This is a genomic window from Carboxylicivirga caseinilyticus (assembly GCF_050589785.1).
GTDB classification, from domain to species: domain Bacteria; phylum Bacteroidota; class Bacteroidia; order Bacteroidales; family Marinilabiliaceae; genus Carboxylicivirga; species Carboxylicivirga caseinilyticus.
In genome coordinates this window covers 1-57671 of sequence record NZ_JBNGOX010000029.1, presented here as the reverse complement: position 1 = coordinate 57671, position 57671 = coordinate 1, and the positions used below count along the sequence as shown (strand labels likewise).

The 57671-nt window shown below is 34.4% G+C and carries 54 protein-coding genes and 1 tRNA gene (1 of these 55 running past the window's edge); 37 read left to right on the top strand and 18 right to left on the bottom strand.

Annotated features, from left to right (window positions below):
- Positions 1–793, top strand: partial view of a glycoside hydrolase family 32 protein gene (locus ACRD62_RS14785; RefSeq protein WP_430820898.1) — the 3' portion only. It extends 305 nt beyond the left edge of the window; the window shows 793 of its 1098 coding nt (coding positions 306–1098); the start codon falls outside the window, past its left edge; it ends in the stop codon at positions 791–793.
- A 1-nt stretch (position 794) separates the two neighbouring features.
- Here ACRD62_RS14785 and ACRD62_RS14780 read toward each other — a convergent pair whose 3' ends face one another.
- The gene (locus ACRD62_RS14780; protein ID WP_430820880.1) at positions 795–1958 is read right to left on the bottom strand and encodes a glycoside hydrolase family 18 protein; all 1164 of its coding nucleotides are present in this window, start codon (positions 1956–1958) and stop codon (positions 795–797) included.
- Positions 1959–2164: 206 nt separating this feature from the next.
- On the opposite strand from ACRD62_RS14780, the gene ACRD62_RS14775 reads away from it, so the two are divergent.
- Positions 2165–3358 carry a retropepsin-like aspartic protease gene (locus ACRD62_RS14775; protein ID WP_430820879.1) on the top strand — a complete coding sequence of 398 codons (1194 nt, stop codon included), beginning with the start codon at positions 2165–2167 and terminating at the stop codon, positions 3356–3358.
- A 51-nt stretch (positions 3359–3409) separates the two neighbouring features.
- Here the strand turns inward: ACRD62_RS14775 and ACRD62_RS14770 are convergent, their stop codons facing one another.
- Positions 3410–5458, bottom strand: coding sequence for a M13 family metallopeptidase (locus ACRD62_RS14770; protein WP_430820878.1), 2049 nt, complete (start codon positions 5456–5458; stop codon positions 3410–3412).
- Between the two features lie 401 nt (positions 5459–5859).
- On the opposite strand from ACRD62_RS14770, the gene ACRD62_RS14765 reads away from it, so the two are divergent.
- Genes ACRD62_RS14765 through ACRD62_RS14755 form a run of 3 tightly spaced genes read left to right on the top strand, consistent with a single transcriptional unit; the run spans position 5860 to position 9770 of the window.
- Complete coding sequence (locus tag ACRD62_RS14765) at positions 5860–7176, top strand: dihydrolipoamide acetyltransferase family protein (RefSeq protein ID WP_430820877.1); 1317 nt, start codon at positions 5860–5862, stop codon at positions 7174–7176.
- 22 nt (positions 7177–7198) lie between these two features.
- Entirely contained in the window at positions 7199–9244 is a 2046-nt protein-coding gene (locus ACRD62_RS14760; protein WP_430820876.1) for an alpha-ketoacid dehydrogenase subunit alpha/beta, read from the top strand.
- 19 nt (positions 9245–9263) lie between these two features.
- A complete protein-coding gene (locus ACRD62_RS14755; RefSeq protein WP_430820875.1) occupies positions 9264–9770 on the top strand; it encodes a flavodoxin in 507 nt (168 codons plus the stop codon).
- A 57-nt stretch (positions 9771–9827) separates the two neighbouring features.
- Here ACRD62_RS14755 and ACRD62_RS14750 read toward each other — a convergent pair whose 3' ends face one another.
- Positions 9828–10385 carry a manganese efflux pump MntP gene (locus ACRD62_RS14750; RefSeq protein ID WP_430820873.1) on the bottom strand — a complete coding sequence of 186 codons (558 nt, stop codon included), beginning with the start codon at positions 10383–10385 and terminating at the stop codon, positions 9828–9830.
- 926 nt (positions 10386–11311) lie between these two features.
- Here ACRD62_RS14750 and ACRD62_RS14745 point away from each other — a divergent pair.
- From ACRD62_RS14745 to ACRD62_RS14735, 3 genes are all read left to right on the top strand, one after another.
- Positions 11312–11758, top strand: coding sequence for a helix-turn-helix domain-containing protein (locus tag ACRD62_RS14745; protein ID WP_430820872.1), 447 nt, complete (start codon positions 11312–11314; stop codon positions 11756–11758).
- A 166-nt stretch (positions 11759–11924) separates the two neighbouring features.
- Complete coding sequence (locus ACRD62_RS14740; RefSeq protein WP_430820871.1) at positions 11925–12695, top strand: dihydroorotate dehydrogenase electron transfer subunit; 771 nt, start codon at positions 11925–11927, stop codon at positions 12693–12695.
- Entirely contained in the window at positions 12689–13600 is a 912-nt protein-coding gene (locus ACRD62_RS14735; protein ID WP_430820870.1) for a dihydroorotate dehydrogenase, read from the top strand. The genes ACRD62_RS14740 and ACRD62_RS14735 overlap by 7 nt, the downstream gene beginning before the upstream one ends.
- Positions 13601–13785: 185 nt before the next feature.
- On the opposite strand, the gene ACRD62_RS14730 is transcribed toward ACRD62_RS14735, so the two are convergent.
- Together ACRD62_RS14730 and ACRD62_RS14725 are read right to left on the bottom strand one after the other, a co-directional pair.
- A tRNA-Lys gene (locus ACRD62_RS14730) sits at positions 13786–13858 on the bottom strand.
- A 100-nt stretch (positions 13859–13958) separates the two neighbouring features.
- Positions 13959–15029, bottom strand: a complete 1071-nt coding sequence (locus ACRD62_RS14725) for a hypothetical protein (protein ID WP_430820869.1) — start codon at positions 15027–15029, stop codon at positions 13959–13961.
- Between the two features lie 287 nt (positions 15030–15316).
- On the opposite strand from ACRD62_RS14725, the gene ACRD62_RS14720 reads away from it, so the two are divergent.
- Positions 15317–15697, top strand: a complete 381-nt coding sequence (locus ACRD62_RS14720; protein ID WP_430820868.1) for a hypothetical protein — start codon at positions 15317–15319, stop codon at positions 15695–15697.
- On the opposite strand, the gene ribH is transcribed toward ACRD62_RS14720, so the two are convergent.
- Both ribH and ACRD62_RS14710 read right to left on the bottom strand, forming a co-directional pair.
- Positions 15683–16177, bottom strand: a complete 495-nt coding sequence (ribH, locus tag ACRD62_RS14715; RefSeq protein WP_430820867.1) for a 6,7-dimethyl-8-ribityllumazine synthase — start codon at positions 16175–16177, stop codon at positions 15683–15685. The two genes, ACRD62_RS14720 and ribH, sit on opposite strands and share 15 nt — an antisense overlap.
- Before the next feature lie 78 nt (positions 16178–16255).
- A complete protein-coding gene (locus ACRD62_RS14710) occupies positions 16256–16939 on the bottom strand; it encodes a tetratricopeptide repeat protein (RefSeq protein ID WP_430820866.1) in 684 nt (227 codons plus the stop codon).
- 167 nt (positions 16940–17106) lie between these two features.
- Here ACRD62_RS14710 and recF point away from each other — a divergent pair, with 167 nt between their 5' ends.
- Positions 17107–18222 (top strand): DNA replication/repair protein RecF, encoded by a 1116-nt coding sequence (gene recF, locus ACRD62_RS14705; protein ID WP_430820865.1) that lies wholly within the window; start codon positions 17107–17109, stop codon positions 18220–18222.
- Positions 18219–18509 carry a DciA family protein gene (locus tag ACRD62_RS14700; protein ID WP_430820864.1) on the top strand — a complete coding sequence of 97 codons (291 nt, stop codon included), beginning with the start codon at positions 18219–18221 and terminating at the stop codon, positions 18507–18509. Before recF ends, ACRD62_RS14700 begins: the two co-directional genes overlap by 4 nt.
- A 49-nt stretch (positions 18510–18558) precedes the next feature.
- Here the strand turns inward: ACRD62_RS14700 and ACRD62_RS14695 are convergent, their stop codons facing one another.
- The 3 genes from ACRD62_RS14695 to ndk all read right to left on the bottom strand — a co-directional run bounded on the left by ACRD62_RS14695 (position 18559) and on the right by ndk (position 21712).
- Positions 18559–18927 carry a response regulator gene (locus tag ACRD62_RS14695; protein WP_430820863.1) on the bottom strand — a complete coding sequence of 123 codons (369 nt, stop codon included), beginning with the start codon at positions 18925–18927 and terminating at the stop codon, positions 18559–18561.
- On the bottom strand, positions 18920–20968 hold the full coding sequence (locus tag ACRD62_RS14690; RefSeq protein ID WP_430820862.1) for a PAS domain S-box protein: 2049 nt from the start codon (positions 20966–20968) through the stop codon (positions 18920–18922). The genes ACRD62_RS14695 and ACRD62_RS14690 overlap by 8 nt, the downstream gene beginning before the upstream one ends.
- Positions 20969–21280: 312 nt before the next feature.
- A complete protein-coding gene (gene ndk / locus ACRD62_RS14685; protein ID WP_430820861.1) occupies positions 21281–21712 on the bottom strand; it encodes a nucleoside-diphosphate kinase in 432 nt (143 codons plus the stop codon).
- A 97-nt stretch (positions 21713–21809) separates the two neighbouring features.
- Between ndk and ACRD62_RS14680 the strand changes: the two genes are divergently transcribed.
- From ACRD62_RS14680 to ACRD62_RS14640, 9 genes are all read left to right on the top strand, one after another.
- The gene (locus tag ACRD62_RS14680; protein ID WP_430820860.1) at positions 21810–22838 is read left to right on the top strand and encodes a DHH family phosphoesterase; all 1029 of its coding nucleotides are present in this window, start codon (positions 21810–21812) and stop codon (positions 22836–22838) included.
- Positions 22828–23370 (top strand): FKBP-type peptidyl-prolyl cis-trans isomerase, encoded by a 543-nt coding sequence (locus ACRD62_RS14675; RefSeq protein ID WP_430820897.1) that lies wholly within the window; start codon positions 22828–22830, stop codon positions 23368–23370. Before ACRD62_RS14680 ends, ACRD62_RS14675 begins: the two co-directional genes overlap by 11 nt.
- Positions 23371–23462: 92 nt before the next feature.
- Positions 23463–24080: a hypothetical protein gene (locus ACRD62_RS14670; RefSeq protein ID WP_430820859.1), complete on the top strand. Its 618-nt coding sequence runs from the start codon at positions 23463–23465 to the stop codon at positions 24078–24080.
- A gap of 119 nt (positions 24081–24199) precedes the next feature.
- The gene (locus ACRD62_RS14665; protein WP_430820858.1) at positions 24200–24871 is read left to right on the top strand and encodes a NigD1/NigD2 family lipoprotein; all 672 of its coding nucleotides are present in this window, start codon (positions 24200–24202) and stop codon (positions 24869–24871) included.
- Between the two features lie 398 nt (positions 24872–25269).
- Positions 25270–26553: an MFS transporter gene (locus tag ACRD62_RS14660; RefSeq protein WP_430820857.1), complete on the top strand. Its 1284-nt coding sequence runs from the start codon at positions 25270–25272 to the stop codon at positions 26551–26553.
- Positions 26554–26586: 33 nt separating this feature from the next.
- Complete coding sequence (locus ACRD62_RS14655; RefSeq protein ID WP_430820856.1) at positions 26587–27561, top strand: ROK family protein; 975 nt, start codon at positions 26587–26589, stop codon at positions 27559–27561.
- A 123-nt stretch (positions 27562–27684) separates the two neighbouring features.
- A complete protein-coding gene (locus ACRD62_RS14650; RefSeq protein ID WP_321410465.1) occupies positions 27685–28251 on the top strand; it encodes a TetR/AcrR family transcriptional regulator in 567 nt (188 codons plus the stop codon).
- A gap of 261 nt (positions 28252–28512) precedes the next feature.
- A complete protein-coding gene (locus ACRD62_RS14645) occupies positions 28513–31764 on the top strand; it encodes a TonB-dependent receptor (protein WP_430820855.1) in 3252 nt (1083 codons plus the stop codon).
- An 18-nt stretch (positions 31765–31782) separates the two neighbouring features.
- Positions 31783–33279, top strand: a complete 1497-nt coding sequence (locus tag ACRD62_RS14640) for a BACON domain-containing protein (RefSeq protein ID WP_430820854.1) — start codon at positions 31783–31785, stop codon at positions 33277–33279.
- 70 nt (positions 33280–33349) lie between these two features.
- On the opposite strand, the gene ACRD62_RS14635 is transcribed toward ACRD62_RS14640, so the two are convergent.
- Positions 33350–35863, bottom strand: a complete 2514-nt coding sequence (locus ACRD62_RS14635; protein WP_430820853.1) for an ATP-dependent Clp protease ATP-binding subunit — start codon at positions 35861–35863, stop codon at positions 33350–33352.
- Between the two features lie 262 nt (positions 35864–36125).
- Here ACRD62_RS14635 and gyrA point away from each other — a divergent pair, with 262 nt between their 5' ends.
- From gyrA to ACRD62_RS14565, 14 genes are all read left to right on the top strand, one after another.
- Positions 36126–38663: a DNA gyrase subunit A gene (gyrA, locus tag ACRD62_RS14630; RefSeq protein ID WP_430820852.1), complete on the top strand. Its 2538-nt coding sequence runs from the start codon at positions 36126–36128 to the stop codon at positions 38661–38663.
- A gap of 50 nt (positions 38664–38713) precedes the next feature.
- Complete coding sequence (locus ACRD62_RS14625) at positions 38714–39868, top strand: tetratricopeptide repeat protein (protein ID WP_430820851.1); 1155 nt, start codon at positions 38714–38716, stop codon at positions 39866–39868.
- Positions 39869–40038: 170 nt separating this feature from the next.
- The gene (locus ACRD62_RS14620) at positions 40039–40617 is read left to right on the top strand and encodes a hypothetical protein (RefSeq protein WP_430820850.1); all 579 of its coding nucleotides are present in this window, start codon (positions 40039–40041) and stop codon (positions 40615–40617) included.
- Positions 40618–40728: 111 nt separating this feature from the next.
- Positions 40729–40938: a hypothetical protein gene (locus ACRD62_RS14615; protein ID WP_430820849.1), complete on the top strand. Its 210-nt coding sequence runs from the start codon at positions 40729–40731 to the stop codon at positions 40936–40938.
- 66 nt (positions 40939–41004) lie between these two features.
- Entirely contained in the window at positions 41005–42138 is a 1134-nt protein-coding gene (locus tag ACRD62_RS14610; protein ID WP_430820848.1) for a rolling circle replication-associated protein, read from the top strand.
- A gap of 2 nt (positions 42139–42140) precedes the next feature.
- The gene (locus ACRD62_RS14605) at positions 42141–42374 is read left to right on the top strand and encodes a hypothetical protein (RefSeq protein ID WP_430820847.1); all 234 of its coding nucleotides are present in this window, start codon (positions 42141–42143) and stop codon (positions 42372–42374) included.
- A gap of 67 nt (positions 42375–42441) precedes the next feature.
- Positions 42442–42645: a hypothetical protein gene (locus tag ACRD62_RS14600; RefSeq protein WP_430820846.1), complete on the top strand. Its 204-nt coding sequence runs from the start codon at positions 42442–42444 to the stop codon at positions 42643–42645.
- A gap of 115 nt (positions 42646–42760) precedes the next feature.
- Positions 42761–43468 carry a hypothetical protein gene (locus ACRD62_RS14595; protein WP_430820845.1) on the top strand — a complete coding sequence of 236 codons (708 nt, stop codon included), beginning with the start codon at positions 42761–42763 and terminating at the stop codon, positions 43466–43468.
- 36 nt (positions 43469–43504) lie between these two features.
- Positions 43505–44110 carry a hypothetical protein gene (locus ACRD62_RS14590; protein ID WP_430820844.1) on the top strand — a complete coding sequence of 202 codons (606 nt, stop codon included), beginning with the start codon at positions 43505–43507 and terminating at the stop codon, positions 44108–44110.
- A 2-nt stretch (positions 44111–44112) separates the two neighbouring features.
- Entirely contained in the window at positions 44113–44535 is a 423-nt protein-coding gene (locus ACRD62_RS14585) for a hypothetical protein (protein ID WP_430820843.1), read from the top strand.
- A gap of 1 nt (position 44536) precedes the next feature.
- Positions 44537–44674: a hypothetical protein gene (locus ACRD62_RS14580; RefSeq protein WP_430820842.1), complete on the top strand. Its 138-nt coding sequence runs from the start codon at positions 44537–44539 to the stop codon at positions 44672–44674.
- A complete protein-coding gene (locus tag ACRD62_RS14575; protein WP_430820841.1) occupies positions 44643–45179 on the top strand; it encodes a hypothetical protein in 537 nt (178 codons plus the stop codon). The genes ACRD62_RS14580 and ACRD62_RS14575 overlap by 32 nt, the downstream gene beginning before the upstream one ends.
- On the top strand, positions 45160–45555 hold the full coding sequence (locus ACRD62_RS14570; protein ID WP_430820840.1) for a hypothetical protein: 396 nt from the start codon (positions 45160–45162) through the stop codon (positions 45553–45555). Before ACRD62_RS14575 ends, ACRD62_RS14570 begins: the two co-directional genes overlap by 20 nt.
- Positions 45556–45770: 215 nt before the next feature.
- The gene (locus ACRD62_RS14565; protein ID WP_430820839.1) at positions 45771–46358 is read left to right on the top strand and encodes a hypothetical protein; all 588 of its coding nucleotides are present in this window, start codon (positions 45771–45773) and stop codon (positions 46356–46358) included.
- Positions 46359–46939: 581 nt separating this feature from the next.
- Here the strand turns inward: ACRD62_RS14565 and ACRD62_RS14560 are convergent.
- The 4 genes from ACRD62_RS14560 to ACRD62_RS14545 form a co-directional block, all read right to left on the bottom strand.
- Positions 46940–48268 (bottom strand): serine hydrolase domain-containing protein, encoded by a 1329-nt coding sequence (locus tag ACRD62_RS14560; RefSeq protein ID WP_430820838.1) that lies wholly within the window; start codon positions 48266–48268, stop codon positions 46940–46942.
- An 84-nt stretch (positions 48269–48352) separates the two neighbouring features.
- Positions 48353–48934, bottom strand: coding sequence for a thioredoxin family protein (locus ACRD62_RS14555; protein WP_430820837.1), 582 nt, complete (start codon positions 48932–48934; stop codon positions 48353–48355).
- Between the two features lie 7 nt (positions 48935–48941).
- Entirely contained in the window at positions 48942–49421 is a 480-nt protein-coding gene (locus ACRD62_RS14550) for a TlpA family protein disulfide reductase (protein ID WP_430820836.1), read from the bottom strand.
- 48 nt (positions 49422–49469) lie between these two features.
- Complete coding sequence (locus tag ACRD62_RS14545) at positions 49470–50642, bottom strand: Lnb N-terminal periplasmic domain-containing protein (protein WP_430820835.1); 1173 nt, start codon at positions 50640–50642, stop codon at positions 49470–49472.
- 130 nt (positions 50643–50772) lie between these two features.
- Here ACRD62_RS14545 and ACRD62_RS14540 point away from each other — a divergent pair, with 130 nt between their 5' ends.
- Positions 50773–51303: a hypothetical protein gene (locus ACRD62_RS14540; protein WP_430820834.1), complete on the top strand. Its 531-nt coding sequence runs from the start codon at positions 50773–50775 to the stop codon at positions 51301–51303.
- A gap of 82 nt (positions 51304–51385) precedes the next feature.
- On the top strand, positions 51386–52219 hold the full coding sequence (locus tag ACRD62_RS14535) for an aminotransferase class IV (protein WP_430820833.1): 834 nt from the start codon (positions 51386–51388) through the stop codon (positions 52217–52219).
- Here ACRD62_RS14535 and pgeF read toward each other — a convergent pair.
- The 3 genes from pgeF to ACRD62_RS14520 all read right to left on the bottom strand — a co-directional run bounded on the left by pgeF (position 52216) and on the right by ACRD62_RS14520 (position 55706).
- On the bottom strand, positions 52216–53010 hold the full coding sequence (pgeF, locus tag ACRD62_RS14530; protein WP_430820832.1) for a peptidoglycan editing factor PgeF: 795 nt from the start codon (positions 53008–53010) through the stop codon (positions 52216–52218). The two genes, ACRD62_RS14535 and pgeF, sit on opposite strands and share 4 nt — an antisense overlap.
- 89 nt (positions 53011–53099) lie before the next feature.
- Positions 53100–54473: an SGNH/GDSL hydrolase family protein gene (locus tag ACRD62_RS14525; RefSeq protein WP_430820831.1), complete on the bottom strand. Its 1374-nt coding sequence runs from the start codon at positions 54471–54473 to the stop codon at positions 53100–53102.
- A gap of 12 nt (positions 54474–54485) precedes the next feature.
- On the bottom strand, positions 54486–55706 hold the full coding sequence (locus ACRD62_RS14520) for an OmpP1/FadL family transporter (RefSeq protein WP_430820830.1): 1221 nt from the start codon (positions 55704–55706) through the stop codon (positions 54486–54488).
- Between the two features lie 238 nt (positions 55707–55944).
- Between ACRD62_RS14520 and ACRD62_RS14515 the strand changes: the two genes are divergently transcribed.
- A complete protein-coding gene (locus tag ACRD62_RS14515; RefSeq protein ID WP_430820829.1) occupies positions 55945–57465 on the top strand; it encodes a DUF4301 family protein in 1521 nt (506 codons plus the stop codon).
- The last annotated feature ends 206 nt before the right edge of the window (positions 57466–57671 follow it).

The window sequence follows — 57671 nt, the reverse complement described above, 5'->3', positions numbered from 1 at the left end:
AAAATACAATGGTAATACAAAGTGGGTGATGATAATCAATCATGGTGATAAAGGGCCAAATGGAGGGTCGTGTACTCGTTATTTTATTGGTGAATTTGATGGAAAAACATTTCAACAAGCACAGGATGCCAGATGGTTGGATTATGGTACTGATTTTTATGCAGGTGTTACATTTTCAAATGTGCCGGATGACAAAAAGTATTTAATCTCATGGATGAGTAATTGGCAATATGCAAACCAAACTCCTACAAAAGTATGGAGAAGTGCTATGACTATTCCTCGCGAATTGGTTTTAGATAAGGATAGTTCAGGCTATTTTATCCGTCAGAATATTACTGAGGGAATGGATGCACTAAAAAGTAATACCATAGTCAAAGAGCAAATAAACTATACCTATCATCTTAGTAATATTGACTTATCACAGGCTTTCATTTCGTTTAGATCAAATGGAGGATTAGACGAGATCAAAATAGGAAACAAATCAGAGTATATATTGATTGAAATTAATGAATGTGAAGTAGTTATTGATAGGCGTCATTCAGGAATGATTGATTTTAGTGATCGATTTGCAGCTAAAGTTCAATCCATGCCAATTTCTGAGGCAATAACTGAATGTAAAATAATACTCGATCGTTCATCCATTGAATTATTGCTGAATGATGGTAAATACTCTATGACCAATATCTTTTTCCCAAAAGAAAAGTATTCAGAACTTAGCATTATTGGTGAAGAAGATAGTAAAATTACCGATTTAAAGATTGATCATATAGCCAGGGTATGGCCAAATCAATAAATTATCTTATCGATTTAACCTCATTATCAATAGCATTTAATAAATCGTTTTGTTGGGTGTCACCATTTAATTGCCAAAACATAATGCCACCTAGCTTAGTATTTAAGGCATATTGAGTTTTTAGAGCTACCGATTCCGGATCATCATAGGTAATAAAAACTGAATCTTGTGAACTGTAAAGAAATGGAGCTTTGGCCGTTTCATCCCAATATCGAACAAAGCCATTTTTGTTAATATAGTTGTCTTTTAATTCATAGTATCTTGCTCCGGGCCAACCACCTTTATTTTGCTGATATAGGCCATTATTATCCGGATCTACGCCTACCCAACCTTTACCATAGAATGCTGCTCCAATAACAATTTTCTCAGGTTTTACACCTTTGTTAATACAATAATTTATAATGAACTGGCATGATCTGGGATGATAACTTGTTTCACTTTCTGTGTATTTGACATATGCAGGCGTATCTATGAAATCATCTTTAGTTACTAGACCTAAGTTGGTATGATGAGAAGTAACTTTTGCATTGCCGCCTGTAAAATCATAGGTCATAATATTCATGTAATCAACGGATGGCATCACTTTATCCAGTTCAACAAAATCATAGTATTTTTCCCAACCGGCAGAAGCAAAAGTTAGTGTATACTTTTTGCCGGTTTGATTCATTGCGGTCCTGAGTTCTTTCATTAAGGCAGTAAAACCTTCTTTATCTTCTGGTTTATGAGGATTTCCTATGCCGGGTAAACCCGGATATTCCCAATCCATATCTAATCCATCCAGCTCATATTCTTGCAGGAATTGTATGCAACTTGAAACAAATATTTGTCTGTTTTCCTCGCTGGTGGCCATTTCGGAAAAACCTCCTGATCCTCCCCAGCCACCGCAAGCCACCATCACTTTCAAGTGAGGATGCTTTTCTTTTTGCTTAACCAGGTTCTTTAGTTGGTTACCTGAATCTGCATCAGAAAATTGCATTTGATTGTCAATGACTTTTGTAAATGAAAAAATGATATGAGTGAGTCGATCCAGAGGAAGTTTGTTCAAATTGGTTTCTTCGGATGAAGGCATATAATAAGCCATTACAGCGAATGATTCTTGATTTTTCTTACAGGATATAATTAATATTAGTAATAAGCTTAATACAGTCAGTTTAATTTTATTCATGATGGTTATGCAATTAGGTTTATCCAAGTTAAAAGATAAGCATTTTTAAAATAATTAGCCTACTATAGTGTTTTGGAAAGAATATTAACCCTTTAATTGTAAATTAGAAGAGGGTTTTAATGATTTTTGACCTTTAATTCAATAGTTTTCGGTTATTTATATCATTTTTATACTCATAACTTTAAGGACGTTCGAATATCTTGACTATGAAACAAATTGTAATTTTAATTCTAATTCAAGTTGTAACTTGCTCATTATCCATAGCTCAGTCAAAATTTACTTTTAACCAAGGACAAATTTCAAAGGAGCAATTTTATCAAATTTTACCAATTGAATACCTACGAAATAAAATTATTATTCAGGCGGACGTAGATGGTATTAAAGGGAGATATATTGTTGATACCGGTGCAATGTGTATTGTTTTTAAGGATAGTACCAAAGAACAAAATCACCAGAATTTGTTAAAAATGCCAATCGTAGATGCCAATGGAATAAGAAATGAAGCCGATGTGATACAAATAAAAGAAATTAGATTGGGAGAATTGGAGTACCACAATATACCAGCATTAAGTATTGAAGCGCACGAGCTTTTTAAGTGTTTTAATGTTAAAGGTTTTATTGGAAGTAATCTTTTAAGATTTGGAGCTTTTAAAATTGATATTCCATCTAAAGAATTGCATATAGCAGATTCATATTCTGATTTTGACCTGAAGAAAAAAGAAGGACAGAAGCTTTGGTTGAATAAAGTTCAAAACTCACCATTTATCAGGATGGAATTTAATGGGGTACAACAGCAAGGTGTGCTGGTTGATACAGGCAGTGATTGTATTTATTCATTCAATAATAAGGTAGTTCAAAGGATGCAAAAGAAAGGATTGTTGAACAAGCCCGCATTTCAATCAAGTGGAACCAATTCTCAGGGAGCCTGGTCAATGGATAGTATGGATATCAAAAGCAATATATGGAGAGTTAATAAATTAAAAGTGGCAGATTCAGAGTTTACAGATTTATTACTTCGGAGTGATGATGCATCTTCAAGAATTGGGATGCAATTACTTGAAAATGGAGTTTTTGTATTGGATTACCCTAAGAAAAGATTCTTTTTTCAGTCTATCGATAAAATAAAATCGGAAGTAAGAGGATTCGGAATTGACTTTATTGCGAAAAATGATTCCATTATTGTAAATGGAATATGGTCAGGTACAAAGGCTGAAAAAGAGGGTGTTCAAATAGGAGACAGGCTGATTGAAATAACTGGTTTTCAATTGCGAGATAGTGACCTTTGTGATAAATTCTTTCTTTTAAAGCAATTGGCATTAGGGAAGGATGAATTGGAATTTGTAATGCGCAGAAAAGATTCGGATGATGAATATTCTGTAACATTACAACGAATTGAATAAAAAAATCCCCCGAATTTCTTCGAGGGATAAAATATTTTCTTCCTGATTGAACTACCAGATAGAGGTTCTGTCTTCTGGTGCAATGTATAGCGGACTTTTTGCATCCAGACCAAAAGCATCATACCATTCCTGAATATTTGGAAGAGGACCGTTAACTCGATTCGTTCCCAACGAATGAACATCTACTTTGGTTAATCGTGCAATTTCCTCATCTCTGATGTTTTGAGCCCAAACCCTAGAGTATGCCAAATAAAAACGTTGTTTATCAGTAAATCCATCAATCTTATCATTGTTTTCCTTACCATTTAATGAATTAAGGTAAGCCTGATATGAAATTAATAAACCACCTAAGTCGGCAATGTTTTCTCCTAATGATAACTCTCCGTTTGCAAATACTCCCGGTAATACCTCAAAACTATTGAATTGATCAACCAGTACTTTTGTGCGGGCATTGAATTTCTCAGCATCCTCAGCAGTCCACCATTCTTCCATATTACCATCTTTGGCAAAGAAACGTCCCTGATCGTCAAATCCGTGAGTCATTTCATGTCCAATAACTACCCCAATCGCCCCATAGTTAACTGCATCATCTCCATCAAGATAGAAGAATGGAGGTTGTAAAATGGCAGCAGGAAATACAATCTCATTTGCTAAAGGATTGTAATAAGCATTAACCGTTTGAGGAGTCATAAACCATTCTTCTTTATCAACCGGTTTGCCAATTTTAGCCATATCATACTCTAATTCAAAACGATTACTGGCAAGTATATTTTCGATGTAAGATGATTTAACTACTTTCAAATCAGAATAATCGCGCCATTTATTTGGATATCCTATTTTAACACGGATGGCGTCTAATTTTTCATGTGCTGCTTTCTTGGTTTCTTCACTCATCCATTCCAGTTGATCAATTCTTTGACCGAAAGCAATACGAAGATTTTCAACTAATTTATCCATTCGTTGCTTGGCAGCTGGTGGAAAATATTCAGCCACGAATAACTGACCAACAGCTTCGCCAAGTGCTCCATTGGTATTATTCACTACTTTTTTCCAACGAAGTTCCTGTTCTTTTTTGCCAGACATTGCTTTGCCATAAAAAGCGAAATGAGCATTTACAAAATCCTCGCTTAGGTAATCTGCTGTATTTCGAAGAATAACAGCTGTTAAAAATGCTTTCCAGGTGGTAAGTGTTTCTTTTTTGTATAATTTACCCACTTCTTTCAAAAATTCAGGCTGACTCATGTTTATTTCAGCAGGTACTTCATATCCCATCCCTTTAATAAAAGTTGCAAACGGGAATGGTTTCATCGTTTCTTCCACACCAGCAATATCAACTTTATTATAGGTTTTATGTGGATCACGGTTCTCTAATCTTGAATTAGACGCCTTTGCCAATTGCATCTCAAGTTCGAAAACGGTTTTTGCCAATTCAGAAGCATTGTTCTCATCGTTTCCAACCAAAGTAAACAATGAAGTTAAATAGGCATTGTAGGCTTCACGCAATTTCTTAGCATCTTCAGTATCTTCAAGATAATAATCACGATCAGGCATGCCTAATCCTCCTTGATAAATACCGGCAATTGTCATTTCACTATTCTTTTGATCCGGTGTTGAGGAATAGTGAAACAATGGATTTATTCCTTGTTGTTGCAAAAAGCTGATAACAGTTACCAGATCGGCTTGCTTTTCAATGCTGTTTACTTTTGACAGAAGAGGTTGAATCGGCTCAAAACCAGCCTTGTTGATTGCTTCCAGATCCATTCCTGAAGCATAGAAATCTCCAATTTTCTGACTAACTGATCCTTCCTCAGCTATTTCAGACGCAGCGTTTTCTATTATTAATTTTACTTTCTCTTTATTGTCTTCTGCCAATAAATCAAAACTACCGAATCTACTTTTATCATCAGGAAGCGGATGCTGTTTGCGCCATCCACCATTAACGTATTCAAAAAAATTTGTACCAGGATCAATTGTCAGGTCCATATCGTTTGCAGAAAAAACAGGTTTGACTGCATTGTTTTGTTCTTTACTTCCACTTGCACAAGAACTTGCGCCAATGGTTACTGTCAGCAAAGAACCCCAAAAAAGTGATGAGTTCATTCCAGGTTTATTATTACAGCAATGCTGCATGGTTTAAAAATTAAGTGTTTCTTTTTCTGTGCCCCCAAAGAGCGGCTCAAAATAAGTGATTTTCAAATTATCAACCAAAACATTTGAACTATCGAGTTAATTGTCAGTTTATAAATTAATCATGTAGTGGTAGAATAAAGGTCAGTTTATATGATTTCGACAATATTAATTGTCATGATTTTAATTTATAATTTGATTTTCAATGTTCTTCTGAATTTTAATTTATGATTATAATCTTATTTAGAACCTTTATAAACTTTGATTGTTAAAATTGGCGAGAGCGGGCGTTAGAGTCTTATTTAGATTTGGTTTAAATAAACTCGAAGATTATATTTGCGCCGTTTTAATTTAGACTATATAAACGTAATAATATGTCAACATTTGAAATTCTGATGCCTAAAATGGGCGAAAGTGTTGAAGAGGCAACCATCACTAAATGGTTTGTTTCGGAAGGTGATACCGTTCAGGAAGATGATGTCCTGTTGGAAATAGCAACTGATAAGGTGGATTCGGAAATTCCTTCTCCGGTGGCAGGAACCATAAAATCAATCATGTATAAGGTTGATGATGTTGTACCTGTAGGAGAGCCAGTGGCAGTGATATTATTGGAAGGTGCTGAAGATACAGATACCCCATCTGCTGAGACTGGTAAAAAGGAAGAAAGTGCACCAGTTGAATCATCTACTCAGGAATCACCTCAGAACACTGTTTCTTCAGATATAAATAAATCATCAGATCGATTCTATTCACCATTGGTAAGAAGTATGGCAAGTGCTGAAGGAATTGGTTTGGATGAATTGGAAAAAATAACCGGTACAGGCAAGGATGGACGTGTCACAAAAAGTGATATGACTGATTATATTGCCAATAGAGGCAAATCTGCTCCAACTGCTCAACCTGAATCAGCAAAACCTGCAGCCGCACCAAGTGCACCGGCAGCACCGAAAGAGCAACCTAAAGTACATGTTTCTGTTTCTGCCAATGATGAAATTGTTGAGATGGATCGTATGCGCAAGTTGATTGCAGAACATATGGTTATGTCTAAACAGGTTTCTCCACACGTAACAAGCGTTGTTGAAGCAGATGTTACCAATGTAGTCCTTTGGCGAAACAAGGTAAAAGATCAATTCCAGAAAAAATATGGAGAGAAGATAACTTTTATGCCAATTTTTACGGAGGCTGTTGCCAAAGCTTTGCGCGATTTTCCTGGTGTTAATGCTTCGGTTGATGGTGATAAAATCATCATGCGTAAGAATGTAAACATTGGTATGGCAGTTGCTCTTCCATCGGGTAATTTAATTGTACCGGTAATCAAACAAGCGGATCAGAAAAATCTGGTTGGTTTAACAGGAGATATCAATAGATTGGCAGGATTGGCTCGTGATAATAAGTTGTCTCCTGACGATATTCAGGGAGGCACATTTACAATTACCAACTTCGGATCGTTTAAAAACATTATTGGAACACCAATTATTAATCAACCTCAGGTAGCTATACTGGCTATTGGTGCAATCGAAAAGAAACCGGCTGTTATTGAAACTCCAACCGGAGATGTGATTGGTATTCGACATAAAATGTTCTTATCATTATCATACGATCATAGAATAGTTGACGGTATGTTAGGAGGTAATTTCCTACGTCGAATTGCCGATTACATTGAGGCTTTTGATATTAATTCCGAAATTTAATCATTGATATAAAGTGTTTAAAATGAGTGATATTCCAAAAATACATTCTATAAAAAAGACGGATAAGGATACTTTGTTGAAGTGGTATCGCCTTTTGTTTTTAGGGCGTACCCTTGACGAAAAAGCACCGAATTATCTGAAACAGGCAATTGGATGGTCATACCATGCTCCCGCAGCTGGTCATGATGGTATTCAATTGGCTATAGGACAGGTTTTTGATCGTAGTAAAGATCATTTATTTCCTTATTACCGTGATTTAGTTACCAACGTATCTGCCGGATTAACTGCAGAGGAAATTATTTATAATGGTATTTCAAAGGATGCAGATGTAGCTGGTGGTGGACGTCATATGTCGAACCACTTTGCCAAACCGGAATGGAACATTCATAATGTTTCGTCTTGTACAGGAAACCATACATTGCATGCGGTTGGTGTTGCGCGTGCAATCAAAACCTACGACAGTAAAGGTGTGGCAATCAGTTCTCAGGGTGAATCATCGGTTTCGGAAGGCTATGTTTACGAAGCCATCAATGGTGCATCAAAAGAGCAATTACCTGTAATATTTGTTTTTCAGGATAACGGCTACGGTATTTCAGTTCCTAAAAAAGATCAGACAGCAAACCGAAAGGTGGCTCATAACTTTGAGGGATTTAAGCATCTGCGCATTATGTATTGTAATGGTAAAGATGTTTTTGATTCAATGAATACCATGTTGGAAGCCAGTAAGTGGGCTGAAGAAAACCAAAAGCCTGTGATTGTGCATGCAAACTGTGTACGTATTCATTCGCATAGTAATTCCGATCGTCATGAGTTATATCGTGATGATAACGAATTAGGTTATGTAAAAGAATACGATCCACTTGCTAAATATAAACGTTTACTGATTCGTTATAACAGAGCTACCGAAGAAGAACTATCTGCAATCGAAGCAGAGGTGGCAGATGAAGTAAAAGTTGCTCATCGTAAGGGAATGGCTGCACCACATCCAACACCTGAGTCAGCAATGGATTATGTTATTCCTGAGCCTTATGTTTCAACTAAATATCCTGATGGAACCCATAATCATGAGGGAGAATCATTGAAACTGATTCAGGGATTAAATGAAACATTAAAGGCCGAGTTCAGAAATAACCCGGATACATATCTATGGGGACAGGATATCGCTAATAAAGATAAAGGCGGAATTTTTAATGTTTCTAAAGGAATGCAGCAGGAGTTTGGCAAGAAACGTGTGTTTAATGCACCTATTGCTGAAGACTTTATTATGGGAACTGCCAACGGAATGGTTCGTTTTAACAAGAACATAAGAGTTGTTGTGGAAGGTGCTGAGTTTGCCGATTATTTTTGGCCAGCTATGGAGCAGTTTGTTGAGACAACCCATGAATACTGGAGAACCAAAGGTCAGTTTTCACCAAATATTACAGTTCGATTGGCATCCGGAGGTTATATCGGTGGTGGTTTATATCACTCTCAGAATATCGAAGCAGCCTTAACAACTTTTCCTGGTGTACGTGTGGTTTATCCATCTTTTGCTGATGATGCAGCCGGATTATTACGAACAAGTATGCGATCAGAAGGAATGACAGTATTTATGGAGCCAAAGGCGTTATACAATGCACCAAAGGCTGCAACACCAATTCCTGAAGACTTTGAAGTACCTTTTGGTAAAGCCCGGATTCGAAGAGAAGGTTCCGACCTGAGTATCTTTACTTATGGTAATACAACCCATATGTGTTTAGAAGCTGCTGAAAAACTTGAAAAAGAAGGTTTTGGTAACGTTGAAGTAGTGGATTTGAGGTCATTACTTCCGTTAGATAATGAAACAATTCTGGCATCAGTTAAGAAAACTTCACGTGCTTTAGTAGTTCATGAGGATAAAGTATTTGCCGGTTTTGGTGGAGAGGTAGCTTCATTGATTAACTCAGAAGGATTTGAGTATTTGGATGCTCCGGTTCGACGTGTTGGTTCAACTTTTACACCTGTTGGATTTAATCGTACGCTTGAAGCAGCTATTCTGCCAAATACAGATAAGATTTTTGAAGCAGCAAAAGATCTGTTGTCATACTAAAACCTAATCGACTAATATTATGAAAGATACTGGAATATTTTATAGCTTTCGCTCGGTAAAAACTGGACAGCAAGTAAAGAAAATTCTCAAGTTGTTAGGTTCTGATAATGTAACAGCAGTTGATATTGATGTGGCGACTGGAGAGGATTTTATGAAGTTCACTAACTATGTGTTGGCTGTACCTACTTGGTTTGATGGAGAATTGCCAACTTATTGGGATGAGTTTTTACCATCTATTGAGGATGAAAGTCTTAAAGGTAAAAACTTTGCCATTTTTGGTGGAGGAGATCAGAAAGGTTATCCTGAAAATTTTGTTGATGGCATTGGTTTGATGGCTGAGTTTTTGGAAGAAAGAGGCGGTAAGATCGTAGGATTTACATCTACAGATGGATATACTTTTGAAGGAAGTAAAGCTAAACGAGGTGATCAGTTTGTTGGATTAGCTCTTGATATAGAAAATCAGGCAGCTTTGAGTAATGAACGAATCGATGCCTGGGTTAAATCTTTAACCAAAGAATTTGCTTAGATAAAAGTTTATAAACGAATATTAAGGAAGGGATGTGCATTGTGTTCATCCCTTTTTTTATAATAAATGTTCAACCAAAATTTTAATCCCAATACCAATCAATAACAAACCACCAATAATTTCAATTTTATTTCGAAAAATGCTCCCTAATTTCCAACCTATTGCAATTCCAAGATGAGAAAATATAAAGGTAACCATACCAATTACAATCGCTGGAAAAACAATGTCTACGTCTAATAAGGAGAAACTAATGCCAATTGCCAGAGCATCAATACTGGTTGCAATAGCCAGCATTGTAATGGTTTTATTATTATAAGCATTTACAAATGGAGCGGATTCCTGATATTGAAAAGCTTCGTAAAGCATTTTTCCACCAATAAACAGAAGTAAGATAAAAACTACCCAATGATCGTATGCACTAATTGACTCAGCAAAAGACTGACCAAGAAACCAACCAATCACAGGCATAATTCCCTGAAAGAAAGCAAATGTTAAACAAACTTTTCCAACAGGATTAAATTTAATTTTCTTAATTGATAATCCAACAGTAATGGAAACAGCAAATGAATCCATTGCCAATGCAATTGCAATTAGAAGTAGTGAAAAAAACTCCATGAACTTATTTTGGCCGCAAAATTACATTTTTTTGAGTCAATCCGAAAAAGATAATATAAGCAGATATTTAGTTAACAATAATTAATTCATTTTCTCTGCAATATTTAAGTGTGTATTCATCACAGCAAATAAAGATTAAAATTCAATTTTATAATCAAAATTTATTATTACGATTAATAAATAGCTACTGCCGAGTAAAATCTGTTGCTCACAAGTACACTTCAATTTATAAAAGAGAATAACAAGAGGAGAGAGGTGTTTACATATGTAATTACAAATGTAAATTAATGATCAAACTCCAATAATACTTTAAGTATACACATGTAAATAAACAAGGATAATAATATACACATTTATAAATGACCTATATATATTAAAATAATTACATAAAATACATATAATCAGTAATATATCGTTATTATATGTAGTTCTACATTAACTATATCGACTACATATGTAATAAATGTCAGGAATTATAAGATTAAATAACAATTTAAATTACTTAAAACTCACATAACCAGTGTTATAAGTAGTTTATATAAAGTATCAGTTAACTACTTTTATAATCGTTTAATTTTCAGGGTATTTAAATTATAGCTATTCGTTATATCCTCCTTTACATTCTTATCTTAAATTTTGATACACGAAGTTGTTAAATAACATTTATACAATATGTTATGAACGGTAATCTAATCTGTATTTTAAAATTGTTTAAGACTGGATTAACTGAAGACACTATGAGTATTGTTGGACGAATACAATTGTAACTATTAAGAAACATTAGTTACATAAATAAACTAAGAGAGTTTTGATAAAATGAATTTATTAAATTACATTTGTGACTTACAATTGTAATCACTTTATTAGATTTAACTAATTAACAATTGTAAATACATAAACAACAGTGTTTATTTTCATTTATAATTATGAGAGAGCGTTTAGAAGCAATACTTAAATACGAAAAACTTACACCTTCGAGGCTGGCAGATATATTAGGTGTTCAGCGCTCAGGTATTTCACATATAATGTCTGGTCGAAACAAACCAGGTTTAGATTTCCTTGCTAAACTAATCTCTAATTTTCCACATATTAATGGTGATTGGTTAATCACGGGTGAAGGACCTATGCTTAAAAATGGTTCGAATAAGCCTTCAGGGGGACAAATGTCGATACCAATGACATCTATGCCTTCAGAAGTTAAAAAAGAGCCTGAGAAACCTAATATTAAGATGGAAAAGCCGGCAGGATATACTTCAATGCCTAAAATAGCTCAACCAACCTTTGAAAAGAATAAAGCTACTCAGGAGAAAGACATTGAGCGAATCATAGTTTTTTATACCGACAAGTCATTTACAGAGTATAAACCTGAGTAGATTAAGCAACCTGATCCGCGAATTTGTAGAAATCTGTTTGCTATTCTATTATTTCAAAGAATTTTCAATCTCTTTAACTCGTTATTTTTTGGTATATTTGCATCGATTTATTGATGGTTACAAATGTGAACTATTGATGGATCTTTGAAATAGCAAGTTAATTGATATGAAGAAATACTTAGACGATTTTATTGTTGTCAGTAATGAGCGACTTAATCATGAGTATGTGGTGTTGACTCTTAAACATCCTGACCGACTTCCGCATATGATGCCTGGCCAGTTTGTGGAAGTTAAAGTTGAAAACGGGCCCAATACCTTCTTACGCAGACCTATATCTATTCATGATGTAGATAAGGAGGCTAATACCATGAAGCTTTTGATACAGGAGATTGGCGAAGGAACCCGTTTAATGGGAGCTTTACAGGAAGGTGACAAATGTAATCTTGTTTATCCTTTGGGTAACTGGTTTTCATTACCTGATAAGCCTGATGTATTGCTTGTTGGAGGTGGTTGTGGAATTGCCCCGTTATTATTTATGGGACGACATTTGAAAGCCAATGGTATTAAACCACGCTTTCTTTTGGGAGCGCGCACTTCAGAAGGTCTAATTGCGCTGGATGAATTTAAAAAATTAGGGGAAGTTTATACTACTACAGAAGATGGATCTGCAGGAACAAAGGGATATGTGATACATCATCCTGTTATGAGAACACAGGATCCGGATATTGACTGGATTTATACCTGTGGGCCTGATGCAATGATGAGAGTTGTTGCTAAATACGCCCGTAATCACGATATACGTTGTCAGGTTTCTCTTGAGAATCATATGGCATGTGGTTTTGGAGCCTGTTTATGTTGTGTTGCTGATACACTTGATGGAAATAAATGTACCTGTACTGACGGACCTGTTTTTGACTCAACTTATTTAAAATGGTAGACTTAAATATTAACTTAAACGGGTTGAATCTTAAAAACCCGGTAATGACTGCTTCCGGAACCTTTGGTTATGGTGAAGAGTTTATGGATTTCTTTGATATTTCATGCCTGGGAGGCGTTTTGGTCAAAGGAACTACCTTAAACCATCGTGAAGGTAATCCTTATCCCCGAATGGCAGAAACACCGCAGGGAATGTTAAATGCAGTAGGATTACAGAATAAAGGGGTACATTATTTTGCCGATACTATTTATCCCAGGATTAAGGATATTAAAACCAATATGTTGGTTAATGTTTCGGGTTCAACTGTTGATGAGTATGTTGAGACGGCTAAAGTTGTAAACTCATTAGAAAATATACCTGGAATTGAATTAAATATATCCTGTCCAAACGTTAAAGAAGGTGGTATGGCTTTTGGTACCAGTTGTCCTTCAGCTGTTGCCGTTGTTAATGCAGTTCGTAAGGTGTACGATAAGCATTTAATGGTTAAACTATCGCCTAATGTTACTGATATTGCTGAAATTGCTAAAGCTGTTGAAGATAACGGGGCTGACTCGGTCTCATTAATAAACACTCTTCTTGGAATGGCAGTTAATGCTAAAACTCGCCGCCCGGTATTATCAACCATAACAGGAGGATTATCAGGACCTGCAGTTAAACCTATTGCTATACGCATGGTTTGGCAGGTAGCACAAGCTGTTAAAATACCTATTGTTGGTATGGGTGGAATAATGAATGCAACCGATGCAATCGAGTTTATGTTAGCAGGAGCATCTGCTGTTCAGGTGGGAACGGCTAATTTTATAGATCCAATGGTTACCGTTAAAATCGTTGAAGGGATAGAACAGTATTGTGATGAAAATGGTTTTGAGAGTGCTTCAGAATTAATTGGAGCAATGCAGGTATAACTTCTATTAATTATAAAGCTTAAACCGGATGTATTGTTATGTCCGGTTTTTTTTGTTCCTTATTGAATGATACGTATTTATTAAAACAATCTTAGTGATTACATATGTGAATTAAAGTTGTAAACACTCTAATTATTGATTCTATATAAATAAAAAAGGCCTCGAAATAATTTCGAAGCCTTTAGTGATTCAGCTGGGGTTCGAACCCAGGACCCCATCCTTAAAAGGGATGTGCTCTACCAGCTGAGCTACTGAATCTTCCCATTTTTGCGGTTGCAAATATAGATTATTCAATATAAGAGACCAAATAATTAGATTGAAAAAAGAGCTTATTTTAAAAAATATCTCATTAAAATACTTAGGATGTGCCACTTAGTTTATCACTGTTTTTTTCAAATAGATTAACTACTGGCTTAAAATGTTTTCGTATCGTTGGCCATTGACCAGGATTTTCGGAGAGTAGTTGTAAAATACGTACTTTATTTTTCTTTAATGCATCACTAATTGCTGGTGCAGTAATAGCACGATCCATGTTTTTACCTACTTCTGCACTTGTTAGACTATTACCAGTATTTAGTACTAGAAGTGCTGATTTTTCAAGTCTGTTTAATAAATCTACCGTTTTACTTATTCGATTATTTATGACAATTTCTTTTTTATCAGAAAAGTTTACTGGCGATACAATGATTAAATAAGCTGGAATTAATTCTATTGTGTCACCTGGCTCAGCAAGTTTAATGTTACAAATGTAAACAAGGCTATTCGTAATACTTTCTTTCAATTGCTCCAGATCCTTACACTTCTCAAAGAGTATGTTCCTAACATTTTCATGTATAACATAATTAAAGCCATCTCTTTTGCTTAAGCTGTATAAATAATCATCTATCCAGTAATTATTCCATTTATAAAAATCATTATTTTGAGCTTCATTCTCTTCTTGTTTGGTTATCAGAAGTTTTTGGGTGGATTCTTTGAATTGAATGGTACTTGAAATGTTGCTTAAATAGTTAGATACAATACTATCTGCATAATTCTTTGCCAATCGTCCTATAATTGCTTTTTCGGAAGTTGTATAACTTTCTTTACTTTCTGTGATTCCAAAATTACTTTTATTATCCCTGAAGAATAAATAGAAATGTGCATTAGAATCTTTACTTCCCAGTTTCTGCTTAACATGAAGAACTAAATATTTTGATTCAGTAAACAAGTCTAATTGACCAATTTTGGGTTGTTCAATGGTAACGAATGGTAAACGGTTGGCATTAAGCCATTGGAAACTGCTATTGAGTTTTGATTCACTATTTAAAAATTCCTGAATTTCATTACTAATTTCCAGTACTTCTTCTTCTTTATTTCTTGTCCATTCTATTCCTTGATAGTCTGACTTGTAATCTGGCCAAAAACCAAATATACGATCAATACCATCCATATAACTCGGCCATTGGTTCATAAGATGCAATGCACATTTAATAATTATATGTTGGTTTGGATTAAAGGACATATATTAAGTAGATAATTAAGCAAATTTATAAATATTAAGTAAATAATTAAGCTAAAAGTTAAGCTTAATTATTTATTAAGCTAAAAATTAATAGAAAAATTCTGCTTAATTAATTATATAAATATATGTAAACCAACGTAATATTGCAATTGTAAATTCTTTGTTTAATCCCAAAAAATAGAATTTTTAAATCTATTAATTAAAATAATTAAGCTATGGAAAAGTTTTATTTAAGCAAAATAGAATGGCTTACTGAATGGTTTATGCAGTTATTTTTTGATCCAATGTACTTCTTTCAACCCGAAAAAGTTAATTCATCAGATACAACCAATAATGTTAAAAGGGATACTATAAATAGTATTCATAATCAAATTTGGTTAGTAGAGAAAAAGATAAGGCAATATAAAAAGCTATGGAATGCAAATGATCCAGTGAGAAAGATTAATGGCTTTTTTATGGGTAATAGTATTAGAATAATGGAAAATTTATCTGACGCCAAAAAGTGGTCAATAAGGGCTTTATTTAATGCAAAAAGCACCTTGAATAATATTCAAAGTGCTTTTGATATATTGTGGTATGGATTAAGCTTTCAATGATTGCTTCATATGAACCATCTTAATAGCTGTAATTGCTCCTTCGTCACCTTTATTTCCATGTTTGCCTCCGGCTCTGTCTAATGCCTGTTGTTCATTTGATGTGGTTAATACACCAAAAATAAATGGAATTGGAAACTGAAGATTCAATTGTGTGATACCTTGAGTTACGCCTGAACATACATAATCGAAGTGAGGAGTATCGCCCTGGATTACGCACCCTAAACAAATAACAGCATCCACGTCAGTCATTTCGGCTATGTATTTAGCGCCTGCTGTTAACTCAAAGCTTCCGGGTACATATTTTTTTATGATATTTTCTTTGTTAACACCATGCTTAATTAATGTGTTGAATGCGCCATTGAATAATGCTTCGGTAATTTCTGTATTCCATTCCGATACAACAATACCAAATTTCATGGTTTCGGCAGACGGAACATCTTCGATATTGTAATCTGATAAATTTTTTAAACTTGTTGCCATTGCTTTTAATTTTATTACAAAAATAAAAGAGGTTGCCGACAGTATCAAGCAACCTCTTTAAATAAGCTTTATCTTTTCTTACTTCAATTCAGCTCTTGTAATGTATTTATCAATCTGACGAGCTTCAGAAGAAGTTTTGTATTGATCTTTAATAGTTGTGTAAGCCTTAACTGCTTCTTCTTTGTTATTGGCAGTTTCGTATGCTATACCCAATTTCATTAAATAAGTTGGTGCTGTAAGGTTGTTGTCGTAAGAACTTGCTTTTTTGTATTGGCTGATGGCGTCATCAGTCTTGCCTAATTCCATATAAGCATCACCCATTGCACCGGCAGCTGTAGCAGCAATTAATTCATCATCTGTTGAGAAATCACCCAAAAATGAAATTGCTTCTTCGTAGTTGCCTAAATGTAAATTTGAAACTCCAGCATAAAAAGCTGAAAGTTTACCAGCTTTAGTTGAACCATATTCGTCCATGATTTCAATGAAACCAGGATTGATACCGTCACCGTTTAAAGCTAATTTAAAACTGTCTTGCTCAAAGTATTGCTGAGCATAAAATATTTGTTTCTGAGCGTTGTTTTCCAAAGGTTGGAAATACAATTTAGAAAGACCATAATAACCAGCTACAATGGCAATAATTACCAATGCTACAATAGTAAGGGTGTTTTGGTTCTCTTCAATAAAATGCTCTGTTTTACTCAATGCGCTCTCAACATGTTCCAGATTTTCATCTGCATGAGCGCCCTTTTGTTGCTTTGACATATTTTGCGTTTATTTTATTCGAAACGCAAATGTAATTCTTTTAACAAAAAAACAAAAGGTGGATTCTTATTTTTAGGGCAGTGTTGAAAAAAATATACTATCTAAATTGAAAAATTAGAAGGATCCATTAAAAGCGTTCATTACTTTTGTTCTAAATTATATGATTCATGCACATCAAGCATCTAAATCTTGTAAATTTTAAAAATATAGCCCAGGCTGAAATTGAGTTTTCAGATGGAATAAATTGTTTTGTAGGGCATAATGGCGCAGGTAAAACCAATGTGCTGGATGCCTTGTACTATTTATCTTTTTGTAAAAGTTATTTCAATTCCATTGACAGTCAGAATATTTTGCACGGACAGGAATTTATGGTGGTTCAGGGACTATATTGGCGTCAGGATGAAGATGAACAGATTTATTGCGGACTTAAAAAGTCTCAGAAGAAACATTTTAAACGCAATAAAAAAGAATATAATAAATTGTCAGATCATATTGGTTTCTTACCATTGGTTATGATATCGCCTTCGGATGAACAGCTGATCAATGATGGGAGTGATTTGCGTCGTAAATATATTGATGGAGTTATTTCGCAGTACGACAAACCCTATCTCGAAGATCTGATGCGTTACAACCGTTCGTTACAACAACGAAATGCCACATTAAAGTCGATGAAAGATAGTGGTAATCGCAATATGGATATGCTTGATCTGTGGGATGAGCAATTGTCTTCATTAGCGGATAAAATCTACCTTAAACGGGATGCATTTATTAAAGAGCTGGTTGCTGTGTTTCAAAAGCATTATGCATATGTTTCGGCAGGTAATGAAGAAATATCATTGGGTTATATTTCAAACCTGCAGGAAGGAAGTCTAAAAAAGCAGCTAATCGAAAACAGGTCAAAAGATTTAATTCTGGGTTATACATCCAAGGGTGTTCATAAAGACGATCTTGAAATGATGCTATCAGGATATCCGATTAAAAAAATAGCTTCTCAAGGGCAGAAAAAGACTTTTTTAATTGCCTTAAAACTGGCGCAGTACGAATTTATACATCGTCATAATGGTATTAAACCCATACTTCTTCTTGACGATATATTCGATAAGCTGGATAGTCAGCGTAGTGGTCGTTTGTTACAACTGGTTAGTGAGGATATGTTTAATCAGATCTTTATAACTCATACCAGCAGTGAGACTTTATTGGATACAGTAGAACAAACCGGTAAGAGTTTTAAGATGTTTAACGTTGAATCCGGTGAGATTCAGGAAATCAATCAGGAATCATGAAACGAAAAGCAGTTCAGCCTATAAGCGAGATATTAAAAGAGTATTTGAAGGAGAAAAAGCTTAACCAGGGCTTAATGGAGAATCGTGCTGTTCAGTACTGGGAGCGGGTACTGGGACCTGCCGTAGCGCGTTCAACTCAACGAATATATATGTATAGAGGCACTTTGTATGTTGAACTTAATTCAAGTGTACTTCGTAATGAATTACTAATGTGGAAGGATCGTATTATTGTGAACCTGAATCAGGCTATAGGAGAGGAGATTGTGCTCGATTTGGTTCTTAAATAGAAATTCTAAAACTTGTTTACTTCGTACTAATCTTAATTTCTTCTTATTGTTATAAATCTTTTTCAATGGTCTTAAAAATAAGATCAAGATTGAAAGGTTTTTTTAATGAAGCAGAAATCAATCCTGCATTAATGGCATTATTGATATCATTATTGACTTCGTAACCCGTAACAATGTAATAATGCTTGTCTTTATGAATTTTTTTTGCCTCAGTAATAAAGTCGACACCGTTCATCTCAGGCATTTTCATATCGCTAAAAACAAGTTTTATATCAGGATTCGTTTCTAGTAATTGAAGACCTTCAAATCCGGAAGCGGCAGTATGTACCTCATATTTTTTACCTATCAAAGCCTTAAATAGCAGAAGATTCATAGGTTCGTCATCAACGTATAATATTTTATTTCCTTTATTATCCATTGGTTGTTTCTTTTATTGGTAATGTGATTTCTATGCAGGTCCATTCACCAGGTTCAGAATTTATTTTGATTGTTCCATTATGCTCCTTAATTATATTGTAGCTAATTGATAATCCAAGTCCGGTTCCTTCACCGGGTTCTTTTGTTGTATAAAAAGGATCAAATACATTATTTATCACTTCTTTAGAAATGCCTTTTCCATTATCTAAAATTTCAATAATAATTTGATCATCATCAACTTTAGTTGCAAGTTGGATTTTACCAGTATGATTATCAATTGCCTGTATCGAATTATTAATAATGTTTAGCATAACCTGGTGAAGTTGTCCTTCATTTGCATTAATGTTTGGCAAGGTGGGAGACAGATTCTTTATTATCTCTGTCTTAGAATCAATTTTGCTTTTAAGCATTGTTAAACAATTATTTAGAATATTGTTTATTTGACAGGATGTTCGTTCCATGTCATTTTTTCGGGAATAATGATTTAAACTAGAAACAATATCAGCTGTTCTGTTAACTCCTTCGTTGATGGCGTTTAAGTAGGTTTGTGCCTCTACAATATTGTTTCCCGGATTTTCTTTTAAATAATTTTCAATGGCCAAACTGCCACCCATTATAAAGTTCAAGGGATTATTAATTTCATGAGCAATACCTGCCGATAGGAGACCTAAAGACGCCATTTTTTCGGATTGGATGAGTTGCTGCTGGGCAGTATGTAAATTCTTTAGTGTGATCTCAAGATTTTTTTTCTGTTCTAATAGAAGTCTGTTTGAATTATTTAACTCCTGATTTCGTTTATTCAATTCATCAGTACGGTCTTTAACCAGAATTTCAAGATTATTGCGATGTCTGGCTAATTCTTCCTGGGTAATTTTGCTCTCTGTAACATCAATAAAGGTGTTCATTATTAGAGTTGAATCCTTATAATATAATTTTATACATGAATATAAAAAATGCTTTTTTTCTCCATCATTATTAAACAGTGCTAATTCCCAATTATCAACTCTATTGGAGTTAAGGACCATTTCTTTGATATTACTGTAGTATTTTTCTTCATCCAGAAAATTTAACTCATGTGGAGTTTTGCCTAAAACATCTACTTCTTCTATTTTAAAAATATTGCAATATGATTTATTAACGATAAGATGACGCAGGCTTTCATCAGTCACACTTATTGGATAAGGAGCCAGATTAAGTAATATCTGAAATAAATGTTCGCTCTCCTTTAAGGCATCTTCAGCTAATTTTAGGTCCGTTGTGTCAATTAAAGTCCCCATGATAGCTGCCCGGTTCTTATATATCATTGTGGTTCCGAGTACCTGGACATAAATAGTAGAATTATCTTTTCTTAAACCTTTAAATTCATATTTTAGAGAGCCTGATTCTCCATTTAATCTTCTTTTGATATTATTGGCAACTTTTTCCTTATCATCGTCATGAACCAAAAGGGGTGGATCTAATATGTCAACAATCTCATCACATTCATATCCAAAGATTTCACAAAAATGATTGTTAACATACCTAAAACGGTTGTCCTGAATTAAATAAACGCCTACCAATGAATTCTCAACAAGGCTTTTGTATTTCGTTGCATTATCTTTTAATTCCTGCTCAATGGCATGTTGCTGAGTGATGTCGATTAAAATTCCGGCAACAGCTTTTTTCCCGTTATAATTAATTAGATTTCCAAAAACTTTAACGTATGCCTGTTCACCATCTTTTCTGATGATTCTGAATTGACTGTCAGCTGTTTTTATAACACCCGACATCCGTTTATTTACATATGATTTCAGGCTATTTATATCGTCAGGAACAATGATATCCAACGTTTCCATCTTATCAACGGTTTCATTGTTTGAATATCCGGTAATAATAGACCAGCCTTCACTAACATATTTAAACTTGTTATCCTGAAGTATATATACTCCAACTAATGGATTTTCGGTGATGCTTTTAAATAATTCTGAGAATTGATGTTTTCTATGTTTAAAAATATTAAACACTGATTTTATGGGATCTGAAGAAAATTTAAAAGCTTCCATCCTAAATAAATGATTTTAAGTGTTAACCTGAATTCTTAATTAAAATACTATTAAAACCGTAATATTCAACACGAATAATCTGGTTTTTAGAATTTAATTTCTGTTGAAATATTTTATGAAAACTTTCAGTAAAGGCTTTTGGGTTATTAGGTTTAAGATCTACTTATTACAATTAAGTTGAGTAATTAATAATCTAAACCTCCCATGATGGGAGGTTCAGGTATGATTGTAAATGTTATTTATTTAAAAGTTATAGATTAAATGTATCAGAACCAGTATTGGTTTCAACACTTTATTTTCTGTTTTAATATTTTATGGTTCCTTTTCCAATAATTCTTTTCTACTGAAAAAGAAATTTGATTCGCGTTCGGCACTCTCGTCACTATCAGAACCATGAATGGCGTTCATTGATTTACTGATGGCAAAAATTTTTCGAATAGTTCCTTCCCTCGCTTCAGCCGGATCGGTGCTGCCAATTAATTTTCTAAAATCAGCCACTGCATTATCTTTTAATAAAATAGCGGCCACAATTGGACCTGAGCTCATAAAATCAACCAATTCTCCAAAGAATGGACGTTCTTTATGTTCTGCATAGAATTCTTCAGCGTCTTCATGCGATAATTTTACTGATTTAATAGCTGCAATTCGGAATCCTGCCTTTTCAATCATATCTACAATAGCTCCGATATGACGATGTTTTACAGCTCCTGGCTTAATCATTGTAAGTGTTTTATTTCCTGCCATGTGCGTTAGAATTTTTTACTACGGTTAAACTATAGATTTAGGTATTACTTGAATCACTTCATTTATTCTATCTTTGTAAATCTCTAAGATAAAATAAATGATGAATATTAGTGATCAATCACAAGTAGAAATTTTTAAAAACTACGTTAATAACTCTCAAAATATAGTAATTGTTCCACATAATAATCCGGATGGTGATGCATTAGGAGCTTCACTTGGTTTGTTGAACACACTAAAAAATATGGGTAAATCAGTCACTGTGATTTCACCCAACGAGTTTCCTGATTTTTTAAACTGGATGCATGGTGTTAATGATGTTTTAATTTTTGACAAGCAGTTATTAAAAGCAAATCAATTGATTGAAGGATCTGATCTGATTGTTTTTCTTGATTTTAATGCATTGTCGCGTATTAAGTTAATGCAGCCTTTATTTGAAAAAGATACTACTCCCCGTGTTATGATTGATCATCATCCATTTCCGGAAGAAGATACAGCCCAAGTGCAGATAAGTGTACCCGAAGCTTCTTCTACGTGTGAGTTACTTTATCATGTATTGTCATTAAGTGGTTTTAAACAGAGCATTACAAAGGAAGCTGCAGAATGTATCTATGCCGGTATTATGACGGATACAGGTGCGCTTAATTATAACTCAAGTAGGCCTCAAACTTATCATATTGTTGCTGAATTACTTGAGATGGGAATTGATAAGGAAAATATTCACCAAAATTTATTTCATAACAATTCGTTTGACCGAATGCGCTTATTGGGACATGCTTTAGGGGTTAAAATGCAACGATTACCCGAACAAAAAGCTGCATATATTGATTTGAGTAAAGAAGAATTACATCAATTCAATTTTAAACCGGGTGATACAGAGGGTTTTGTGAATCAGGCCTTATGGATAGAAGGTGTGCAAATGTCAGCCTTTTTCACAGAAAAAAACAACCTTGTTAAGATATCCTTCCGTTCCCGAAATGGTTTCCCGGCAAACGCATTTAGTGAGAAGTATTTTGGTGGAGGAGGCCATTTTAATGCTGCAGGCGGAGAGTCAAAGTTATCGTTGACGGAAACTGTTGAGCGTTTTAAAGTAGTATTAAAGGAATTTTGTGACGAAAATGGTTTTTAATCTTAAAAAATACAGGCTGACTTTCTTTTTTATTATCTCATTATTGATAATTATTTCATCTTGTAAGAATGATAATAAAAAGAAAAAAGTGGTGATAACCAGGGATATGTTAATGGAACATAACCGTAAATTGTTGGGACTTGAGTCTGATGTTATTAAAAAATATCTTGAAGATTATAAGATAGAAATGCAACAAACTCCTACTGGACTTTGGTATCGAATTGTATCAGATTCAATAAGTTCTAATGCTGAAAAAAATCAGATTGCCTATCTCGATTATAAGGTCTCACTTCTTGATGGTACAGAATGTTATTCGTCTGATAAAGATGGTATCTGGACAATAGTAGTCGGAAAGGGAGAAATTGAATCTGCTGTGCAGGAAGCATTATTGCTGGTTGGTGAAGGCGACAGTATTCAGTTTATTGCTCCTCCTCATTTAGCTCATGGATTGGCTGGAGATGGTAATAGAATACCCAGTCAGAGTATTTTAAGATATGATGTGAAAGTTCTTCGCATCGAAAAATTAAAGTAAGGTGATGCAGAATATAATTTATGGTTTGAAGATTACCTAAAATTAACTTTCTTTGTGCAATGGTTACCTTAGCCTTTAAATGATAATAAAAGATGAATAAAACATTAATAAACAAAGTAATTTATAATAGCTTTCTTTCTGTCGCTGTAATTGCATTGACAATTTTTATTGGTTGTGATGATCCTTATAGTTATACAAGCCCACAGGAATATCTTGATAGTGAAATGAAATTACTGAATGAGTTTTATGCAAATATTATAGACACAGTTGATAATGTTGAACGAACATGGTTGGAAAAATCTACAGCCGAAGCCATAGATACTGTTGATAATCGTGATGGTTCAGGTATGATGCTTTTTCATACAAAAATTGGTGAAGGTGACTCTGTTAAACTATATAAACGTGTTGGATATCGTTATACTCAATATCAGGTTTTAATATATACTGATACCATAGCCGAGAAAGACTTTCCGGGAATGTTTTATTATACATCTAACGAATATTCAAATTCACCTGTTCTATATACAACCTTTCCTAAAAGCGATTCATACAGTGCCAGTTCGCTTGGAATTCCTCAAGGAGTGAACGAAGCAATATTAAATATGCGCTATGGAGGTGAATGTAGGGTAGTTTTACCATCAACAATAAATGCAAACTCCAGTTATATTACTACCATATTTGATTTGAAAATAACATATCTGGAAAACTAAAAATATTTAAAGACTGCCAAGGCAGTCTTTTTTTTTGCTTATTAAGCAACCATAATACAGATTTTTCATCTTGATTACAATAAAACAGTTTTGTATTTAAGAAAGGTAAAATTTAGAAAATGAAGTTCAGAAGTAGGTTTTTTATTTTATTGACATCGTTATTTGTGATGTTATCTTCTTGTATGAAAGAGATGGATACAGTGCCTTACACATATCGACTGCTCTGTGTTACATCAATGTATGGTGATTATTATATGTTCACTTCAGATTCCGGAGATAGATTTATTACTCAGACATTACCCAGTCAATATGAATTTGAAGAAGACAAAAGAGTTCTTATCGAGTTTTCTTCTTATGAAGAAAGTGATGAAGATGTGTTGGATTATGAATATTTTGTAGTGCTTTCATCTGTAACAGATATAACTACGAAGGATATCATCTTTATAAATGAAGAAAATAAGGATACTCTAGGTTATGATGGTGTTCAGATCAATAATTTATATGCAGTAGGCAATTATTTAAATGTTGATTTTACATTTTGGGCATCTGGCAGTAAATCGCATTATTTTAATACCAGTTATGACTACGATTTACAAACTTCAAATGACACAATTGTATTAACTTTTCATCATAAAGACAATGATGATATCTGGAGATATTCATATTCAGGATTTCTAAGTTTTGATCTTCGTAGTTTACAAGAAGATCAGCTGGAAAGACCGTATGTTTTAACATTACTGGGTACAAATACACAAGGAAGCGAATTTAAAGCCAGTATTGATGTAGAATAGGAAATAAATAAATTAAACAAATAGAAAGGCATTGTAGTAATTACTTTGCCTTTTTTGTTTTATTTAGTGAGAATGCTTATGTCATATATATTTTTGTTTATTATTCGTAATTAATAATATTCAATCTATCTGTCAGAATTATTGCTTGTTAGTGTTGTATTTCTCATGTTTGATCTAAGTGTTATTGTAGTGAAGTTATAACCTTTAGTGGATTTGATAATATATGCTGTTTTATGAGGTTTTTTGCTTATTTAGAATCATTTTATGAAGATGTTAAAAATCATTTTGGTATTTTTCGCTGTTTGAAATCAAGCATTTTAATTTAAAGTTAACATTAGTGTCTGTTAGAGAGAGGACACGGTAAATTAATAACCTATATAAGTATTAAAAGAACTATTATGAATCAGCGTAAGAATTATGCTTTGCCAATAGTAATGATGATCTTACTTTTTGGTATGATCTCTTTTGTTACCAATTTGGCTGCACCAATGGGTGTTGTAGTTAAGGAACAATTTCAGGCTTCTAACTTTTTAGGAATGTTGGGTAATTTCGCCAACTTTCTAGCGTATGCATTCATGGGTATTCCTGCCGGTAAATTACTGGAGAAAATTGGATACAAAAAAACAGCATTATTAGGAATTGTTGTTGGATTTGTGGGTGTTGGTATTCAGTTTATGTCAGGAGTTGCTGAAAGCTTTATTGTGTATCTGTTAGGTGCATTTATTGCAGGTTTCTCAATGTGTATTTTAAATGTTGTGGTAAATCCAATGCTTAACACTCTTGGTGGTGGAGGCAAAAAGGGGAATCAACTTTTACAGGTTGGAGCAACATTTAACTCTTTGATGGGTACTTCAGTTCCTTTGTTGGTTGGTATGTTGGTTGGTGAAGTAACCAAAAATACTGCTATTAAAGATGTGAATCCTGTAATGTTTACAGCAATGGGTATTTTTGCTCTTGTTGGAGTTGTACTTGCTTTTGTAAACATTCCTGAGCCTCATATGAATACTGGTGAGGAAGTAAAAGAAAAATCTCAATACAGTGCATGGTCGTTCCGTCACTTTGTGTTGGGTGCGATTGGTATTGGTGTTTATGTGGGTGTTGAAGTTGGTGTTCCTGGAACTCTGAACTTCTTTTTAGCAGATGCCAGTGCTGGTGGATTGGATGCAGCAACAGCAGGAACTGTAGCAGCTACCTATTGGTTACTAATGTTAGTGGGGCGTTTTGTTGGTGCCTCTATTGGAGGTCATGTATCCAGTAAAAGTATGTTAGTTGCAGCATCTGCAGTAGGTATGATTTTGACATTTATGGCTATTATTTCTCCAATTACGTCAACTGTATCAATTCCGGTATTTCAAAGTTCTTCAACCGGTTTATCATTTGGTATGGCTAATGTGCCTATCAGTGCAATGTATTTGGTTCTAATTGGTCTTTGCACTTCAGTAATGTGGGGTGGTATTTTCAACCTTGCTGTTGAAGGATTAGGTAAATTTACAGCTTCTGCTTCTGGTATTTTTATGACCATGGTAGTAGGTGGAGGAATTTTACCACTGGTTCAAAACGCTGTAGCAGATAACGTTGGATACATGATGTCATATTGGGTTCCTTTCTTAGGTTTGGCATATTTATTATACTACTCTTTAATTGGTAGTAAAAACGTAAATACAGAAATCCCTGTTGAGTAATCAATTTAAATCAAGCATAAAAACTAAAATACAATGAAACAAGTATCAGTAGGTGTAGATATAGGCGGAACTAATACAGCCATTGGCGTTGTTGATGAAAGTGGACACGTATTAACAAAAGATAATATCAAAACGCCTGATCATGGAGATATTGACCAATATATTCAGGATTTATCAGCTGCTATTCGTAAGTTAATTACCAATGCCAAAATGCTTAACGAAAACCTTGAAGTTTTAGGTATCGGTATTGGTGCTCCTAATGGTAACTACTATAATGGAACTATCGAATATGCTCCAAACCTTTCATTCGAAGGTATTGTTCCTTTGGTTGAATTATTAAAGAAGCATTTTGACGATTTGAAAGCAGTTGCATTAACAAATGATGCCAATGCTGCAGCCATCGGAGAGATGATCTATGGTGGAGCCAAAGACATGAAAAACTTTGTGATGTATACCCTAGGTACCGGTGTTGGATCAGGTTTAGTAGTAAACGGTGATTTGGTTTATGGTGCCGACGGTTTTGCCGGAGAATGTGGACATACAACATTAGTGCCTGGTGGTAGATTATGTGGTTGTGGAGCTTTAGGGCATCTTGAAGCCTATTGTTCTGCTCCGGGTATGAAACGTACAGCATTTGAGTTGTTGGTTAAATACAATGCAAACAATAGTTTATTGGCAGATAAATCATATAAAGAGTTGAATTCAAAAATGATTTATGATGCAGCAGTGCAAGGAGACAAGGTTGCGAATGAAGTTTTTGAACTGACCGGTCACTATCTAGGTCAAGGTATTGCAGATACAGTTCATCATTTGAGTCCGGAAGCTGTTTTCTTGTTTGGAGGCCCTACTGCTGCTGGTGATTTGATCTTTAAACCAACCATTAAAAGTATGGAAGATCATTTATTACCGATATTTAAAAATAAAATTAAAGTTTTACCATCTAAATTAGATGCTGGTGATGCCGCAATTGTTGGTGCTAGTGCGTTGGTTTGGAAGGAATTAGAATAGATTTATTTTTAATCGTTATATTAACTCCGCTAATTTTAGCGGAGTTTTTTTTGTGCTTGTTAATCAGGCTAATAAAAATTAACTAATTTTGACACTTGAAAATGCACTTATATAACATAATTAATGAGTAAGAAAGCTGATATCTATCAGGGAGCGATGGAGCTCTTTGTCGCCAAAGGATTTACTGCTTCGGTTAACGAATTGATTGAGCGAATAGGAATAGCAAAAGGTACATTGTACCATCATATTTCAGGTAAGGATCAATTAATTGTGGACATCTATAAACAATTAATGTTCGAAATTGAAGAAAAATGTGTTGATTCATCATCCAGTGAAGATCCTAAACAAGATTCCAAACGTGTTTTTAGTAAAATTGTTAAATGGTTTATTAGCAATCCAACAAAGTTCTACTACATAAATATTTTTGAGACCAGTCCATATATAAAAGTGCATTTTGGTAGAGTAGAGGATACATTGGAAGGTCCAAGAAAAAATATCATGCAGAAGGTGAATATGGGTGTTCTAAAAGGTTATAAAACTGACATGATCGCCTATTTTGATTTTGCCTTTACCCGTGCAATGGCCAATTATTTTCTTTCGCTCTCTAAACCGCTCAAAAGTTTCAAAGATGAATTTGATGAAGCTTTTGATTTATATTGGGATGGAGTAGCACGAAAACAAATCAGTTAGATTTGCTTAATGATTGTAAGTCAGAAAGATCATTGTTGATAAATTTGGCTTAATTGTTAATTTCTTTTAAAACCTAAATTGGCATTTTAAATTAAATTAACACAATTTTAATATTTAGAAAACCGACCATTCGGTTCAAGACTTAAACTTTGCAACGTAAATAGACTAAATCCAATATTGTTCCAATTTGTTGTGTAACTAATTGGAATTTTTGAAAAAGTATTTCAATTACACACGTTCTAATAAAAAAATTAATCTATCATGAAAAAAGTATTTAGGTTATTTGCATGTATGATTATGCTTTTTGCATTATTCATTTTGCAAACAAATGCACAGGTAACTACATCCAGTATGGGGGGGCGTGTTACTGATGCACAAGGAGCCGTAATAGGTGCAACGGTAATTGCTACTCACACACCTTCTGGAACAACTTATGGTACAGTAACCAACACCGAAGGACGATTTAACTTAAACGGTATGCGTGTTGGTGGTCCTTATACTGTAAAAGTATCGTTTATTGGATACGGCGACTTCATACAAAACAATATTACATTAAGCTTAGGTGAAAACTATGTAATGAATGTTGTTCTTTCCGATGAATCAAAATCATTAGATGAAATTCTTGTAACGGCTACTCGAACAAAATTCACAAACGAAAAAACCGGAGCAGTAACTAATGTAACAAATGATCAGATAGTTAATTTGCCTACAGTAAGCCGCAGTATTGGGGATATTACACGTCTTTCTCCTTATGGAGGTAACGGTATGAGTTTTGCTGGTTCAGATGGTCGTACTGCTAACTTTACTGTTGATGGAGCAAATTTTAACAATAACTTTGGTTTGAGTGATGCTCTTCCTGGTGGTGGTAATCCTATCTCAATTGAAGCAATCGAAGAATTACAGGTTGTAATTGCTCCTTATGATGTGCGACAAACCAACTTTATTGGTGGTGGTGTTAATGCCATTACAAAATCTGGTACAAACACTTTTGAAGGAAGTGCATATGTTTTTCATAGAAATGAAAATTTGCGTGGTGATGCTGTTAAAGGTGTGCAAATCGCCGGAGCTCGCGAAAAGGATCGTAATACTACCTATGGTTTAACTTTTGGAGGTCCTATCATCAAAGATAAATTGTTTATCTTCATTAATGCTGAAAGATCTAAAACGCCTACAATTGCCAACCGTTGGAGAGCTTCAACTGACGGTGTTGCGGATGCTGACAATTATATTTCAAGAACAACTGAAAGTGATCTTCAGATGGTATCTGATTTTGTAAAATCTAAATATGGTTACGATACCGGATCTTACACTGATTTTCCTGCGGATGAAAGCAACACTAAATTATTAGGTCGTATTGATTGGAACATCACAAACAAACATCGTTTAGCATTACGCTATAACTACACAAAGAATACTTCATGGAGATCTCCAAATGCAAGTTCAATGGATGGAGGTACACGTATGTCTGAGGCTCGTATGTCACAAGCTTCTATGTCATATGCAAACTCAATGTATTCGATGGACAATCTAGTTCATTCTTTCTCTTTCGATTTAAATAGTCGTATTTCAGACAACCTTTCGAACCAATTCTTGGCAACATACTCAAAACTTGACGATGTTCGTGGAACTGATTCAGAACCATTTCCTTTTATTGATATTTTGAAAGATGGTCAGGCTTACCTTTCTTTAGGTTACGAGTTATTTACCTGGAATAATGGAGTTCACAATGATGTTGTGAATATTAAAGATGAGATGACTTATTATTTAGGTAATCATAAAATTTTTGGTGGTATTGCTTACGAGTATAAGATGGCAGATAATGCTTATATGCGTAATGGTACTGGATATTATCGCTATTCAAGTCTTGATGATTTCATGAATGAAGCAACTCCTGAAATTGTAAACTTAACTTATGGTTATGATGGAGAAAGTAATCCTGCAGCTCGTGTAAGAAGTAGCAAATTTGGAGTTTATGCTCAGGATGATTGGAGCGTTAGTGAGAAATTCAAATTATCATATGGTATTCGTTTAGATGCACTTATTTTTAATAACGCTGATTTGTTAACAAATCAAGCTATTAAAGATATTGATTATTCAGGTCGCAATGTTGATACAGGAAAATGGCCTGATGCAGATATTATATTTTCACCTCGTGTAGGTTTTGTTTGGGATGCATTCGGAGATAAGAGCTTGAAAGTACGAGGTGGTACAGGTTTATTCTCAGGTAATTTACCACTTGTGTTCTTTACTAATATGCCAACCAACGGTGGTATGGTGCAATATCAGGCACAAATTAATGCAGCGAATGCAGCTAGCAGAGGATTCTCGATGGATGAATTTGCTGGTGGTTTACTTACCAAGGACGCACTTTACGAAAAATTAATAGGTTTAGGTTACCCTTCAACCATTTCTTCTGAAGATGGAACTGTTCCTTCTTCAATTGCTGGTGTATCTTCTGATTTTAAAATGCCACAAGTATGGAAAACATCAATTGCTGTTGACTATGCTTTCCCAACATCATTTCCATTCTCTGCTACAGTAGAAGGAATCTACAACAAAACAATTAACGGTGTTACTATTTCAGACTGGAGTATTCCTAGTGTTGGTGGTTTTGCTCGTTTCAATGGGGTTGATAATCGTCCTATTTATCCTGCCGGGTACCGTACAAATACTAAGGCATTTGTTTTAGAAAATACCAGTAAAGGTTATGGTTGGTCTGCTAACGTTACATTGAATGCAAAACCTGCTGAATGGATTAGCGTAATGGCAGCATATACTCGCACAGTAGCTAAGGATGTAACTGGAATGCCAGGATCTAACCCTGAATCAGCATTTACTTATGTTCCTACCGTTGAGGGTCCTAACAACATTAAGTTACACAATTCACAATATACTACACCTGATCGTTTGGTAGCATCGCTTACAGCTCACGATAAGAGTGGTAACCACTATAGCATAATCTATGAAGGATGGAGAGGTGGAGCTAACTACTCATATATGACAGTTAATGATATAAATAGCGATGGTTACAATTACGATGCGATTTATATTCCAACTGACGGTGAGGTTGCAAACGGAGACTTCCGTTTTGTTTCAGCTGATGATCAAACACGTTTTATGGACTATGTACATGCCAATGATTATTTAAAAGATAATCAAGGTAAGTATGCAGAAGCTTATAGTCTTTATTCACCATGGGTACACCGTGTAGATTTTGGTTATAAACATGATTTTGTTGTTAAAGCACGCAATACTAAACACAAGCTACAACTTAGCTTAGATATCAAAAACGTTATGAACCTATTCAACTCTAGTTGGGGTGTAGCTAAATATCTGAATCCTGAAATTGGTTCAGAAGCTCGTATCTTAAAATATGAAGGAGTTGATGCTGATGGTGTTGCTACATTCTCTACACCTTCTTCTATTAATGGTAATACACAAACATTTACACCAAGCTATTCATTGGGTCAATGTTGGTATGGTTCTATTGGTATCAAATATATTTTCAACTAATTTAAAAGTATAGATAACATGAAATTAAGATATTTATTCCCAATATTCTTCACAGTACTTGCCTTTATGACAAGTTGTGATGATGAAGAAACAGTGACATTGCTTGATGAAATTCAGGTTTCATCGTCATATGTTTCTATCCCTGTAGATGGTGGTTCAACTGCTATTACTGTAACAGCAAACGATAACTGGGTAGTAGTGAGTGATATTGAATGGTTGACTATTTCTTCAACTTCTGGTAGTGCTGGTGAATCAACGCTAACATTTACGGCTGAATCTGCTATTGATGGCAGAACAGGCGAGCTTTCAATTGTTTGTGGGGATGCAACTCAGAGAATAAACGTTATTCAGGGATTGGCAACAATTGCATCAGCCACATGTCAGGAGGTTATTGACGGGCCAGATAGTAAAACCTACCAGGTAACCGGTGTTTGTACTGCAATTACCAATACAACCTACGGTAACTGGTATTTGGAAGATGAAACAGGTTCTATTTACATCTATGGTACTCTTGATTCTAAAGGTGGAACAAAGAACTTTTTAAGCTGGGGATTAGAAGTAGGTGATGAAATTACTGTTCAAGGACCAAAAACTACATACAATGGTACTGTAGAATTGGTAAACGTAAGTGTTCTCACTATCAATAAATCTCTTGTAAAAGTTGATTCGGTAAAAAATGCTGAACTTCCACTGGAAGGTGGAGAATTTACTGCATACCTTACTTGTAAAGGCGAAGGTGTGTCTGTTGAGATTCCTGATGATGCTAAATCATGGTTATCAATTTCATCTATCCAATCAGCTGGAACAAATGCTGTTGTAACATTCAAAGCAGAAGCTAATACTGCCGGCGATCGTGAAACTACACTAACATTCAGTACCACTGATGGAACTAAATTTTATACTGCTCAAACAGTTATTACACAAGAAGGGTCAATTCTTGATGTAAGTATTGCACAATTTCTTGCTGCTGAGGTTGGAAGCACGCAATATCGACTAAGAGGTGTTATTTCAACTATTGATGATGCTACATCTGGTAAATTATACCTGAAAGATTTCTCAGGTGAAACCTATGTGTATAAAGTTCAGGATTTTGCGTCATATGATTTAAAAGAAGGTGATTATATAACAATTGTTGGAATGCGTTCTGCTTATAACGGAAATCCACAAGTAAGTGGCGCTGTTTTGGAGCTTTCTATTCCTTTGACTACAGCAACTATTGCAGATATACTTGCTAAATCAGACGATTCAAGTACTTATTTTATGGTAACTGGTGAAATTACATCGATTACGAATGATACATATGGTAATCTTTATTTGCAGGACAGTACTGGTGAAATATATATGTATGGTTGTTACCCGCTTTATGGAGCAACTGGTGATGACAGAAAAGGATTGATAGCTGCTAAAGGTCTTAAAGTTGGTGACACATTAACTGTGATTGCAACAAAAGGATCTTATAATGGAGTAAGTCAATTGGCATATGGATTTTATTTCAGCCATGTAAGTGCACAGTAAATAAAATTCTATAAATAATAAAAAACCCGCAGTTGATTCAACTGCGGGTTTTTAATTTCAGAACGTATACTTATTCTTTAGTTTCTTCTTTTTTTAACTGAACAATCTCGGTTAAGATTTTTTCCTCTTTTTGATCAAAATCAACTTTAATAATATCACCTTCAGATACAGAAGCCTGAATAATTACTTCAGCCATTTCATCTTCCAGATATTTTTGAATTGCACGCTTAAGAGGACGAGCTCCATACTGAACATCGTATCCTTTGCTGGCAATAAAATCCTTAGCATTATCTGTTAATTCCAACTTATAACCTAAAGATTCAACACGGTCGTACAAACCTTTTAACTCAATATCGATAATTTGATGAATATCTTCTTTTTTCAAATTATTGAAAATTACAACATCATCGATACGGTTGATAAATTCAGGAGCGAAAGCTTTCTTGAGAGCTTTTTCAATCACACCTTTGGCATGATCCTGATCAGTTTGTTTTCCGCCAGGAGTAAAGCCTACACCACGTCCGAAGTCTTTTAATTCGCGTGTTCCAATATTGGAAGTCATGATGATAATAGTGTTTTTGAAATCAACTCTACGTCCCAAACTGTCTGTTAATCTACCTTCATCCAGTACCTGTAACAAAAGATTGAATACGTCAGGATGTGCTTTCTCTATCTCATCAAGTAATACTACTGCATACGGACGACGACGAACTTTTTCGGTTAACTGACCACCTTCTTCATAACCAACATATCCCGGAGGTGCTCCAACCAGTCGTGATACAGAGAATTTCTCCATGTATTCACTCATATCGATACGAATTAAAGCGTCTGTTGTGTCAAACAGATATTTTGCCAAGACTTTTGCCAGATGCGTTTTCCCTACACCTGTAGGGCCTAAAAATACAAATGAACCAATCGGACGATTAGGATCTTTCAAACCGGCTCTGTTTCGTTGAATAGCCTTTACAATTTTTACAATTGCGTCATCCTGGCCAATGACAGTGCCGTTTAATTCTTTACCCATTTTAAGAAGACGGAATCCTTCAGCCTGGGCAACCCGTTGAACAGGAATGCCGGTCATCATGGCAACTACTTCTGCAACTTTTTCAGCATCAACAGTTTCACGATGTTGCATTAATTCTTCTTCCCACTTGTTTTTTGCTGTTTCCAGCTCATCCTGAAGACTTTTTTCTTTATCGCGGAAACTTGCTGCTAACTCAAAATTCTGAGCCTTAACAGCTTTAATTTTGTTATCCTTTATTTCTTCGATTTGTTCTTCAATCTTTAAAATAGTCTCTGGAACAACAATGTTTGAGATATGAACCCGGGAACCGGCTTCATCCAATGCATCTATAGCTTTATCAGGTAAATGACGATCCGAAATATAACGTTCGGTTAGTTTTACGCATGCCTCAATTGCTTCAGCATCGTAATTTACATTGTGATGATCTTCGTACTTTTCCTTAATGTTATTAAGGATTTCAATCGTTTCGTCAATGCTTGTTGGTTCTACCATAACTTTCTGGAAACGTCTTTCCAGAGCACCATCTTTCTCAATATGCTGGCGATATTCGTCTAGGGTAGTAGCACCGATACATTGAATTTCACCTCTTGCCAATGCAGGTTTTAACATGTTGGCAGCATCCAGCGATCCGGTTGCTCCACCTGCACCAACAATGGTATGAATCTCATCAATAAATAAAATAATGTTTGGGTTGCGACTCATTTCGTTTAATATCGCTTTCATTCTTTCTTCAAACTGTCCACGATATTTTGTTCCTGCAACAATAGATGCAAGATCAAGGGTAACAACACGTTTATCGAATAAAACGCGCGAAACCTTTTTTTCATTGATTCGCAATGCTAAACCTTCGGCAATTGCTGATTTACCAACTCCCGGCTCTCCAATAAGAATAGGATTGTTCTTTTTTCTTCGGCTTAGAATTTGAGCCAATCGCTCAATTTCTCTTTCACGACCTACAATAGGATCCAATCGCCCTTCTTCAGCAGCTTTGGTGATATCGATTCCAAAATTATCCAATACAGGAGTATCAGAGTTACTTTTAGAACCGGATTTAGATGATTCGCTGCCAGAGCCTGAGCTGGAAAAAGAGCTTTCCTGATCGTCATCTTCAGGATAGTCTGCTTTAGCTTGCGGTTTTTGATTTTCCAGCATTTGCTTAATTTTTTGATAATGAATATTTTCTTCAGCCATAATTTCCCAAATTACACTGCTCTTTTCTTTCAATAGAGCGATTAATAAATGTCCAGTGTTAATTTTATCGCTTTTCAGCGCTTTGGCCTCCAGATGAACAAGTTTTAAAACCCGCTCAGTGGATTTAAGTAAGGGTAGGTGATCTGATTGAATTGGTTCATCACCCTTCAAATGATCTTCAATACCTTTTCTGATACGCATGGTATCGGCATTTAGCTGATGTAAAAGTTCAATGGCTTTGCCTTGACCTTCACGAAGAATACCTAGCATCAGATGTTCAGGCGAAATAAAATGATTGCCTAACCTTTCGGCTTCTTCTTTGCTGTACGCTATTACGTCTTTTATACGCGGCGAAAAGTTTAAGTCCATATATTGTCTAAAGATTATCTGTTCTTAATTAACAACCGATAAACAGTCTTGTTTACATTCTGAGAATTGAATTTAAACAATTCTGATTTATCTTTCAAAAATAACATAAATCCTTTAATGCTCCTACAGTATTAACTTGTTAGTAAAATGTAGGTTTTTTCGTTTTTTGGTCTTGATAAAAAAACTTAAATTAGTCCGTTCAAAAAATGGCCCGTAAAAGCCATTTTTTATTATTCAAGCATATTTAAAAAGTTTATTATAAATGGCTGAAGGAGAGAAAATAATTAAAATAAACATTGAGGAGGAAATGAAATCGGCCTACATCGATTATTCGATGTCGGTAATTGTTTCCAGAGCCTTACCTGATGTTCGGGACGGTATGAAACCTGTTCATCGACGTGTTTTATTTGGTATGAGCGAACTCGGTGTAGCATCAAACAAACCTTATAAAAAGTCCGCCAGAATCGTAGGAGAGGTATTAGGTAAGTTTCACCCTCATGGCGATTCATCAGTTTATTATGCGATGGTTCGTATGGCTCAGGATTGGTCATTACGCTATCCCTTAGTTGATGGACAAGGTAACTTTGGTTCAGTTGATGGTGATAGTCCTGCTGCAATGCGTTACACTGAGGCACGATTAAACCGGCTGGCTGAAGAAATGTTGGTTGATATTGAAAAAAATACAGTTGATTTTCAATTAAACTTTGATGATACCATTAAAGAACCAACTGTTTTGCCTACCCGTATACCTAATCTTTTAGTAAACGGAGCTTCGGGTATTGCTGTAGGTATGGCAACCAATATGCCTCCTCATAATTTGAGAGACACAATTAATGCAACAATCGCATACATTGATAATAATGAAATTGAGCAGGATGATTTAATTGAAATCATTAAAGCACCTGATTTCCCAACTGGTGGTACCATTTATGGTTATCAGGGTGTTAAAGATGCTTATAATACCGGTAAAGGGCGTATTGTAATACGTGCCAAGTCTGATATAGAGACAGAAAGCAACGGTCGTGAAAAAATTATTATCAGCGAAATACCATATATGGTCAACAAGGCAGAGTTAATCATGAAGATTGCCGAACTTGTTAACGATAAAAAGATTGAAGGTATTTCAAATGTTAATGATGAGTCAGACCGTCAGGGAATGCGTATCGTTATTGACTTGAAAAAAGATGCCATTGCCAATGTAGTGCTTAATCATTTGTATAAGTATACTGCATTACAGTCATCTTTTGGTGTTAATAATATTGCACTGGTTAACGGTCGTCCTCAGCTTTTGAATCTGAAAGGTTTGATCCAGGCATTTGTTGAGCATCGCCATGATGTGGTAACTCGTCGTACCCAATATGAATTGGAACAGGCTGAGAAACGTGCACATATCCTGGAAGGTTTGATTATTGCCAGCGATAATATCGATGAAGTAATCAAGATTATTCGTGCTGCACAAACTCCAGACGAAGCTCGTGAAACATTAATGGAACGATTTGAATTAACTGATATTCAGGCTCGTGCCATTGTGGATATGCGTTTGCGTCAGCTAACCGGACTGGAACAGGATAAGTTACGTGCTGAGTATGAAGAATTGATGAAGGAAATTGCTCATTTGAAAGAAATACTTGAAAACTTCCAAATGAGAATGGATATCATTAAAGAAGAATTAGAAGAAGTTAACAATAAATATGGTGACGATCGCAGAACTGATATCGTTTACAGTTCAGAAGAATTTAATCCTGAAGACTTCTATGCAGATGATGAGATGATTATTACTATTTCTCATCTTGGATACATTAAACGTACTCCATTAGCTGAATTTAAAACTCAGAATAGAGGAGGAGTAGGTTCTAAAGGATCTACAACACGTGATGAAGACTTTATTGAGCATATGTATCCTGCTTCGATGCATAATACCATGATGTTCTTCACTAAAAAAGGAAGATGTTTCTGGTTAAAAGTTTACGAAATTCCTGAAGGTACTAAAACTTCCAAAGGAAGAGCGATTCAAAACTTATTGAATATCGATCCGGATGATAAAGTTAAAGCATTCATTAAAGTTAAGAAACTGAATGAGGAAGAGTATGTAAACTCTCACTATATCATCATGGGTACCAAAAAAGGTATCGTAAAAAAATCGTTGCTTAAAGATTATTCTCGTCCACGTGTTAATGGGGTTAATGCAATTACCATTAAAGATAATGATGAATTATTGCAAGCTCGTTTAACATCAGGAACCACTGAAATTTTAATGGCAACTCGTTCGGGTAGAGCTATCCGATTTAACGAAACACAGGTAAGATGTATCGGTCGAACAGGAGCCGGAGTGCGAGGAATCACGCTGGGTTCAGAGCATGACGAAGTGGTTGGCATGATATGTGTAGCTGATATGGAAGCAGAGGATATCCTTGTCGTTTCTGAAAAAGGCTTTGGAAAACGTTCCAAAACTGAAGAATACCGAGTGACAAACCGTGGTGGAAAAGGTGTAAAAGCCATGAAAATTACGGATAAAACAGGTGAACTTATTACTATTAAAAACGTAACAGACGAGAATGATTTGATGATTATTAATCGTTCAGGTATTGCTATTCGTCTGTCGGTAAAAGATATGAGGGTAACCGGTAGGGCAACACAAGGTGTTAGATTAATCAATCTGTCGAAAAAGCAAGACGAAATAGCATCGGTTGCTAAAGTAAATGCTGAGGAGATGGAAGATGCCAAATTAGAGGAAGATGAAATGTTGGAAGGAGAAACTCCTGATGTGGAAACTTCTGAAAATGAAGAAACAAACGAATAAATTAGTACTTTACAATTACTATTATAGACAATAAACTAAAACTTTTTGAAATGAAAAGAGTCGCGCTATTGACATTGTTAGTATTAGGTATTACAACGGCATTTGCCCAAAAGGGTAAAGTTGCTGCCGCTTCACAATTCCTGACTACAAACGATTTAGACAAGGCTAAAGAAGCTATAGATGCTGCCTTAGAGAATGAAAAATCAATAAGCTGGCCTAAAACTTATATTGTAGCTGCAAAAGTATATACTGAGCAATACAAGAAAAGTAAGGATATCGAGGATATGAAAAAGGCTGTTGGTTTTTACGAAAAAGCAATTGAATTGGATCAGAAAGGTGATGCAAAAGGTAAAGGTATTGGCAAATTTGAAAAAGAAATTAAGCTTGCCTTAACTATGTTCAAACCTGATTTAACCAATGCTGGTATTGATGGATTTAATTCCAATAATTTTGATGCAGCTTTATTTGCATTCGAAAGTGTATTAAATGTTAATGCATTTCCAATGATGGAAGAAGGTATTGATACAGCTATTGTATATAACTGTGCTTTAGCTGCTTATAATGCTGAAAACTGGGAGAAATCAGAGGAATATTTCAATAAATCAATTGACCTTAAATACGGGGGTGGTGATGCTGTATTGTTACTGAACCAGGTTTATCAAACAACTGGAGATTCTCTAAAAATGGGTGCTAACCTTAAAAAAGGTTTTGAATCTTATCCTGAGGATAACAGAATTTTAACTACTCTTATTCAGTATTATCTTGACAGCAAGCAAAATGTTGAGGCTTTAGAATATCTGAATAAAGCTATTGAAGGCGATCAAAACAATGCGACATTCTATTATGCTCGAGGTGTTTTATACGAAAAATCTGATACAGAAAAAGCAATCGCTGATTATAGTAAGAGTTTGGAAATTGATCCAAATTATTTTAATGCATTGTATAATATTGGAGTAATTTATTACAACAAAGGTGTTGAACAGCAAAATGTTGCTAATGATAAAACTACTACAAAAGAATACGAAGCTGCATTAAAAGTTGCTAATGATTACTGGAAAGAAGCTTTACCTTATATGGAAAAAGCAATGGAAGTTAATCCTAATGAAGCTGCTGTTTTAGAAACTTTAAAAGGATTATACTATCGTTTTGAAATGATGGATAAGTATAATGAAGTCAAAGATAAATTAGAATCTTTAGGACAATAACTTATTCTTATGATATTGTTAAAAGCCAGGTTAGTAGCCTGGCTTTTTTTATTTACTAAAACAAGTTAGGTTTATTTTGATATAAAAATAACATAATATCAAATATAGGACAAGGATATAAGAATTAAAAAGAGGTGTTACGTTGAACTTTAAGTGCAATTAACGCCAGTATGAAAAAAATAGTTATCAAAAATTATGAAAAAGCTTTGGACGGCTATTTGGTTAAACTTGGTAACGGCTATGAATACCTTTTTAATTCTGAAAAAAATGCACAATCATTTCTTAGAAAAACATCTCAATTCCTTACGGAACAACTTTCTTTTATTAATCACATTTATACAAATGTGTTTGTATGCTACCGTAATAACTTTCTTTTATTTGTTCCTAATTCTGGCAAACGCTCTGCGGATATCTACCAAGCAGAACGAAACTTAATCGAATTTCTTCAACGTATTCCAGAGTCATTGAATAAATCCTTTTGGATGGCTCAATCTGAGAACGGTAATTTTATCGTTTTCGCAGCTTTTTACTACTGTGTTACTGCTCTTAGAAATTCATGTTTTGAATTGAACAGATTAGCAGATCGACAAAAGCTTACCACACTTAAATATGAGTTGATTAATCTTCAATCAGAAATTAATCTCATAGAACGTAATCTTAATGAATATGAACTAAATAAAGCTGCTCGTACTGGGCAGCATTCTAGGTTTATGGATATAGTTAATATATCAATGTCTAAAGTAGTGTGAAAAAAAAAGCCGTATATCATGGATATACGACTTACCATTTTTGGGAGACTGTTAATTAAATATCATTCAAATATAGAAATAATTTTGATAAGTAATAAAAGACTAAAAAGTATGAGATACAAAGCATTATTAATAATACTTCAGAAATTATTAAAAGTTGTTGAAAAACAGGAATTTGAGGTTAAAATTGATGATAATAAACAGTTTTATTCTATTGATAAGAATAATGTAGAATCAGTTTTGAAAGAATTGTATACACGTGATAGAAGTAATTTGTATTTAACTCTTACAAAACGTTTTTCTATACGTGAATTGAATTAAAAAGGGGTTTCACACCCCTTTTTGGTTGGCTTGTCAATACGCCCACAACTCAAAAAAACGTATATAATGAACTTAGAACCAACGATATTAGAAAACGGACTTATAAAGATGCCTTGTTTATCGGTTTCTCCTACTTCTGTTACTGCGTATACTCGAATAATGGATTTAAACGGAAATTTTAAAACGTGGAATAAAGGAGTAAAACCAGAATGTGAGAATAAAGAAAAAGGATTCATTTCTAAAAAAGGTCAAAAGGCTATAACTCGGGCGGTATATTGGTTTTTGTATTCAGTTGATAAAAGGATAGTGAATACTGGAAAAGGTAAGGAAAAGATAACTTTTTTGACTCTTACTCTCCCATCAGAACAAAAGCACGATGACAAGGAAATTAAAGAAAAACTACTAAATCATTTTTTGACTAAGATCAGACAAGATTACGGAGTTACAAAATATATCTGGAAGGCAGAAAAGCAACAAAAAGGTGATTTTCATATTCATTTATTAACAGATAAGTTTCTACCCTATTATGAAATATTGGAGATCTGGAATAATGTTACTAATAAACTTGGCTATGTCTATGAATATCATAAGCGTTTTAAGGATTTGACATTTACCGAGTATAAAAAGATCAGACAACAAGAGAAAAGATATAAAGGTAAACTATCCGATTCATTGGAAAAGGAAATAAAAAGGGCTTACAAAAAAGGTGTCGAAACTAATTGGATGCAACCGAATTCAGTTGATATTGAATCCTTAAAAAAGGTTGGTAATGTTGCTGCATATATCAGTAAATATATGTCTAAAGGTCATAAAATGTCTGATAAAGATAAATTAAGTGTCGATGGCCGTATCTGGTTTTCTTCTCAGGCTGTGTCTAAAATGAAAAATTTGCTTTTGGTTTCTGCTGACGATACAACCTACATAGATGAATTTTCTCAAATGCTATCCATGTATCAACAAACAAAAAAGATATATGAGGGTGATCATGCTATCATGTTGGGTGTGCCTATAGATCAATTGAAGTACAAAGGATTTAAAACGATTCCTAATGAATTTGATCAGCATTGTGATGAAATATTCAACCATAATAAACAACAAAAACTATTTGAAAATGTACGTATTGATATTGATAATCATTCTAATACTAATGATTCTGGAAAAGAAATACAAACTATAAACGAACAATTAAAACTATTCTAACTATGTATGAAGCTACTAAGATTCAATTCTATGCTAGTTTACAGGGTTTCTATGTAAATAAGCTATTCACCTTTAAAATAAAAGGTATGCAACAAGCTTTAAGAATAATAAGGCAATTTGTTGATAAGGATAATAATATTCATAGTGTTTTTATAACAGCTTTGAACTATGATACTGGCGAAGTGATCAACGAAAAGCAGGATTTAGAAATGTTATTGTATCGTGCTTTATATTAAATCCTTTTCCCCTTATAAATCTAAAAAGTTCAATTTAATAAGTTCACTTTAAAAGTTCATTTTAAAAATGGAATTAACTCGAAAAGATATACAGGTTTTCTATGGATGCTCCTATGTTACGGCTGGTTGTCGTATAAATGAAATTAAAAGAGGTTTAAATCTACATTCAAAAGGACGTGTTTTGTTAGCTCATTTGGCAAAATATGAAGGTTTAACACTAGATGAGTGTAAGCAAGCCATTAATTTAATGCGGATGAATAATACAGGCTAAAAAATAGTAAAAAATAGATATTTATAAATAGATGTAAAAAGTAATAGATAAGCGCCCTTTCTGGGTGCTTTTTTTTTGAAGTCGATTTAAACAAAACATTTTAAATAATCGACTAATGAAAATTGAAACTATTAGCGGTAAAACAGACCGCAAAGTCAGAATTTACAAACCTGTTTCCGAGGTTGTAATCACTAAAAATGGCAACTGGAACGGTGAAAAGGTGGAAATTTCTCGCGTTTCTGGTGCAAAAGGTACACATGAGCAAGTATCTCCGCGTATGTTGTGTGAAAAGCTTTTCGAAGTTGCTTCGCAAGGTGAAGGATTGTTCATAGATAAAAACACTGGAAGCCGTGGAATTATTGCCGTGGGTATGGATGGGGCTGCTGCTTTATCTGATCAGCGTTATTTGGAAGTGGATTTATCTTCTTTGGATGCTGCTAAAAGTTACGAGGTTTACGGAATGGAAGACGGTGAGATTGTTGAACGTGTTATCGTTTACCATCCAATCACTATTAACAGTGATGAAACTTTAAAGGAATATGGAGTTGCTGACAAAGAATTGGGGGCTTTTCCTCTTACAGACTTGGTGAAAATCGAACTGATTAAAACTAACGGTCAATCAGTAACCTATACCCCTACTGAATTAATGGCCAAAATGGAAAAAGAAAACGACTTATGCGCTGTACAGGATACTGGTGCTGGTGAAGTTGCTTTCTATGGTTTTAAAACTATGGCTTTGGTTGCTATTGCAGACGTTGAAACCGTGAAAATTGAAAAGAGTGCTGGAAACTCTTATGAATTAATCTTCATTGATCAGGCTTAAGAGTCTGGTCAATACTAAAAAAGAAAGGAGTTATTTATGTCATTCTTTAAGAAAATAGGAAAAGCCATTGGCGGTGCTGTTAAAGGTGTGGGGCGTTTTGCAAAGAAAATCGCCACATCTGGTATTGGTAAAACCATTCTGGGTGTCGCTGCTACTGCTGTTGGTGGTCCACTTGCTGGTGCTGGTATTACAGCTTTAACTAAGTCAATTGGTAAAACCAAAGCGGGTGCAATGGTTTCAAAAGTTGTGAGTGAGGGCGTTGTCAAAGTTGATAAGGTTGTAACAACATTACAAAAAGCAGGAATAGAGCCAAAAACAGAGTTGGTAAACTCAATTGTTACAGGTGTCAAAGCTGCTGCCGAGGGAATTGCTGAAAAACCAATCAATACTAATCAAACAACAAAGCAAGCACTTTCAAGTGCTGCAACTATGAATATTTCAGAGCCTTACACTACTGCAAATGCTTCTACTTCTACAGGTAGTTTAATGGATAAAGTGAAAGTTTATTGGCAAAAGCTTGTTAACTGGGTAAAAATGAATTGGAAAAAGTTGCTTTTGTTTGCTGTTCTTCCTCTGGGTGTTGTTGTTGCACTTGTGTATTTTTTGAAACCTAAGTCAAACCGTAGAAAAAGGAGACGTTAATCATGCCAAATTATTATCAAATGCCTAATGGTTATTTACCGCAAGGATTTAATCAAGGCTATAACGGTCAATCATATGTTGCTAGAGGTTTTCGACCTCAATATCATTCGAGACCTCGCAAAAAGTCTGGGTGTAAGTACAATCCAAATGCTAAAAACGGTGCGCCTGTAATTACTGGCTGGAATAAGAGCCGTTCTCGTGGTTTCATCTCTTTTATTGCTTCACCACATAAGAAGAAGTCGAAAGGTAAAAATCCAAATTATGAAACTTGGATGGTGAAAGTCACTTCAGGTATTCAAACCGTTTGGCATGTAGGACAATACAACCTAACAAAAGGAATTCTAACGATTCCAGATTTAAATATGGTTGCGAATCCTAAAGCACCTAACGGTGGGTTTTTCGGGTCATTCTTAAAGCGTAGATAGTATGAATTGGCTAAAGAAACTTAGTAATGTACTTGATAAGATCAAGCTTATTACAAAAGTAGTCCGAGCCATTGACGCTGCTATTGATGCCGCAAAGTTAATTCTCGATGAAAAGGAGAAAAACAATGAAAAAGAGTAATAAAATCTTGCTTTGGGTGATTGCAATAATCACCCTTTGCACAATACCTTTTATTTATATGGCTATTGTCAAAAGAAAAAAAGTTGCGGTGCAAACACCAAACTTTGGAAGTGATCAAACAAGAGGAATAAAGAACAATAACCCTCTGAATTTGCGACAAACAAACATTGATTGGAAGCATGAAAGCGGAAAGGATTTTGATTCAGCTTTTGAGGAATTTGATTCAATGGTTTGGGGGCTTCGTGCTGGTTTGAGAAATATGCGTACTTGGTTTGAGAGAGGTAATCAGACAATTGAGAAAATTATTAGTGTATGGGCTCCTGAATCGGAGAATGATACGGAAAGCTACATTCAATATGTTTCTGAAAAGTCAGGCATTCCTCGTGATGCTGTTATTGAATGGGAAAAAGATACATTCTACCCTATTGTAGCTGCTATGTGTAAAATAGAATCTCAATTTGATTGTGATTATGAACTATACAAGGATGCGTGGAATAAGATTTAAAGAGGTGCTTAAAAAGTGGTGGTGGCTTCTATTGCTGCCATTGCTTTTTTTTATTCCATTTAAGAAATGGATGACTAAAATAAGCGGTTTCGGTAATGTGGACGTGTATAAATCTATCAGTGATATTTTGTATTCATCAATGCAAAATTGGGGTACAGATGAAAAAGCGATGTTTAACGCTTTGGGAAATTTAGACGGATTTGAACTGGTCAAAGTTTATGAAGCTTTTGGAAATAAATCCTATGCCTTTGGGGGTGCTTCATTTGCAATGAATTCATTGGATTTATTCGGTTGGTTTGCTAAAGAATTAAGCGGTAAAGATTTGATAAAAATGAGAAATATTTGGAATAAATCAGGACTCAATATCACGTTTTGATTTCCATTTAATGTAACGAACTCCTAACCTAAAACCAATAAATAAAGGAATTAAACTAAGAATTAAGAATGTTCTTATTAATCCAATTTCAGTTCCTTCTATGGTTTGGGTTTGTAATAAAATTGATAGTAACATGTTAAAACCTTTAATAATTAAACTATTTGCATTCATGTCCGAGTATTTCGGATATGTTGCAATAATAACAAAAATAAGTGATGAAACAATTATTCAAGCGATTGCCGAATTTAAGAATCTGGTTATTGTTGTTCTTGTTCGGGTTGTCTGGTTCGGTCTTGAATGGCTGTACAAAAGAATGTTTAACTCCAAAAAATGAAGAAATGGAAATGATTAATAATTTGGACTTTGACATTACTATAATGTCAAAAGGTCAGTTTGAGAGTATGGCAAAAAAGATACTTAATACTGATAGAGTACTAATTGAACCTTATTACTATAAAGCGGAGTTTATTGCTGATGGTGGTAATAGTTATATTGATATTGGTGATAGGTTGGATTATTCAGAAATAATCTTCGCACAATCAATTAAGGTCAATGGCGGTTTCTGGTTTGATAGTGATGAAGAAGAAATACCGTATTATCCTTATTTTACTGCTGAATTGGATGGTGTACGGCAATTAGATCAACCTTCCCAAAATGCAAGTACTGTTGCTGAAATAAAAGGGTACGTCGGTAACTGGTTTAGGGCTACCATGTCATTGGGTGCTGGTGCTGTGATGCCTCTCGTAAATAATAGTATTCCGCAGTCGATTCAGATAATAGGCTGGAAAGCTTACAGATATTAAAAAGTCTCTTTTTTATTACTATTCAATATTTAAAAGCTGCCTGTTCTGGGTAGCTTTTTTTTGTGGATTAAATATTTTTATTAAGTTTGAACCATTCCAAACCGTGTACGACTTGGAATGAAAGCACCTCTTAAAATTGATATCATCCTGAAAAATTGATAGTTAACGTTTTTCAATTTAACATATACTATCAAATATAAGACAAGGATATTATTCTTATATAAGCATAAAACCATTGATATGATATAACATTTCAATGGTTTTAATTTCTATTGCATTAGAATGATCTGTGTGAAGATCCGTAATAAGATTGTGGACATTGATATGCCTGTGAAGATTTACAAGATGAAAATAATCCTGATATAAATAAAACCAGTAAAAATAACATTACTATTTTTTTAGAAATCATTGAAACAGTTCTTTTAAAATTAATAATTGATTTTTAAGGCTGATTTGATTCAAAGGTTCTAAAATAATTCAAACAAAATTTCAATCTAATTTATTTAACAATAATTAAAGCCAAATAAACAGACTAAAAAAATTAGATACTTAGGATGGTTAAAAGAATGCAGTTATAAGAATTAATAAATTACTTGTGGACGTTTTCGATTTGATGCCCAGGTATGATCCATTTCAAATAAATTGTATTCAGGCCAGTCTTTAATCTTTTTAATTCCGTTCTCCATAACACGTGTTATATCAGATGCCAATGCCGGACCTTTCCAGTTACCGGTATTTGTTAAAAACACATATGATATACCATCATCACGACGAACCAATAATGCTGAAGTACCAGCCAATGTTCCGGTTCTGACCCAACTGTTAGATGTAATTCGTCTCCAGCCCAAAGGACTGTAACCAGGATTAGAAGGTGTTGTCATTATATGAATACTTTCCCTATTTAACATATTAGGAAATGTATTAAATCCATCTATCGAAAGCATTAATTTCATTAAGTCAGTTGTTGAAGCAATCCAACCGCCGGCTGCACCTAAAGTGTGCATGTCATTGCCACCGTATGTACGTAATACTTGTTCTCCTGTTCCTGTATAATCGTCAACAAAAAAGGTAAGATCAGGTTCGTAATAAATGACTTCTGATTCAGCTCTTTCATTTCTATGACTGCCACCAATCTGCATATCATAAATACCTAAAGGATACAACACATTGGTTTGTATATATTTCTCATAATCAAGACCAGAAACTTTTGCAATTACCTGACCTAAAATCATAAAACCAAGGTTGGAATAATAAGAAGACTGTCCAGGTGTGAAATGGAGTCTTTTATCTAAAACAAATTGGATAATATCAGATTCATTTATTGGTAAAGACTTATTCAACTTCTTGGCAATTGTTGTAGGCATAAACATCTGATCGCCCCAACGGGTTGTCCAACCGCCGCTATGCTCCAGAAGGTGTCGAACGGTGATATCTTCAACTCGTTTGTCTTTATAATTTAAATAAATGGTATCGTTTAAAATACCATTTAGCCCAAATACTTTATCATCAAGCGAAAGTTGACCGGCTTCATAAAGCTTCATTACACCAATAGCTGTAATCAGTTTGGAAACACTTGCAACTCGGAATAAATTGTAAGGTTGAACTAAATCATGTGACTCTTTATCGGCATAACCAAAACCTTTGGCATATAATAATTGGCCATCTTTTGCAATTGCTACAGATGCACCAACTATGTTTTCGCGATGGATAAATCTGTTGATTTGTTTTTCAAGATATTCAAACTCCTCACTGTCAGAGTAAAAATTACTTAAATGGAAGGAAGTAGGTTTATTTTTAGGGGGTGTAAAATCACTACCAAATGAATCAGACATTGGGTAAAACAAAGCAGTACTCCCCCATAAACTTGCGCCGACTACTACTGCTATGGTCGTTTTCAGTAATAATCTCATTAATTTTCAAATCTACACATTGCAACAAAAATAGTAGTTTCTTGTAATTCTGAAAAATAATGCAACAAATTTAACTTAATTATTTCATTTAAAGGGTTTAATACCACATCCAATTGCCTTAGTTGAAGCGTATTTAGGCTTTTCACCATTTTTAATAGCTTCAATGGCTAATTCAAGGTATTTCTCTTTAACTTCATTGGCATCTTGTGGACTGTCATCAATAGAACCAATGTAGGCTATTTCAAAATCTTTACCTGTTTTCTTTAGTAAAAATACGTGAGGAGTTTTTGTTGCTCCATATTTTGCGTATACACCTTTATTATCGAGCAGATAAGGAAACTTGTAATTTTTTTCAACCATAAATGAATAACCATCTGTTTTGTAGTTTGTTGAATCATTTGAGTTAATGGCAACAACAGGGTATTTTTGTGATTTATACTTTTTATCAAGATCAATTATTCGTTTTTCATAGAACTTAGCATATGGACAATGATTACAGGTAAAAATAACGATTACTCCATCCTGCTTTTTGAAATCACTCAATGATACAGTTTTACCATCTGTATTAAGAAGTTCAAAATCAGGTGCCTTATCTCCCACCTGAACTTGTGAGAAAGCATAAAAACTTGATGCAATAAATAGTAAAGTCAAATAAATTGTTTTCATAGATATATTATTTAATTATTGAATGAATCATATTTTCTAATTCTGAAGATGTCAATTCTCCTTCATGAAACAACTGTGAACCAGAATAATATACTTTTGTGGCTGGTATTGCTCCACTCCAGGTGGAATCAATTTTATCAATCCAGCTATTGGGATTTCTTTCGTCTAGCCAAACTACTTTTTCGTGAATGTCTCTATTTGAAAGGAAAGGCGTTAATTTACTGTCGATCTGCGTTTTAAAATCGAGACTTACTAAAATAACCTTTAATGGCTTATAAATCTCACCGAGTTTTTTTGAATTAAAAATGTGCAGTTCTTCTACACAAGGTGCACACCAGGTTGCCCAGAAATTAACAACATATAATGTGTCTGAAGACTGATTAATAGATTCTATTAATTGGTCGGATTTTAGTATGCTTATGGACTGAGCGCTTGAAGCTGATCCAACAGACAGGTAAAATATTACAATTAAAAAAGCTGCTTTCATCTATTAAATTTTAGAAGAAAACAGCTTGAGAAGAAAAAGGTTTGTTAACTACTTGTTAATGTAGCTATAAAAATATCCTGTACGTATGATTAAAAGTAATACTAAGGGAAACACCATTGAAGGTATGTGTTGAGGAATTATAAACCAGCCTAATAAAAGCAAAGTCATTGAAATCATTATCAGGTATAATACAATCTTCAAAGCATTTGATTTAAGTTGTTTAACAGGCAATAAAGCCAGTAAAAAGAATAATGGATTGGCCCACATGATGTTAAAATTACTTGCGGTAACTCCATGTCGGGTAAAAAACCATAGGAATACAATTAGCAGTCCAATCAAAGAAACCAATAAAAAAAGAATTCGATTCACAAAGATTAATGGCTTTTTGCGAATTTTAATTTCATAAAATGTTAATATAGATCCAATTAAGAGAATTATCCAAAACAATAATGTAGGGGTTAGAAAATTAGCATTCTCTTCTTCAACATCAAAACGTAGCAACGGTCTCATTTCCTTAACAAGATTTCTGGTCTCCTCTCCTTCTTTTGTTATTATTGCCTTACCAAAATAAAGCATCAAATAATCAGGTAGAAACATTTGATTATTTGCATCTGCTATGTCATCCGTACTCCATCCTAACAATAAATCGAGGCCGTCTTTAACCCATGGAGTATAATTTTCATATTCATGTATAAACTGCCTGAATGACTGGGTTTTTAGTGTGGTGTCAACATAGCTGATTTCTCCATTTATATTTCGGTAAACAATATCCCGAATTCGGGTAGCACAATTGTCAAAGAAAAAATCGTATCGATAAAATTTATTTTCAGGTAATGAATTTTCCACAATGGCATCAAAAAGTGCTTGTTTCTCAGTTTGATTCAGGTTTAATTCCTGTTCCCAAACACTCCGTTCATCGTTAAAATATTCATTTAAAAATCGATTGAAAGTGGTTGTTGAAAGCATATACTTCAAATTCCCGTTTGCAAATTTCAGGTAGAAATTTGGAGTGTTAAAATCAAAAGTGCCGTAATTGAATACATGATCAATTGCATTGCTATCATCTTTCACTCTGATTGCACTATGTCCATATAACGAATATAATTCTTGTCCGGAATCACATGTCAGCAATGAAATTTTTGCATCGTCTGAAAGTTGTCTGGCTCCGAAGGCTGGAATAAGTATAAGGAAAAAAGATATAAATGCAATTATTCGTAGCATAAGGTTTTTTTTTGTCGAATATACAAAACAGTAACGTTTTTCAAGCCACAATTGATTAAGATGATAATTAAATAATTACTATTCTTAATCCTTCTGCAGTTTGTTATCTTTGATTAAAATAGTTGAATTAATGATGATATCTCAAACTGAAATAGAAGAATCAATAATTGCACAATGGGAAACCTGTAAAATGAAACTACTTGCCCAGGATTGGTGTGAATCGGTTGAAATTGTTGATATTTTATGGCAAATGAATCGGTTAGATGATAAAAAAATAGCCTGGCGATCTGCATATTTGCTTGATCTAATTCATGATGTAAATCCTTCCATAATAAAACCATACCTAAAGGATATTTCAAGTTTAGTGATCACTGAAAAGAATCAAAGTATCAAAAGACATTATTTACGTATTTTATCCCAGTACGATTTAAGTAAAATAGCTGATGGTCATCTGGTGGATGTTTGTTTTAAGTGGTTAGCTATTGAAGATACACCCATTGCAGTTAAAGCCCATTGTATGACAATTCTTTATAATTTATGCGATACTTACCCTGATTTAATTCCAGAATTGAAATTGGCACTGGAGGGTATTCTACCTTACGGTAGTAAAGGAGAAATTAACCGTGCAAAAAATATACTGATGAAATTACAAAAAGAGTAACATTAAAATACATCAACTAAGGTGAAGTTAATATTGATTTTTTTCCTAACTTTTAGCTCCAATTTTTTTTGAGACCTTTATCATGCACACAGCCATTTCAGGGCAATATTTTTATAAAAACAGAACCTTAAAATCGGTGAACTTCTTTAATAGTGAAGCAAGTGACAGTTCTGTTTGTGTGTATGAAGTTTTTCGAGTCGAAGATTCTGTTCCTCTGTTTATTGAAGATCATCTAAAGCGATTAAAAAATAGTGCGAATATAGCTAACATTGAATTATGGAAGACTAGTTCGCAAATAAAACAAGTCATTAAAACCCTTATTGCTGCCAACAATTCTGATGATGGTAATATTAAGCTTGATTTTAAAATAAACTCAAATAGTGAGAGAGAGTTTCAAGCTTATTTTTTGCCCAGTCATTACCCCAGTGAGACGGAATATAAGAAAGGTGTAGTTGCTTGTTTCCAGCAGGCAGAACGACCGAATCCAACCGCCAAGATATTTAATTCTAAAGTCAGAGGTCAGGCAAATTCAATTATTGAAAAAGAACATGTTTATGAAACTATTTTAGTTGATCATCTTGATCATATTACAGAAGGAAGTAGAAGTAACCTGTTCTTTATTAAGGATGAACAGTTTTTTACAGCGCCTGATGAAGTTGTTTTACCAGGAGTAATACGAAAGAAGGTGCTTGAAATTATTGAAATGAAAGGCTGGAATATACAGTTTAAATCATTACATAAAGATGAATTATCCACAATGGATGCCGCGTTTCTTACCGGAACTTCACCCCGAGTATTGCCTCTCAATAACATTAATTCTATAAAGTTTAATGTTGAACATCCATTATTACAGGAACTAAAATCATCCTTAAATTTAATGATTAACGAATATAAGTCATCCAGGATAAATAGCTAACCCTTTAATGCAATTGATGCACAAAATCTGCCTGTCTCGGAATGAGCCCTATATGAATAAAAAGTATCAGAATAACATTGGGTACAATATTTCGATCTGATAATTTTCTGCCTTTCTACATTAGCATCTATTAATTGTAATTCAACCGCCTTTTTAAGATCCAAAAACACCTTATTATCTGTATTTTTTAATGCCTGTTCATAATGAGGTACAGATGTTTTTACAGCTTCAATTACTTTGTTTTTTATTTCGTAACAACACTGACCAATGGATGGACCAATAAAGGCTTTAATATTATTAGAGTTACAGTCAAAATGATCATTCATCATTTGAACACCCTTGGTTATAATATTTTGTGTTAATCCACGCCAACCTGCATGAAAAGCTCCAATAACTTCTTTTTCTTCATCATAAAGTAAAACCGGAACGCAATCAGCAGCCATTACAACAAGAGCTAATTCTTTCTGTGCTGTAATTAATCCATCGCTGGCTTTAATTACTGAATACGAATTTTTATTCAGTCTATCTTCATCTATTATCTCAATATGATCGCCATGCACCTGACTGGCAAATACAAAGCGGTTCATTGGAATACCTGAATGCCGGGCAACCAGTAACCGATTGTATAAAACATCATCAACACAATCGCCTACATTCATACTGATATTTAGTTCGCTATAGGGTGGCCGTGAGCTTCCATCCCACTTATCAGTTACGAAATAGGTTACTTTATCTTTATCTATTTTCCAGGGATTATGCGCTTTCTCGCAGAAATTACAATATGCAAACAAGTGATTGTTCTATTTAATATTTGACCATGTGTAAACACAAAAAAGGAGGGAAATGTTTTCCCTCCTTATATTTTGAGGTTGTCCGCTAATTACGGAAACTCTACTGTTTTATAATCATTGATGTTTACTTCAGGCACTTGCGCATCGAATTGTGCGTTGATTGCTTCAATGAAAGAATTTGCAATAATTGCAGATCCTCTACCCGTTGCATGAATACCATCTAATGAGAAAATACCACCGGTAACGAAAGTATTGGTGTATTTGTTGCCATCAATTACTAATCCATCTTTTAGGTCTTCCATTAAAGAGTTGACATCAACAAATGCAACATCATATTTACTTGCTAAGTCTTCAAGAATACTATTAAATGTATTGATTGCAAATTGTATATTTTGTACTGCCTGAAGAGTTAATCTATAATTAACAGGTATTGGGTTAGCACTACCCCACTTCTCTTCTCCTTGGATTCCAGATAAAGCTCCAAGCAAAATCTTTTCGCCTTCTTTGGCCTGACGTATTTGAGCAATTGGAAAATCTGGATCAGAAATTACAAAAGCATTATTACCAGCTTTAAAATTCATTTTTGGTAAACTATATGCTTCAGCTGCTGCATTATAATTGGCATAGGCAACGTTCATCTGTGTTGCTTGTTCTTCTGTCAAAACCAAGGCGTTATATTGAATATAACTTATATGGGGTATTGCTTCAATATCCGGAATATTTGCCATAACACCTTTAGCTCCACCAGATGTTAATGTAGCTAAAATTGAATTAATTGCATAAGTAAAAGTAGAAGCATCAGTAATATCATTGTTTTCAGTTCCTCCATTATTACCTTGGCCTCCGGAAAGCGCATATGTTAATACATCATTACCTGCTAACCATAAACAAAAAAATGTAGGATCATTTGCCATTGCATCAGTAAGCATAGTTGATGTTCCAGGATTTGATGCAAAACGTGCATAAAAAGGATTAAAATTTCCTTGCCCTAAGGTAGGATTTCCATATTCAGGCACTAGTAAATGAAATGATTTAGCTCCTGGTACACCAACATTTTGATAGTTTCCATTAATCCATGTACTAGGGTCAGTTAAAAGTTCTAAATTACCGGTATCTGTAGTAGGCATAACAGGTGAACTAGGGACTCCAGTTGGCACCAGATAATAACTTGAATTTCCTGCCGAACCGATGCTTTTACCATCAGGTAAAAAGGGTTGAGTAAAACCCATACTTCCTACTGTTGTAAGTTGATTAGCCAGAATAGCAGAATAACTATTCATTTGTCCATATTTACTTAAGGCTCCATCGGTATAACCTGCGGTATAAGAATCGCCAATAGCAATAAATTTACTAAAATCGGCCGATCCTGCACTAGGGGTAAAACTATCAACCTTTGGTTCACACTGCCATAATAAAAGTGTTGAAAATAGCAGTGATACTATTGATATATAATTTCTTTTCATTTCTGTTCTTTTTTAGAATGAGTAGGTTAAACCAATTCCAGGGATTACTGCATTAGTGTAATAGGTTCCATAGAAATCGGAAGGTGCGTATCCATCTTCACGGGTTTGTCCATGAATGTATAGTAACGATCCATCAACAGCCAGTTTTTCAGTAACATTCCATGTGAAACCAGCTGAAATACCAATTTTATTTGTTCCAGGTGTTTCAGGTGTCAATAAATCTTCAGGTATTGGAGTTGAATCATAATAAATACCGGCTCTTAACTGGAAGTTATCAACTAATGAATATTGAGCTCCTACACGATAAATTAAAGTATTTTCAAAATCTCGCTGGTTATGAGAATCAGGAACAGATTCAGCTTCAAAATCAAAATCCAATGATTGATAAGCAGACCATCCAACATGTTGTAAATCGAAAGCTAAAAGCAGTTTTTCAGATAATTGATAACCAATACCAAAAGTCAAGTTTGATGGCATAGGAAGTTCTGCATTAAATTTGGTATTTGGATATAATCCCGAAACTGCTGCAGGTACTGTAAAAGTTGCATCTCCCCCATCAACTTTCATTAAAATTTTGGAACGATAGTCAAGTCCTACAGTTAAAGCATCTGTTGCTTTAAACGAAATACCAGCATTGAATCCATATGCCCAGGTATTACCGGTTAAGTTTACACTACCTTCTACACCATTTTGATCATAAATTGGTAACGCCTTGTTCAAATCAACGTTTCCGTTGGCTGCAACAAAGCCCACTCCTATTCCTAACTTTTCAGTAAGCTGATAAGATACAGTTGGTTGAATAAAGATGGCTCTTAAAGAAATGTCCTGTATCAAAAGTCTACCATCCCAATCTTTTCCCCAGCTTAAAGAATTACCGTAAGGTGTTGTAACAGATAAACCAATCGCTAATTTATCAGATACTTTAGCGGCTCCATAAAAGTACAATGGTGTACCCATTGGATTATCAGAATAAGCTTCATAGACTGATGGAGCTTGTTTTTGAAAAGTGTTTTTAGAAAAAATAGCACTTCCTCCTAAAGAAAATTCATATTTATCATTTAAAAAGCTTAATGCTCCAGGATTAAAATGCATACTTGAAGCACCCATAAGAAGTCCGGTACCGGTATGTCCCATTCCTGTCTGACGATTACCTTGTAGATTAACCTGGTAACCTTCCGCATAGGTGTTTATGCCTATCATTGCACAGATGGCCCACATGAAGATTTTCTTCATAAAAAATGATTTAGTAAATACTCTATTATTATTGATGGCCGAATATAGATTTTTTTTTTACGTTAAACAATTTATAAATGATTGAAATACAGAATAATAGACCATTAGAATCTAAAAGACGAATATTCTAATAATGTGTTTTGAAGAACATATTTTATAAGAAGAAGAGAATGTGAAAACAAACCATTTTATTATATTTAGTGGTTGTATTATTATAAACAGCTAAAAAAATCTACACATGTTTACAGAAAGCGATTATAAACTTCTGGATATAAAAAATATAAGTACAGATTCTCTTCTTAAACAATTAGCCTATTTTGAAAAAGGATTTCCATTTGCCAAACTTTCAAAACCAGCAACGATTGGGGATGGTATTAATGCTTTAGACGAAGAAAATTGTCAAAAATATATTCGTCAATTTGAAAATGAAATAGCTGATGGCCTTGATGTTGCCAAGTTTGTACCAGCTTCGGGGGCAGCTACGCGTATGTTTAAGAGTTTATTTGAATTTCTACAGGCATCTGAAGAAGATCAGGCTTTTCTTGTTGATAAAGAGCCATATGCAACCTTTTTAAAAGAGAAGGATAAATTTGCATTTGCCGATGAATTGCCTGCAACTGAAAAAACCAGTAAGGCAGATATGGCTGTTGAGATAATTTTTCATCTGCTTCATGACGATGGTATGAGTTATGGTTCCTTACCCAAAGGCTTATTGAAATTTCATAAAGATAACGACTGGTCGGTAACACCATTTGAGGAACATTTAAGAGAAGCGGCTGGTTATGGTAAAAAGCATGATCAAACTGGTAAAGTACATTATACTGTAAGCCCTGAGCATCACGAAAAGTTTGTTCAATTATGGCAGGCTGTAAAAGATAAATACGAAAGTTTATACGGTATTACCTACGATATTGATTTTTCGTTTCAAAAACCTAGTACCGATACTGTTGCAGCCAATCCTGATAATACTCCTTTCAGAGATGAAGACGGGCAATTGGTTTTCAGACCAGGTGGTCATGGTGCTTTGATTGAGAATTTGAATGAAATGCCAAACACTGTTGTCTTCATTAAAAATATTGACAATGTTGTTCCTAAACAATTACAGGAAGATACCATTAAATACAAGAAGGTACTGGCAGGTCTATTAATTGAGAAGAAGAATTTAATATTTGAAATTCTAACAAAAATCGAAAATTCTGATAGTGCAGTTCAAAAAGAAGGTATCGAAATAGCTTTTGCCTTTTTGCAGGAAGAGCTGCAGATTGATGTACCTGTTGCAATTATTGGTAGTGAACAGGAATATCAGATTAAGTATATTAGAGAGAAATTAAACCGTCCTATAAGAGTTTGTGGTATGGTAAAAAATGAAGGTGAACCTGGAGGTGGTCCGTTTTGGGTGAAACAGGCTGATGGTACCCATAGTTTGCAAATTGTTGAAGGTGCTCAGATAGATCCTAATAATGAGCAACAACAGGAGATTCTTGGAAGCAGTACTCATTTTAATCCGGTTGATCTGGTTTGTTACATTAAAGATTTTAAAGGAAATAAATTTGATCTAAAGGATTATGTGGATCCTCAAACCGGTTTTATTTCAGAGAAGACCTTGAATGGTAAACCATTAAAAGCATTGGAATTGCCAGGATTATGGAATGGAGCGATGGCTAACTGGATTACCTTTTTTGTTGAAGTACCGGTTACAACTTTTAACCCTGTAAAAACAGTTATGGATCTTTTACGCCCACAACATCAACCCGAATAACTTAGACTTTAGAATACCAGACAAATAGATTGGTAGATTAATAGACGTTTAGTAATTAGATATTATAGAAAAAGCCCTTAATCAATTCGATTGAGGGCTTTAATATTATCAAGGGATATTCAGAAGTTGATTTATTTCTTTGATAATTAAGTAATTATCACTATCTTAAAAGTGTAACAAAACCCCGAAAACAGGCACTTTTGCCA

What these genes read in the sequence shown, in the direction of transcription:
- ACRD62_RS14545 (WP_430820835.1), bottom strand. Translation starts at nt 50,642, where the DNA reads ATGCTACGAATAATTGCATTTATATCTTTTTTCCTTATACTTATTCCA.
- ACRD62_RS14740 (WP_430820871.1), top strand. Translation starts at nt 11,925, where the DNA reads ATGAAGAAATACTTAGACGATTTTATTGTTGTCAGTAATGAGCGACTT.
- ACRD62_RS14680 (WP_430820860.1), top strand. Translation starts at nt 21,810, where the DNA reads ATGATGAATATTAGTGATCAATCACAAGTAGAAATTTTTAAAAACTAC.
- ACRD62_RS14750 (WP_430820873.1), bottom strand. Translation starts at nt 10,385, where the DNA reads ATGGAGTTTTTTTCACTACTTCTAATTGCAATTGCATTGGCAATGGAT.
- ACRD62_RS14525 (WP_430820831.1), bottom strand. Translation starts at nt 54,473, where the DNA reads ATGAAAAGAAATTATATATCAATAGTATCACTGCTATTTTCAACACTT.
- ACRD62_RS14575 (WP_430820841.1), top strand. Translation starts at nt 44,643, where the DNA reads ATGAAAAGGAGAAAAACAATGAAAAAGAGTAATAAAATCTTGCTTTGG.
- ndk (WP_430820861.1), bottom strand. Translation starts at nt 21,712, where the DNA reads ATGGCAGGAAATAAAACACTTACAATGATTAAGCCAGGAGCTGTAAAA.
- ACRD62_RS14700 (WP_430820864.1), top strand. Translation starts at nt 18,219, where the DNA reads ATGAAACGAAAAGCAGTTCAGCCTATAAGCGAGATATTAAAAGAGTAT.
- ACRD62_RS14645 (WP_430820855.1), top strand. Translation starts at nt 28,513, where the DNA reads ATGAAAAAAGTATTTAGGTTATTTGCATGTATGATTATGCTTTTTGCA.
- ACRD62_RS14670 (WP_430820859.1), top strand. Translation starts at nt 23,463, where the DNA reads ATGAATAAAACATTAATAAACAAAGTAATTTATAATAGCTTTCTTTCT.
- ACRD62_RS14550 (WP_430820836.1), bottom strand. Translation starts at nt 49,421, where the DNA reads ATGAAAGCAGCTTTTTTAATTGTAATATTTTACCTGTCTGTTGGATCA.
- ACRD62_RS14610 (WP_430820848.1), top strand. Translation starts at nt 41,005, where the DNA reads ATGAACTTAGAACCAACGATATTAGAAAACGGACTTATAAAGATGCCT.
- ACRD62_RS14620 (WP_430820850.1), top strand. Translation starts at nt 40,039, where the DNA reads ATGAAAAAAATAGTTATCAAAAATTATGAAAAAGCTTTGGACGGCTAT.
- ACRD62_RS14540 (WP_430820834.1), top strand. Translation starts at nt 50,773, where the DNA reads ATGATGATATCTCAAACTGAAATAGAAGAATCAATAATTGCACAATGG.
- ACRD62_RS14660 (WP_430820857.1), top strand. Translation starts at nt 25,270, where the DNA reads ATGAATCAGCGTAAGAATTATGCTTTGCCAATAGTAATGATGATCTTA.
- ACRD62_RS14650 (WP_321410465.1), top strand. Translation starts at nt 27,685, where the DNA reads ATGAGTAAGAAAGCTGATATCTATCAGGGAGCGATGGAGCTCTTTGTC.
- ACRD62_RS14590 (WP_430820844.1), top strand. Translation starts at nt 43,505, where the DNA reads ATGTCATTCTTTAAGAAAATAGGAAAAGCCATTGGCGGTGCTGTTAAA.
- gyrA (WP_430820852.1), top strand. Translation starts at nt 36,126, where the DNA reads ATGGCTGAAGGAGAGAAAATAATTAAAATAAACATTGAGGAGGAAATG.
- ACRD62_RS14535 (WP_430820833.1), top strand. Translation starts at nt 51,386, where the DNA reads ATGCACACAGCCATTTCAGGGCAATATTTTTATAAAAACAGAACCTTA.
- ACRD62_RS14780 (WP_430820880.1), bottom strand. Translation starts at nt 1,958, where the DNA reads ATGAATAAAATTAAACTGACTGTATTAAGCTTATTACTAATATTAATT.
- ACRD62_RS14635 (WP_430820853.1), bottom strand. Translation starts at nt 35,863, where the DNA reads ATGGACTTAAACTTTTCGCCGCGTATAAAAGACGTAATAGCGTACAGC.
- ACRD62_RS14755 (WP_430820875.1), top strand. Translation starts at nt 9,264, where the DNA reads ATGAAAGATACTGGAATATTTTATAGCTTTCGCTCGGTAAAAACTGGA.
- ACRD62_RS14765 (WP_430820877.1), top strand. Translation starts at nt 5,860, where the DNA reads ATGTCAACATTTGAAATTCTGATGCCTAAAATGGGCGAAAGTGTTGAA.
- ACRD62_RS14515 (WP_430820829.1), top strand. Translation starts at nt 55,945, where the DNA reads ATGTTTACAGAAAGCGATTATAAACTTCTGGATATAAAAAATATAAGT.
- ribH (WP_430820867.1), bottom strand. Translation starts at nt 16,177, where the DNA reads ATGGCAACAAGTTTAAAAAATTTATCAGATTACAATATCGAAGATGTT.
- ACRD62_RS14770 (WP_430820878.1), bottom strand. Translation starts at nt 5,458, where the DNA reads ATGAACTCATCACTTTTTTGGGGTTCTTTGCTGACAGTAACCATTGGC.
- ACRD62_RS14655 (WP_430820856.1), top strand. Translation starts at nt 26,587, where the DNA reads ATGAAACAAGTATCAGTAGGTGTAGATATAGGCGGAACTAATACAGCC.
- ACRD62_RS14710 (WP_430820866.1), bottom strand. Translation starts at nt 16,939, where the DNA reads ATGTCAAAGCAACAAAAGGGCGCTCATGCAGATGAAAATCTGGAACAT.
- recF (WP_430820865.1), top strand. Translation starts at nt 17,107, where the DNA reads ATGCACATCAAGCATCTAAATCTTGTAAATTTTAAAAATATAGCCCAG.
- ACRD62_RS14560 (WP_430820838.1), bottom strand. Translation starts at nt 48,268, where the DNA reads ATGAGATTATTACTGAAAACGACCATAGCAGTAGTAGTCGGCGCAAGT.
- ACRD62_RS14570 (WP_430820840.1), top strand. Translation starts at nt 45,160, where the DNA reads ATGCGTGGAATAAGATTTAAAGAGGTGCTTAAAAAGTGGTGGTGGCTT.
- ACRD62_RS14665 (WP_430820858.1), top strand. Translation starts at nt 24,200, where the DNA reads ATGAAGTTCAGAAGTAGGTTTTTTATTTTATTGACATCGTTATTTGTG.
- ACRD62_RS14595 (WP_430820845.1), top strand. Translation starts at nt 42,761, where the DNA reads ATGAAAATTGAAACTATTAGCGGTAAAACAGACCGCAAAGTCAGAATT.
- ACRD62_RS14735 (WP_430820870.1), top strand. Translation starts at nt 12,689, where the DNA reads ATGGTAGACTTAAATATTAACTTAAACGGGTTGAATCTTAAAAACCCG.
- ACRD62_RS14640 (WP_430820854.1), top strand. Translation starts at nt 31,783, where the DNA reads ATGAAATTAAGATATTTATTCCCAATATTCTTCACAGTACTTGCCTTT.
- ACRD62_RS14720 (WP_430820868.1), top strand. Translation starts at nt 15,317, where the DNA reads ATGGAAAAGTTTTATTTAAGCAAAATAGAATGGCTTACTGAATGGTTT.
- ACRD62_RS14600 (WP_430820846.1), top strand. Translation starts at nt 42,442, where the DNA reads ATGGAATTAACTCGAAAAGATATACAGGTTTTCTATGGATGCTCCTAT.
- ACRD62_RS14585 (WP_430820843.1), top strand. Translation starts at nt 44,113, where the DNA reads ATGCCAAATTATTATCAAATGCCTAATGGTTATTTACCGCAAGGATTT.
- ACRD62_RS14615 (WP_430820849.1), top strand. Translation starts at nt 40,729, where the DNA reads ATGAGATACAAAGCATTATTAATAATACTTCAGAAATTATTAAAAGTT.
- ACRD62_RS14555 (WP_430820837.1), bottom strand. Translation starts at nt 48,934, where the DNA reads ATGAAAACAATTTATTTGACTTTACTATTTATTGCATCAAGTTTTTAT.
- ACRD62_RS14725 (WP_430820869.1), bottom strand. Translation starts at nt 15,029, where the DNA reads ATGGATGGTATTGATCGTATATTTGGTTTTTGGCCAGATTACAAGTCA.
- ACRD62_RS14775 (WP_430820879.1), top strand. Translation starts at nt 2,165, where the DNA reads ATGAAACAAATTGTAATTTTAATTCTAATTCAAGTTGTAACTTGCTCA.
- ACRD62_RS14580 (WP_430820842.1), top strand. Translation starts at nt 44,537, where the DNA reads ATGAATTGGCTAAAGAAACTTAGTAATGTACTTGATAAGATCAAGCTT.
- ACRD62_RS14625 (WP_430820851.1), top strand. Translation starts at nt 38,714, where the DNA reads ATGAAAAGAGTCGCGCTATTGACATTGTTAGTATTAGGTATTACAACG.
- ACRD62_RS14760 (WP_430820876.1), top strand. Translation starts at nt 7,199, where the DNA reads ATGAGTGATATTCCAAAAATACATTCTATAAAAAAGACGGATAAGGAT.
- ACRD62_RS14745 (WP_430820872.1), top strand. Translation starts at nt 11,312, where the DNA reads ATGAGAGAGCGTTTAGAAGCAATACTTAAATACGAAAAACTTACACCT.
- ACRD62_RS14690 (WP_430820862.1), bottom strand. Translation starts at nt 20,968, where the DNA reads ATGGAAGCTTTTAAATTTTCTTCAGATCCCATAAAATCAGTGTTTAAT.
- ACRD62_RS14565 (WP_430820839.1), top strand. Translation starts at nt 45,771, where the DNA reads ATGAAACAATTATTCAAGCGATTGCCGAATTTAAGAATCTGGTTATTG.
- ACRD62_RS14675 (WP_430820897.1), top strand. Translation starts at nt 22,828, where the DNA reads ATGGTTTTTAATCTTAAAAAATACAGGCTGACTTTCTTTTTTATTATC.
- ACRD62_RS14605 (WP_430820847.1), top strand. Translation starts at nt 42,141, where the DNA reads ATGTATGAAGCTACTAAGATTCAATTCTATGCTAGTTTACAGGGTTTC.
- ACRD62_RS14695 (WP_430820863.1), bottom strand. Translation starts at nt 18,927, where the DNA reads ATGGATAATAAAGGAAATAAAATATTATACGTTGATGACGAACCTATG.
- ACRD62_RS14520 (WP_430820830.1), bottom strand. Translation starts at nt 55,706, where the DNA reads ATGAAGAAAATCTTCATGTGGGCCATCTGTGCAATGATAGGCATAAAC.